The 57,671-nt window shown below is 28.4% G+C and carries 54 protein-coding genes, 1 tRNA gene and 1 other annotated feature (1 of these 56 running past the window's edge); of the genes, 39 read left to right on the top strand and 16 right to left on the bottom strand.

Annotated features, from left to right (window positions below; translation table 11 throughout):
* Positions 1 to 691, bottom strand: partial view of an ATP-binding cassette domain-containing protein gene (locus Q0W06_RS03825; RefSeq protein WP_297631647.1) — the 5' portion only. 41 nt of this gene lie to the left of the window's left edge; only the first 691 of its 732 coding nucleotides appear in the window; the start codon lies at positions 689 to 691; its stop codon lies beyond the left edge, outside the window.
* A 457-nt stretch (positions 692 to 1,148) separates the two neighbouring features.
* Between Q0W06_RS03825 and Q0W06_RS03820 the strand changes: the two genes are divergently transcribed.
* From Q0W06_RS03820 to Q0W06_RS03810, 3 genes are all read left to right on the top strand, one after another.
* Complete coding sequence (locus Q0W06_RS03820; protein ID WP_297631644.1) at positions 1,149 to 2,198, top strand: carbamoyl phosphate synthase small subunit; 1,050 nt, start codon at positions 1,149 to 1,151, stop codon at positions 2,196 to 2,198.
* 22 nt (positions 2,199 to 2,220) lie between these two features.
* A complete protein-coding gene (carB, locus tag Q0W06_RS03815; protein WP_297631641.1) occupies positions 2,221 to 5,436 on the top strand; it encodes a carbamoyl-phosphate synthase large subunit in 3,216 nt (1,071 codons plus the stop codon).
* Between the two features lie 177 nt (positions 5,437 to 5,613).
* A complete protein-coding gene (locus Q0W06_RS03810; protein ID WP_297631638.1) occupies positions 5,614 to 5,868 on the top strand; it encodes a hypothetical protein in 255 nt (84 codons plus the stop codon).
* A 106-nt stretch (positions 5,869 to 5,974) separates the two neighbouring features.
* On the opposite strand, the gene Q0W06_RS03805 is transcribed toward Q0W06_RS03810, so the two are convergent.
* Positions 5,975 to 7,876, bottom strand: a complete 1,902-nt coding sequence (locus Q0W06_RS03805; RefSeq protein WP_297631636.1) for a glutamine synthetase — start codon at positions 7,874 to 7,876, stop codon at positions 5,975 to 5,977.
* Positions 7,877 to 8,206: 330 nt separating this feature from the next.
* On the opposite strand from Q0W06_RS03805, the gene murI reads away from it, so the two are divergent.
* The 13 genes from murI (at position 8,207) to Q0W06_RS03740 (ending at position 20,377) form a co-directional block, all read left to right on the top strand.
* On the top strand, positions 8,207 to 8,977 hold the full coding sequence (gene murI / locus Q0W06_RS03800; protein WP_297631633.1) for a glutamate racemase: 771 nt from the start codon (positions 8,207 to 8,209) through the stop codon (positions 8,975 to 8,977).
* Positions 8,978 to 9,288: 311 nt separating this feature from the next.
* Entirely contained in the window at positions 9,289 to 9,558 is a 270-nt protein-coding gene (locus Q0W06_RS03795) for a DUF4325 domain-containing protein (protein ID WP_297631631.1), read from the top strand.
* 292 nt (positions 9,559 to 9,850) lie between these two features.
* Positions 9,851 to 10,369 carry a peptidylprolyl isomerase gene (locus tag Q0W06_RS03790; RefSeq protein ID WP_297631629.1) on the top strand — a complete coding sequence of 173 codons (519 nt, stop codon included), beginning with the start codon at positions 9,851 to 9,853 and terminating at the stop codon, positions 10,367 to 10,369.
* A gap of 43 nt (positions 10,370 to 10,412) precedes the next feature.
* Positions 10,413 to 10,778, top strand: coding sequence for a DUF3783 domain-containing protein (locus Q0W06_RS03785; protein ID WP_297631627.1), 366 nt, complete (start codon positions 10,413 to 10,415; stop codon positions 10,776 to 10,778).
* Between the two features lie 3 nt (positions 10,779 to 10,781).
* Entirely contained in the window at positions 10,782 to 11,459 is a 678-nt protein-coding gene (locus Q0W06_RS03780; protein ID WP_297631625.1) for a helix-turn-helix domain-containing protein, read from the top strand.
* Positions 11,460 to 11,618: 159 nt separating this feature from the next.
* Positions 11,619 to 12,053, top strand: a complete 435-nt coding sequence (locus Q0W06_RS03775) for a MarR family transcriptional regulator (protein ID WP_297631623.1) — start codon at positions 11,619 to 11,621, stop codon at positions 12,051 to 12,053.
* 16 nt (positions 12,054 to 12,069) lie between these two features.
* The gene (locus Q0W06_RS03770) at positions 12,070 to 13,509 is read left to right on the top strand and encodes an MFS transporter (RefSeq protein ID WP_297631621.1); all 1,440 of its coding nucleotides are present in this window, start codon (positions 12,070 to 12,072) and stop codon (positions 13,507 to 13,509) included.
* A gap of 210 nt (positions 13,510 to 13,719) precedes the next feature.
* The gene (locus tag Q0W06_RS03765; protein ID WP_297631618.1) at positions 13,720 to 14,394 is read left to right on the top strand and encodes an ABC transporter ATP-binding protein; all 675 of its coding nucleotides are present in this window, start codon (positions 13,720 to 13,722) and stop codon (positions 14,392 to 14,394) included.
* A 3-nt stretch (positions 14,395 to 14,397) separates the two neighbouring features.
* Entirely contained in the window at positions 14,398 to 16,941 is a 2,544-nt protein-coding gene (locus tag Q0W06_RS03760) for an FtsX-like permease family protein (protein ID WP_297631615.1), read from the top strand.
* Between the two features lie 102 nt (positions 16,942 to 17,043).
* Complete coding sequence (locus Q0W06_RS03755) at positions 17,044 to 17,724, top strand: response regulator transcription factor (protein WP_297631612.1); 681 nt, start codon at positions 17,044 to 17,046, stop codon at positions 17,722 to 17,724.
* Positions 17,724 to 18,956 carry a HAMP domain-containing sensor histidine kinase gene (locus Q0W06_RS03750; RefSeq protein WP_297631609.1) on the top strand — a complete coding sequence of 411 codons (1,233 nt, stop codon included), beginning with the start codon at positions 17,724 to 17,726 and terminating at the stop codon, positions 18,954 to 18,956. Before Q0W06_RS03755 ends, Q0W06_RS03750 begins: the two co-directional genes overlap by 1 nt.
* Before the next feature lie 143 nt (positions 18,957 to 19,099).
* On the top strand, positions 19,100 to 19,438 hold the full coding sequence (locus Q0W06_RS03745; RefSeq protein WP_297631607.1) for a zinc ribbon domain-containing protein YjdM: 339 nt from the start codon (positions 19,100 to 19,102) through the stop codon (positions 19,436 to 19,438).
* 174 nt (positions 19,439 to 19,612) lie between these two features.
* Complete coding sequence (locus tag Q0W06_RS03740; protein WP_297631604.1) at positions 19,613 to 20,377, top strand: GNAT family N-acetyltransferase; 765 nt, start codon at positions 19,613 to 19,615, stop codon at positions 20,375 to 20,377.
* 71 nt (positions 20,378 to 20,448) lie between these two features.
* Here the strand turns inward: Q0W06_RS03740 and Q0W06_RS03735 are convergent, their stop codons facing one another.
* Both Q0W06_RS03735 and Q0W06_RS03730 read right to left on the bottom strand, forming a co-directional pair.
* Complete coding sequence (locus tag Q0W06_RS03735) at positions 20,449 to 20,772, bottom strand: hypothetical protein (RefSeq protein ID WP_297631601.1); 324 nt, start codon at positions 20,770 to 20,772, stop codon at positions 20,449 to 20,451.
* On the bottom strand, positions 20,772 to 21,047 hold the full coding sequence (locus tag Q0W06_RS03730) for a hypothetical protein (RefSeq protein WP_297631598.1): 276 nt from the start codon (positions 21,045 to 21,047) through the stop codon (positions 20,772 to 20,774). The genes Q0W06_RS03735 and Q0W06_RS03730 overlap by 1 nt, the downstream gene beginning before the upstream one ends.
* A gap of 130 nt (positions 21,048 to 21,177) precedes the next feature.
* Between Q0W06_RS03730 and Q0W06_RS03725 the strand changes: the two genes are divergently transcribed.
* Entirely contained in the window at positions 21,178 to 22,221 is a 1,044-nt protein-coding gene (locus tag Q0W06_RS03725; protein WP_297631595.1) for a DNA methylase, read from the top strand.
* Positions 22,222 to 22,301: 80 nt separating this feature from the next.
* Here Q0W06_RS03725 and Q0W06_RS03720 read toward each other — a convergent pair.
* A tRNA-Met gene (locus Q0W06_RS03720) sits at positions 22,302 to 22,377 on the bottom strand.
* A gap of 258 nt (positions 22,378 to 22,635) precedes the next feature.
* On the opposite strand from Q0W06_RS03720, the gene Q0W06_RS03715 reads away from it, so the two are divergent.
* On the top strand, positions 22,636 to 26,121 hold the full coding sequence (locus Q0W06_RS03715) for a S8 family serine peptidase (protein ID WP_297631593.1): 3,486 nt from the start codon (positions 22,636 to 22,638) through the stop codon (positions 26,119 to 26,121).
* Between the two features lie 61 nt (positions 26,122 to 26,182).
* Positions 26,183 to 27,427, top strand: a complete 1,245-nt coding sequence (locus Q0W06_RS03710) for a peptidoglycan-binding protein (RefSeq protein WP_297631591.1) — start codon at positions 26,183 to 26,185, stop codon at positions 27,425 to 27,427.
* 32 nt (positions 27,428 to 27,459) lie between these two features.
* Here the strand turns inward: Q0W06_RS03710 and Q0W06_RS03705 are convergent, their stop codons facing one another.
* Positions 27,460 to 28,512, bottom strand: coding sequence for a transporter (locus Q0W06_RS03705; RefSeq protein ID WP_297631735.1), 1,053 nt, complete (start codon positions 28,510 to 28,512; stop codon positions 27,460 to 27,462).
* Between the two features lie 129 nt (positions 28,513 to 28,641).
* On the opposite strand from Q0W06_RS03705, the gene Q0W06_RS03700 reads away from it, so the two are divergent.
* From Q0W06_RS03700 to Q0W06_RS03690, 3 genes are all read left to right on the top strand, one after another.
* Positions 28,642 to 29,712, top strand: coding sequence for a hypothetical protein (locus tag Q0W06_RS03700; RefSeq protein WP_297631588.1), 1,071 nt, complete (start codon positions 28,642 to 28,644; stop codon positions 29,710 to 29,712).
* 71 nt (positions 29,713 to 29,783) lie between these two features.
* On the top strand, positions 29,784 to 30,713 hold the full coding sequence (locus Q0W06_RS03695) for a TIGR01212 family radical SAM protein (protein ID WP_297631586.1): 930 nt from the start codon (positions 29,784 to 29,786) through the stop codon (positions 30,711 to 30,713).
* 67 nt (positions 30,714 to 30,780) lie between these two features.
* Positions 30,781 to 31,497: a 2-phosphosulfolactate phosphatase family protein gene (locus Q0W06_RS03690; RefSeq protein ID WP_297631583.1), complete on the top strand. Its 717-nt coding sequence runs from the start codon at positions 30,781 to 30,783 to the stop codon at positions 31,495 to 31,497.
* Between the two features lie 436 nt (positions 31,498 to 31,933).
* Here Q0W06_RS03690 and rbr (Q0W06_RS03685) read toward each other — a convergent pair whose 3' ends face one another.
* Positions 31,934 to 32,524, bottom strand: coding sequence for a rubrerythrin (gene rbr, locus Q0W06_RS03685; RefSeq protein WP_297631580.1), 591 nt, complete (start codon positions 32,522 to 32,524; stop codon positions 31,934 to 31,936).
* Positions 32,525 to 32,709: 185 nt separating this feature from the next.
* On the opposite strand from rbr (Q0W06_RS03685), the gene Q0W06_RS03680 reads away from it, so the two are divergent.
* Entirely contained in the window at positions 32,710 to 34,215 is a 1,506-nt protein-coding gene (locus tag Q0W06_RS03680; protein WP_297631578.1) for a catalase, read from the top strand.
* Positions 34,216 to 34,273: 58 nt separating this feature from the next.
* Here the strand turns inward: Q0W06_RS03680 and rbr (Q0W06_RS03675) are convergent, their stop codons facing one another.
* The gene (gene rbr, locus Q0W06_RS03675; RefSeq protein WP_297631576.1) at positions 34,274 to 34,864 is read right to left on the bottom strand and encodes a rubrerythrin; all 591 of its coding nucleotides are present in this window, start codon (positions 34,862 to 34,864) and stop codon (positions 34,274 to 34,276) included.
* A gap of 235 nt (positions 34,865 to 35,099) precedes the next feature.
* On the bottom strand, positions 35,100 to 36,278 hold the full coding sequence (locus Q0W06_RS03670) for a class I SAM-dependent rRNA methyltransferase (protein ID WP_297631573.1): 1,179 nt from the start codon (positions 36,276 to 36,278) through the stop codon (positions 35,100 to 35,102).
* A gap of 242 nt (positions 36,279 to 36,520) precedes the next feature.
* Between Q0W06_RS03670 and rbsK the strand changes: the two genes are divergently transcribed.
* The 4 genes from rbsK (at position 36,521) to Q0W06_RS03650 (ending at position 40,560) form a co-directional block, all read left to right on the top strand.
* A complete protein-coding gene (gene rbsK, locus Q0W06_RS03665) occupies positions 36,521 to 37,450 on the top strand; it encodes a ribokinase (RefSeq protein WP_297631571.1) in 930 nt (309 codons plus the stop codon).
* A 6-nt stretch (positions 37,451 to 37,456) separates the two neighbouring features.
* Positions 37,457 to 37,852, top strand: coding sequence for a D-ribose pyranase (rbsD, locus tag Q0W06_RS03660; protein ID WP_297631568.1), 396 nt, complete (start codon positions 37,457 to 37,459; stop codon positions 37,850 to 37,852).
* A 31-nt stretch (positions 37,853 to 37,883) separates the two neighbouring features.
* Positions 37,884 to 39,065, top strand: coding sequence for an MFS transporter (locus Q0W06_RS03655; RefSeq protein WP_297631547.1), 1,182 nt, complete (start codon positions 37,884 to 37,886; stop codon positions 39,063 to 39,065).
* A gap of 262 nt (positions 39,066 to 39,327) precedes the next feature.
* A complete protein-coding gene (locus Q0W06_RS03650) occupies positions 39,328 to 40,560 on the top strand; it encodes an NAD(P)-dependent oxidoreductase (protein ID WP_297631544.1) in 1,233 nt (410 codons plus the stop codon).
* Between the two features lie 62 nt (positions 40,561 to 40,622).
* Here Q0W06_RS03650 and Q0W06_RS03645 read toward each other — a convergent pair whose 3' ends face one another.
* The 3 genes from Q0W06_RS03645 to Q0W06_RS03635 form a co-directional block, all read right to left on the bottom strand.
* On the bottom strand, positions 40,623 to 40,958 hold the full coding sequence (locus Q0W06_RS03645; RefSeq protein ID WP_297631542.1) for a rubredoxin-like domain-containing protein: 336 nt from the start codon (positions 40,956 to 40,958) through the stop codon (positions 40,623 to 40,625).
* 232 nt (positions 40,959 to 41,190) lie between these two features.
* Positions 41,191 to 41,466, bottom strand: a complete 276-nt coding sequence (locus Q0W06_RS03640; protein WP_297631539.1) for a hypothetical protein — start codon at positions 41,464 to 41,466, stop codon at positions 41,191 to 41,193.
* 85 nt (positions 41,467 to 41,551) lie between these two features.
* Positions 41,552 to 41,794 (bottom strand): hypothetical protein, encoded by a 243-nt coding sequence (locus Q0W06_RS03635; protein ID WP_297631536.1) that lies wholly within the window; start codon positions 41,792 to 41,794, stop codon positions 41,552 to 41,554.
* Positions 41,795 to 41,964: 170 nt separating this feature from the next.
* On the opposite strand from Q0W06_RS03635, the gene Q0W06_RS03630 reads away from it, so the two are divergent.
* Complete coding sequence (locus tag Q0W06_RS03630) at positions 41,965 to 42,369, top strand: hypothetical protein (protein WP_297631533.1); 405 nt, start codon at positions 41,965 to 41,967, stop codon at positions 42,367 to 42,369.
* Between the two features lie 132 nt (positions 42,370 to 42,501).
* Here Q0W06_RS03630 and Q0W06_RS03625 read toward each other — a convergent pair whose 3' ends face one another.
* Positions 42,502 to 42,732, bottom strand: coding sequence for a (2Fe-2S)-binding protein (locus Q0W06_RS03625; protein WP_297631530.1), 231 nt, complete (start codon positions 42,730 to 42,732; stop codon positions 42,502 to 42,504).
* A 222-nt stretch (positions 42,733 to 42,954) separates the two neighbouring features.
* Positions 42,955 to 43,220, top strand: a binding site (T-box leader).
* A gap of 94 nt (positions 43,221 to 43,314) precedes the next feature.
* Between Q0W06_RS03625 and ileS the strand changes: the two genes are divergently transcribed.
* The 4 genes from ileS (at position 43,315) to Q0W06_RS03605 (ending at position 50,252) form a co-directional block, all read left to right on the top strand.
* Positions 43,315 to 46,434, top strand: a complete 3,120-nt coding sequence (ileS, locus tag Q0W06_RS03620) for an isoleucine--tRNA ligase (protein ID WP_297631527.1) — start codon at positions 43,315 to 43,317, stop codon at positions 46,432 to 46,434.
* 245 nt (positions 46,435 to 46,679) lie between these two features.
* Positions 46,680 to 47,678: a LacI family DNA-binding transcriptional regulator gene (locus tag Q0W06_RS03615; protein ID WP_297631523.1), complete on the top strand. Its 999-nt coding sequence runs from the start codon at positions 46,680 to 46,682 to the stop codon at positions 47,676 to 47,678.
* A 179-nt stretch (positions 47,679 to 47,857) separates the two neighbouring features.
* A complete protein-coding gene (locus Q0W06_RS03610) occupies positions 47,858 to 49,234 on the top strand; it encodes an MATE family efflux transporter (protein ID WP_297631520.1) in 1,377 nt (458 codons plus the stop codon).
* A gap of 307 nt (positions 49,235 to 49,541) precedes the next feature.
* The gene (locus tag Q0W06_RS03605; RefSeq protein WP_297631517.1) at positions 49,542 to 50,252 is read left to right on the top strand and encodes an alpha/beta hydrolase; all 711 of its coding nucleotides are present in this window, start codon (positions 49,542 to 49,544) and stop codon (positions 50,250 to 50,252) included.
* A gap of 44 nt (positions 50,253 to 50,296) precedes the next feature.
* Here Q0W06_RS03605 and Q0W06_RS03600 read toward each other — a convergent pair whose 3' ends face one another.
* Complete coding sequence (locus Q0W06_RS03600; protein WP_297631514.1) at positions 50,297 to 51,058, bottom strand: acyl-ACP thioesterase domain-containing protein; 762 nt, start codon at positions 51,056 to 51,058, stop codon at positions 50,297 to 50,299.
* A 137-nt stretch (positions 51,059 to 51,195) separates the two neighbouring features.
* Between Q0W06_RS03600 and Q0W06_RS03595 the strand changes: the two genes are divergently transcribed.
* Positions 51,196 to 51,498 carry a hypothetical protein gene (locus Q0W06_RS03595; RefSeq protein ID WP_297631511.1) on the top strand — a complete coding sequence of 101 codons (303 nt, stop codon included), beginning with the start codon at positions 51,196 to 51,198 and terminating at the stop codon, positions 51,496 to 51,498.
* Positions 51,499 to 51,548: 50 nt separating this feature from the next.
* On the opposite strand, the gene Q0W06_RS03590 is transcribed toward Q0W06_RS03595, so the two are convergent.
* A complete protein-coding gene (locus tag Q0W06_RS03590; protein ID WP_297631508.1) occupies positions 51,549 to 52,358 on the bottom strand; it encodes a MerR family transcriptional regulator in 810 nt (269 codons plus the stop codon).
* A gap of 103 nt (positions 52,359 to 52,461) precedes the next feature.
* Between Q0W06_RS03590 and Q0W06_RS03585 the strand changes: the two genes are divergently transcribed.
* The 6 genes from Q0W06_RS03585 to Q0W06_RS03560 all read left to right on the top strand — a co-directional run bounded on the left by Q0W06_RS03585 (position 52,462) and on the right by Q0W06_RS03560 (position 57,507).
* The gene (locus Q0W06_RS03585) at positions 52,462 to 53,787 is read left to right on the top strand and encodes an MATE family efflux transporter (protein WP_297631504.1); all 1,326 of its coding nucleotides are present in this window, start codon (positions 52,462 to 52,464) and stop codon (positions 53,785 to 53,787) included.
* A 104-nt stretch (positions 53,788 to 53,891) separates the two neighbouring features.
* Positions 53,892 to 54,359, top strand: coding sequence for a GntR family transcriptional regulator (locus tag Q0W06_RS03580; protein ID WP_297631501.1), 468 nt, complete (start codon positions 53,892 to 53,894; stop codon positions 54,357 to 54,359).
* Between the two features lie 2 nt (positions 54,360 to 54,361).
* Complete coding sequence (locus Q0W06_RS03575; protein ID WP_297631500.1) at positions 54,362 to 55,060, top strand: ABC transporter ATP-binding protein; 699 nt, start codon at positions 54,362 to 54,364, stop codon at positions 55,058 to 55,060.
* Between the two features lie 6 nt (positions 55,061 to 55,066).
* The gene (locus Q0W06_RS03570) at positions 55,067 to 55,759 is read left to right on the top strand and encodes a hypothetical protein (protein WP_297631499.1); all 693 of its coding nucleotides are present in this window, start codon (positions 55,067 to 55,069) and stop codon (positions 55,757 to 55,759) included.
* A gap of 14 nt (positions 55,760 to 55,773) precedes the next feature.
* Positions 55,774 to 56,700 carry a hypothetical protein gene (locus tag Q0W06_RS03565; protein WP_297631497.1) on the top strand — a complete coding sequence of 309 codons (927 nt, stop codon included), beginning with the start codon at positions 55,774 to 55,776 and terminating at the stop codon, positions 56,698 to 56,700.
* 120 nt (positions 56,701 to 56,820) lie between these two features.
* A complete protein-coding gene (locus tag Q0W06_RS03560) occupies positions 56,821 to 57,507 on the top strand; it encodes an NAD(P)/FAD-dependent oxidoreductase (protein WP_297631494.1) in 687 nt (228 codons plus the stop codon).
* On the opposite strand, the gene Q0W06_RS03555 is transcribed toward Q0W06_RS03560, so the two are convergent.
* Positions 57,485 to 57,671, bottom strand: a 187-nt coding sequence (locus Q0W06_RS03555) for a hypothetical protein (protein WP_297631491.1), incomplete at its 5' end; no start/stop codon positions are given. The genes Q0W06_RS03560 and Q0W06_RS03555 overlap by 23 nt on opposite strands.

Here is a 57,671-nt window from a genome sequence, read left to right as displayed (position 1 = left end):
CTTCTAAATCGTTGCTATTATGTTTAGATTTCAATTTAGCCACTGTAGAATCTTCTAAAAGAATTCCTTTGTTGATAATTACAACTCTATCACAAAGCTTTTCAACTTCTTGCATTGAGTGACTTGAAAATAAAACAGTTTTACCATCGTTTTTGCACTTACGAATAAAATCATGGACAACTCTAACAGCACTTACATCAAGACCAGTACATGGTTCATCTAAAAGAATAACATCAGGATTGTGGACAATTGCTCTAGCAATTGAAACCTTCTGTTTCATACCTCTAGAAAATTTTGAAACCTTTTTATCGATATAATCATCCATATCAAATTTACTAGATAAATGATCTATTCTAGTATCCGCATCTTTATCAGACATGCCATAAAGATTAGCAAAATATTTAATGTTTTCTCTAGCAGTAAGCCTATCATAAAGCCCAATATCACCGCCAAAGAGAATTCCTATATTTTTTCTAACTTCGATTGGACTAGATTTAGCTGAAATATTATTTACTAAAATATCTCCTGAGCTTATCTTTAGCATAGTTGAAATCATTCTAAGCGTAGTTGTTTTTCCAGCACCATTTTCTCCGAGTAACCCCACTATCTCGCCAGGATTAACAGTAAAGGAAAGATCATTAACAACTGTAGCTTTCTTAAAAGTTTTTGTTAAGTTAGTTAATTCAATCATAAATTTACCCCTTTATTTCAATTTACAAAAAATGTTAATAAAATTATTATATCATAAATTTTGGAAAATAAAACAGTTTTTAGATACTATTTTTTAGTAGGATAAATAACTTATTTTGGAATAAAATATAACTTATGGGGTTGCAATAAATTTCAAGATTTTGATTGACATGTAAATTAGAATAAACTACAATAATAAAAAGAATAAAATTAGAGTTAAGGTACACTTTAAATTGGTCCCGTGAGGCCAGAAAGGAAGTATGCACTATGTTATTTACAAAAGTAGGAAATTACATAGAATTGTCTTTGAAGGTTAATTTAAATATTGAACATATAAGGATAGTAAAGAGAGCAATTTAAAGGAAAAATGGTCTCTTTATTGTCCTTTTTTTAATGTTTTAATGAACTTTAGAGTGTATTTTTAGCTTCAAACATATATTTTAAAGGAGGGCTTACGCATGAAAGCAAAGCTTATATTAGAAAATGGTATGGTTTTTGAAGGTAAATCATTTGGATATCTTAAGGAAAGTGTTGGAGAAGTTGTTTTTACTACAGGAATGACAGGATACCAAGAGGTATTAACGGATCCATCTTATTATGGTCAAATAGTAACTATGACATATCCTTTAATAGGTAATTATGGAATAAACCTAGAAGATATGGAATCTAGTAGACCACAAGTAAGAGGTTTTATAGTTAGAGAAAAATGTACAATGCCAAATAACTTTAGATGTGAATTAACTTTAGAAGATTATTTAAAACAAAATAAAATAATCGGATTAGAGGGAATTGATACTAGAGCCTTAACAAAAGTTTTAAGAAATAGCGGAACCATGAAAGGAATAATAGTTTTAGATGAATCTACATTAGAAGATGTAAAAGATAGAATAGAATCTTTTACAAATAAAGAAGCAGTATCGAAAGTAACAGTAAAAGAAAAGTATGAAATAGCTGGAACTGGAAAACATGTAGCAATAGTAGATTACGGTATAAAACAAAACATAATAAGAAACTTTAAAAAGAGAAATTGCAGAATAACAGTTTTTAATGCAGATGCAACTGCAGAAGAAATTCTTAGCGTAAATCCAGACTTAGTATTTTTATCAAATGGACCTGGGGATCCACAAGACTTAGAATTTGCTATAGATACAATTAAAAAAATAATAGGTAAAAAACCAGTAGTAGGAATATGTTTAGGACATCAACTATTAGCTTTAAGCTTAGGTGGAAATACTACTAAATTAAAATTTGGACATAGAGGATGTAATCACCCAGTTAAAGATTTAGAGACTGGAAGAGTTCATATTACATCACAAAATCATGGATATGTTGTAGATGAGTTACCAGAAGGAACTGAAGCAACACATTTAAATATAAATGATGAAACTGTCGAAGGATTAAGACATAAAACATTACCTATATATTCAGTACAATTCCATCCTGAAGCATCAGCAGGACCACAGGATTGTGAATATATTTTTGATAAATTTTTAGAGTATGCACTATAGGATTAAGTAGGAGGAATTTATTATGCCATTAAATAAAGATATTAAAAAAGTTTTAGTTATAGGTTCAGGACCAATTATCATAGGGCAAGCAGCAGAGTTTGATTACTCAGGAACACAAGCTTGCCAAGCTTTAAAAGAAGAAGGTATGGAAGTTGTTTTAATAAACTCAAACCCTGCTACAATAATGACTGATAAAGAAGTAGCTGATAAGGTTTATTTAGAACCATTAACTATAGAGTTTGTAGAAAAAGTTATAGCTAAAGAAAGACCAGATAGTTTACTTGCAGGAATGGGTGGTCAAACAGGACTAAACCTAGCAGTAGACCTTTATGAAGCTGGAATTTTAGATAAATATAATGTAAAAGTAATAGGAACTTCAATAGAATCTATCAAAGAAGGTGAAGATAGAGAACTATTTAGAGATATGATGAACAGAATAAATGAGCCTGTTATTCAAAGTGAAATTATAACAGATTTAGAAGCAGGAGTTGCATTTGCCAATAAAATAGGATATCCAGTGATAGTAAGACCTGCATATACTTTAGGTGGAACTGGTGGGGGAATTGCTGATGATGAAGAGCAATTAAAAGAAATACTAGAATCAGGATTACAGTTAAGTACAATAGGGCAAGTTTTATTAGAAAAATCAGTTAAAGGATGGAAAGAGATAGAATACGAAGTAATGAGAGATTCTTATGGAAACTGTATAACCGTATGTAACATGGAAAATATAGATCCAGTAGGAATTCATACAGGAGATAGTATAGTTGTTGCTCCATCACAAACTCTTTCAGATAAAGAGTATCAAATGCTTAGAACTGCATCAATTAATATAATAAATGCAGTAGGAATTGAAGGGGGATGTAATGTCCAATTAGCATTAAATCCTCATAGTTTTGAATATGCAGTAATTGAAATAAATCCAAGAGTTTCAAGATCTTCAGCTCTTGCATCAAAAGCAACAGGATATCCAATAGCTAAACTTGCATCAAAGATAGCATTAGGATATGGACTTGATGAAATTAAAAATGCAGTAACAGGAAAAACTTATGCATGTTTTGAACCAAGTCTTGACTATGTAGTATGTAAAATTCCAAAATGGCCTTTTGATAAATTCTTTAGTGCAGATAGAGCATTAGGAACAAAAATGATGGCTACTGGAGAAATAATGGCAATAGGAGCTAACTTTGAGCAAGCATTCTTAAAAGGAATAAGAAGTTTAGAGATTGGTAGATACTCATTAGACTTTAAAAAGTTTAGAGATTTAAGTATGCAAGAATTAAAAGAAAGAGTTGTAACTCCAGATGATGAAAGAATCTTTGCATTAGCTGAGATGCTAAGAAGAGACTATAGAGTAGAAAAAGTTTCAGAAATTACAGGGATAGATAAATTCTTCGTAGAAAAAATTAAATGGATAGTTAATGAAGAACAAAGATTAAAATTAAGTCATATAGAAAATTTAGATAAAGAATGGTTATTAAACTTAAAGAAAAAAGGTTTTTCAGATAAAGCGATAGCAGATTTCTTACAAGTATGTCCTGAGGATGTAAATAGATTAAGAGATATCTGGAATATTAAGCCTTCATACAAGATGGTTGATACATGTGCAGGAGAATTTGAAGCGTTATCACCATACTATTACTCAACTTACGAACAGTATGATGAAGTTGTAGTTACAGAAGGTAAAAAGAAAGTTATCGTTATAGGTTCAGGACCAATAAGAATAGGGCAAGGAGTAGAGTTTGACTATGCTTCAGTTCATTGTGTTAAGTCATTAAGAAAGCTTGGAATTGAAACTATTATAGTAAATAATAACCCAGAAACAGTAAGTACAGATTTTGATATATCAGATAAATTATATTTTGAACCATTAACAGAAGAAGATGTTTTAAATATAGTAGAAAAAGAAAAACCAGATGGAGTAATTCTTCAGTTTGGTGGGCAAACTGCAATAAAACTTGCAAACTTTATGAAAGAAAAAAATATTCTAACACTTGGAACTACTGCAGATCAAATTGATATGGCAGAAGATAGAGAAAAGTTTGATGATTTACTTGAAAAGCTTGGAATAGCAAGACCAAAAGGAAAAGGTGTGTGGAATATAGAAGAAGGATTAGAAGAAGCAAGAATCTTAGGATTCCCAGTACTTGTTAGACCTTCATATGTAATTGGTGGGCAAGGTATGGAAATAACTCACGATGAGGAAGAGTTAACTTACTACCTAAACAATGCTTTTGCAAAAGATAAAAAAAGTCCAATTCTTATAGATAAATATTTAATGGGAAGAGAAATTGAAGTAGATGCAATTTCAGATGGAGAAAACATATTAATCCCAGGAATAATGGAACATTTAGAAAGAGCTGGAGTTCACTCAGGAGATAGTGTAACTATGTACCCAAGCCAAAATATTTGTGAAAAAATAAAAGCAGATGTTTTAGACTATACTAAAAAATTAGCTCTTGAAATAGGAATAAAAGGAATGATAAACATTCAGTTTATAGAGTTTGAAGGAAGTTTATATGTTATAGAAGTTAATCCAAGAGCTTCAAGAACAGTTCCATATATAAGTAAAGTTTCAGGTGTACCAATAGTTGATTTAGCTACAAGAGTAATGCTTGGAGAAAAGTTAGTAGACTTAGGATATGGAATAGATGTATATAAAGAACCAGAATTAATATCAGTTAAGGTTCCAGTATTCTCAACTCAAAAACTTCCGAATGTTGAAGTTTCTCTAGGACCAGAAATGAAATCTACAGGAGAAGTATTAGGAATAGGAAGAACATTAGAAGAAGCTTTATATAAAGGTTTTGTAGCTGGTAGTATGTATCCTAAAATGGAAAAAGGAAAAATATTAGCAACTGTCAAAAAACACGATAAAGAAGAATTCTTAAAAATGGCTAAAGAACTTGCAGAAGTAGGATATACATTCGTATCAACTACAGGAACTTGTAAGATGTTAAAAGAAAATGGAATAGAAGCAGAAGAAGTTAGAAGATTAAATGAAGATCATCCAAATATATTAGATATTGTAAAAAGTAAAGGGGTAGATTTAGTAATAAATACTCCAACTAAAGGAAATGATTCTAAGAGAGATGGATTCTTAATCAGAAGAGCCGCTGTAGAACGTAATATAGGTGTTATAACAGCTTTAGATACACTTCAGGCTATAATAAATGTCAAGAAGAAAAATCTTGAAAATAACAAGGATTTAGAGGTATTTAATATAGCTGAAATTTAAGAATAAAAAAGGAACTTACATTTAAAGTAAGTTCCTTTTAAATTTAAAATAAAAAGAGTAATAATCAGATTTCATAAGGAATATATTGTAACATAAGAAAATTTTAAGTTGACATACGAACGGCTGTTCGGTAAAATATAATCAAACGTTTGTTCGTATAAAAAGGAGTGTATTTTTATGAAATCAAGTTCAGTATTTGTAAAATTAAATTGTAAAAGCATAAGTGAATCAAGAAGTCTTATTATAGATAGAGAAGGTTCATATAACAATAGAGAGAATAAATACTTAATGTGTGCAGGAAAATATGATAAGAATGGATGGACAATAGTTTTTAAGGTTAGAGATTATAAAGAAGCAGAAGAAGTAGTAAATAATAATCCTTTTATGCATAATAAAGGATATTCAGTAGATATAACAAAGAGATTAAATTAAGAATAGATTGGACTAGATAAAAGCAATGATGGGGAGATAATTTCATTGTTTTTATTTTTATATAAAAATAAAAAAAGAATGCATAAATGCATCCTTTTTTAGGATATTAAATATCTAAAAGGTTTTTCTTATAGTTAGAATAAAGTGTTCTTAATATACTCATTTTATCTTCTAGTTCAAGATAAAGATTAGAAGCAAGTGCTAAGTCGTTTTTAGCAAAAGAATCTTTTAATCTTGTAAATAAAGATTTTTCATTTGAACTATCTTTCATAATATAGATTCTTAATTTAGCGATTTCAGACCAATTTAATACATCTATATCAGAAGCAATTCTTGGGTCATGAAGAATCTTACTGTTTCTAACTTGTTTCACAAATTTATTTATAACTCTGTGTTCAATTTCAGTAGACCATTTTGACATAACACCCATTTTAAAACTATCGATGATTTTATCTGTGATAACAGGATTTCTCTTTAGAACTTCAAGTTTATCTCTGTAATCATCAAGTTGTTTTAAATTTTCATAAATTGTAGCAGGTGCTTTTCCGAATAAAGATTCTCTTTCTTCTTCAGTATAATGTTCAAATACATCAAGCTCTGATCTATAAGATCTATCTGCGCTTAAATAATCAGCTTTTTCACCTGGTTTCTTTGAAAGCTCAGCTAAAAGCTCGTCTTGAGTTTTATCGCTCTTTAAAGCATAGATAACACCATCTAACATAGAAAGATAAGAAACTGCCATAGTTAGGTAAGTATTACTATGAGGATTTGGAGATCTAAGCTCAAATCTAGTTGCAAGAGGGCTTGCTAAATCTCTAATTAATCCAACTAATATAGTTCTATTTCTTGATGGTGATTCTGGTGATTCTCCAAGAGATGTAACAGTACAAATTGGAGCTTCAAATCCAGGCTTTAATCTTTTTAATGCGTTGTTTGTTGAAGAGATAAAAGGATTCATTATCTCATAGTTATTAAGGATACCCATTAATGATGCATATCCAATTTCAGTTAAGAAATGATCTTTTGGAGCATGGAAAAGATTAATTATTTTTCCGTTCTTTAATCTAGCACTTACTCCTAAATGAACGTGCATTCCTGAACCAGCTACATCATCAATTGGTTTTGCCATAAATGTTACGTCAAGACCATATCTTCTATAAGTTTCTTGAATAAGAGCTTTGATAAATAATTCATTATCTGCAGCTTGAAGTGCTGATGAATATTTCCAATCGATTTCTAATTGTTCCATTATATGATTGTAGTTTCCATCAGAACTAAGTTTAGCTTTAACTCCACCAACTTCTTTATGTCCCATTTCTGGTTCAAATCCATATAGATCCATTAAAATTAATGTTTGCTCTAATGCAGTTCTAACAACACCTTTTGTTTTAGTCCAGTAATGTTCTTGAAGTTCTTGAGACGCAGATAAAGCTTCGATATTAGCAACATCATCAGGTGTTTGAACCCAAAATTCTAGTTCTGTAGCTGATGTTATTAATAATTCGTCAAGGTCGTCAAATTTAATTCCTGAGCTGGCTAATATATTAGGGTGTTTTTCTAATAGAGTCATTAGAGAATTTTTGTAAGTATCTATAGAAGATTTTAAGATATAACGTGAGTCAACAGGTTTGCTGTTGTGATGTAAGAAACATGGAATCTTTAGTGTTCCGATAGGTAGGTTAGTTTCATCGTCTAGATTTTCAAAATTGTAGTCGACAAACCAATTGCAGTCTAAGTCGGCTATCATATCAACTTTTGCATCGTGTAATGTTGCAATTCCAGGTAGTACAACTGAGGAACCATCGGTTTGCACAGCGACACCATGTAAAAAGGAATCTATATCATCTAAAAATAATTTAACTGGAATTTTTTCATCTGTGTCATTACCAGATAAGTCGACACCGACTAATGATACAAATTTCAGATGTTTATTTTTAGATAAAATCGCTTTTAAATCTTCAGCGTTATGTTTATCTTTAGAAATGGTAAAAATTAAGTTTTCAATCATGTTTTAACATTTTATATATATCATAAAAGAATTGAAAAATGAACGATATATATAAAATTAATTCACATCCTTTCGTCATATAATCGAATAAAATATTAATTTGTTTAAAAAATGTTCGTAAAAGTTACAAATCTTAGGAAAATTTTACTATACAAAATAAGGTTAGTCAATACATATAAAATTAAATTTTAGTAAAGTAATTAGGTGGTTTATGGAAAGGGAAGAATATTTTTTAAATTAGCGTCTATATTTTAAAAATTGTTAGTAGATTTATTTAAAGTAAAGTTATAAAATAAATAGTAGATTAAAGAAGAGTGGAGGGATTAAGCTTTGGATAAGAGTAAATTGCCAATAGGATTTTTTGATTCAGGAGTTGGTGGATTAAGTGTTTTAAAAGATGCATTAAAGCTTATGCCTAATGAAAATTATATATTTTTTGGAGATTCTAAAAATGCACCTTATGGGGATAGAACAATGAAAGAAATAAGAGACTTAACTTTTGATGCAGTTGATTTCTTGTTTTCAAAAAATGTTAAAGCTTTAGCCATAGCATGTAATACTGCAACAAGTGCAGCAGTAGCAGAGCTTAGAAGAGTATATCCAGATGTTCCTATAGTGGGAATAGAGCCGGCAGTTAAGCCAGCAGTAGAATTACATAGAAAAGGGAAAATTGTAATAATGGCAACTGCATTTACATTAAAACAAGATAAGTTTGCTAAACTAGCTGATCAATATACTGATATAGAGTTATATCCGATGCCATGTCCAGGTCTTGTGGAATTTATTGAGTCAGGAGATTTAGATAGTAGAGAATTGAAAAACTTTATAAGTGAACATTTTTCAGTAATAGCAAATGATGATATTGCAGCAGTAGTATTAGGATGTACTCATTATCCTTTTATAAGGAAAGCTTTATCAGAGGTTATAGGAGTGGATATTCCTATAATAGATGGTGGAGAAGGTACTGTGAAGGAATTAAAAAGAAGACTGGAAGAATCAAATCTTCTAAATACAAGTGAAGTAAAGGGACAAATTCAGTTTTATAATTCTTGTGGTAAAAAGGAAGTTGAAGAACTAAGTAGGAAATTGTTAGGAATATAGCTATAATTTTAAATAATATAAATTAGTAAATAATTATTTTATTAAAGATTTATAGATAGACTCTCATATATATTAATATATGAGAGTTTTCATTTTAAAATAAATATAAAAATAAAATAATTTTAAAAAAATAATAGAACAATAAAAGGAAAGGAAACATATAATAAAATAAGTAAAATCAAAAAAATAAAAAATCAAAAAAACTTTGTTAAATAGTTGACAAAGTTTTTAGAAGTTGATATATTATAGATGTAGACAAAATTGTCAGAAAATTTAAACAATAAAAAGAAATTTATAATGAGGTGTTCAATATGATGATAAATGTTAGAGAGTTTTTAGGAGAAAATTTTGGGATTGAAGATGCTATATTCTTAAGAGAAGTAATAAAAGACAGTAATGATGTAGTAACTTTAGATTTTGAAGGATTTGATAGAGTACCTAGCACATTTTTTATAAGCCTATTCCAAGACTTAATTAATGAGCAAGGAAGAGAAGCAATTTTTAATAGTGTAAGTGTTAAGAACTTAACAAATACAAGCGATTTTTCAAGAGTTGTAATGGGAACTACATTCTTAAACTAGTTTAAAATAAGTGTGATAAAATGAGATGCAGTAAGTAGAAATAGAATTGAAATTTGGAGTATTAGAATGAGCGAAAATAGAATAAGATATAAGAAAACTACTATATGAAATGATATATGGTAGTTTTTTTATTTTATATAAAAATGATAAAGTTAGATTTTATGGATAAATAAGAGTAAATGAGATATAATTTCAATATAATAAAAAAATTATTTTTTAAGGAAAGTTTTGAATTTTAAAACTCTCTTTAGAGAATAATATAAAAAATAATGTTTGAAAGGAGATTATTGATATGAGTAATCCAATAGTAACTATAAAAATGCAAAACGGAGGAGTTATAAAAGCTGAATTATATCCAGAAATAGCTCCAAATACAGTAAATAATTTTATTGATTTAGTAGAAAAAGGATTCTACGATGGATTAATATTCCACAGAGTAATTCCTGGATTTATGATTCAAGGTGGATGCCCAGATGGAACAGGAATGGGAGGTCCAGGACATTCAATAAAAGGTGAATTCACAGGAAATGGATTTAAAAATGACTTAAGACATACAAAAGGAGTTTTATCAATGGCTAGAGCTATGAGCCCTAACTCAGCAGGAAGCCAATTTTTCGTAATGGTAGAAAATGCACCACATTTAGATGGACAATACGCTTCTTTTGGTAAAGTTATTGAAGGTATAGAAGTTGCTGATGAAATAGTAAAACAAACTAGAGACAGAATGGATAGACCATATGAAGATCAAGTTATGGAAACTGTAACTGTAGATTTAAACGGATATGTTGCACCAATTCCAGAAACTATCTAATTAAAAATAAAATTTAAAATATTAAATAAAAAGGAGGAGACAGATGAAAAAAAACAAATGTCTGTTAGCTTATGGATTAACAGAAGAAGAAAGAATGGCATTAAGAGCTTTTGGTAGAGTAATTGAGGTTACACCAGAAATGGCATCTTTAAGAATAGGATTAATACCAACACATGATGGGAAAGATTTAGAAGTTACTAAAGATATGCCTAATGAAAAAGTTGTTTTATTCCACGACTACGCAGATAGCGAAGTTAAAGGAGTTACAAGTAAGGTAAGAGAAATAGCAGATGGAGTTATATTAGCTGTTGTTACTCCTATGTCAAGAATGTGGACTCTACATTATTTAGTAAATCATTTAATGGAAGAGAGAGAATTATATAAGCAAATGCAACAAAAGGGGATGTAAGCTTTGAGTAGAGTCGGTGAAAAAATTAAAGATGCAAGACTTAAGGCAAATATGACACAAAAAGCTTTAGCAAAAAAGCTTGGTGTAGCAGAAAAGTATATTAATGAAGTTGAACTTGGAAGAAAAGTAGCACAAGAATCTTTTATAGATAAGGCTTCTAAAATATTAAAAGCTGATTTTAATGATATCAGTATGGTTGTTACAGATGAAGACTTAATGGAAGAAAGAAAAGCAGAAAAAAGCTATAGTAAGCCTCAAAAACAAAAAACTGAAAAAAATGATGTTTGGGAAAATGCATTTTCTTCAGTTCTTAAAAATGTACCAATATATGATTATAAATTAAAAAATGTATTAGGACATAAAGAGCTACCAATTCATTCAAATAAAGTAGAAGGCTTTCCACAAGATAAAGTCTTATATATAAAGGTTGAAGATGACCAAATGAGTGGATGTAGAATGCTTACTGGAGATATAGTTTTTGCAAATCTAACTAATGAATTAAACTCAAATGGATATTTCTTAGTAAACCATAATGGTGAGAATAAAATAAGAGAAATAAAAAGATTAGATAATTCAAAAGTTCTTCTTATGAGTAATAGAGGCTCTGTAATGACAGAAACTGTTGAAGTTAGAAATCTTCAAGTTATTGCAAAAATAAATAGAATTGAAATAAATTTATAAAAATGAGAGGGATATCTAATGATATTCCTCTATTTTTTTGTGTAAATATGAAATTAAAGTTAGTAATTAATTAAATTTCTTTATATAATGATTAGAATCATTGACTTGTCAATTAATTTAATAATATACTTGATATATCAAATAAGGTGAGGTGGTATTTTGAAAACTGATAGAAAACTTGGATGTATAGGGAAAAATATTTCATTATTATATAGAAAGAGACAGATGTATTTAAATAAAAAATTAGATGAATATGGAATATGCTCTTCTGAATATATGTTTATAATGTCAATGCCACTAGAAGGTAGTGTTACATTAACATACTTATCACAAGATGTGGCTGTAGATCCAGCATTAACAACTAAAGTTGTTAATAAATTAGTTCAAAAAGGTTTCTTTTTAAAAGTTAAAAGTGAGGAAGATAAAAGAGTTTTTAAAGTATCGTTAACTGAAGAAGGAAAAAGAATAAAACCAATTATAACTAAAATACTTCATGAATGGGTAGACTCAATAACAGAGGGAATGGAGGAGGAGCAAGTAGATTTTATAGCATCTATGCTAGAAATATTTGTTAAAAATATACCTAAAAAATAATAAAGGAGAAAATTAAATGAATACAGAGGAAAAAGTGAACTCTAAAAAAAGATGGATAATTTTATTTAGTGTTGTAATAGTAACATTTATGGCAACTCTGGATGCAAGTATAGTCAATGTTGCATTACCAGTTATATCACATGATTTAAGAGTTCCTATGGAAAGTGTCCAATGGGCAATAACTACATATTTAATAGTAATTTCAGGTCTTATATTAACATTTGGTAGACTTGGGGACATAATAGGAAAGACAAAAGTCTTTAGAATAGGAATTATAATTTTTACCATTGGATCATTATTATGTGGACTTTCACATACAATAACACTTTTAATTATTTCAAGAGGAATCCAAGGTCTTGGGGCTGCATGTACAATGGCAAATAGTCAAGGAATAATAACAGCAACGTTTGGCCCAGAAAATAGAGGTAAGGCACTTGGAATTTCAGGATTAGTTGTTGCACTAGGAACAATGACTGGACCAGCACTTGGAGGGATTATTTCAGAATTTAAATGGGAATATATTTTCTTGATAAATATTCCAATAGGAATATTTGCAACTATATTAGCATTTAAAGTATTACCTTCAAATAGAGTAGTATCTGAAAATAGACCTAAGCTAGATATAGTAGGAACAATTTTATTTTTAATTGCAATAGTAGCACTAGTATTGGCTATTACAGAAGGAAGTGTATATGGATATACTAATAAGAATATTTTACTTTCATTCTTAATAGCAGTAATAGCATTTATTATATTTATGATAACTCAAGTGAAGTTTAAATCACCAGTTTTAAATATAAAAATATTTAAAAATCATAGATTTACAAAAGGTGTGCTAGCATCATTTTTAATATTTACAGCAATAAGTAGTTATTCAATATTAATACCATTTTACTATGAAGAGGTTAGAAGAATTTCTCCGGGCATGAGTGGGCTGTTAATGATGGTATTTCCAATAGCATTATCAATATCATCTCCACTTGCAGGAAGTCTTTCCGATAAGATGAGAAGAGAAATTTTACCTTTTATAGGTCTTATAATATGTGGAATAGGATTTTTATTACTAAGTACATTAAAAGTAGATACAAGTATTTGGTTAGTAATATTATATTTATTTATAATGGGAGCAGGAAATGGATTCTTCCAAGCACCAATGAATGCAATTGTAATGTCATCAGTAGACAAAACACAATTGGGGATTGCAGGAAGTATGAATGGACTTGTAAGAAACTTAGGAATGGTTTGCGGAATAACATTTGGAACATCATTACTTTATGATTTAATGAGTAATAAGCTAGGGTATGTTGTAAAAGGATTCATTCCAGGACAAGGAAAAATTTTTGTAGGTTCAATGGATATGGTTATTTTAATTGGATCGATAATATGCTTTATTGGAGTACTAATAGTTTTAAGTATAATTCTTAAAATTAACAAGGAAAGAAAAGCAGCAAAATAATATGGACTAAGCCTCGTATAATTTGTTTTTAATAGCAAATTATACGAGGTTTTTTTTATTGCTAAAAATTAAATGTAAATTGTATTAAAATTACAAAATTGTAATTTTATATTTATAAAAGTGTAATTTTGAAGCTTTAATATAGAGGTATAGATAAGGAGATAGTTCATGAAGGAATATAGAAATATTGAATAAAGAGGGGTAAAAGAGATGATAAAAATAGAGAATTTAGGGAAAGTTTATGGAATAGGTGAAACTCGAGTTGAGGCACTTAAAAATATTAATTTAGAAATTGAAAAAGGTGAAATTGTTGCTATTATTGGGGAATCGGGTTCAGGGAAGTCAACATTACTTCATATGATTGGAGGAGTTGATACACCAACAGGAGGAAAGGTTCTTTTAAATGATGTAGATTATTCAAAACTTAAGGATAAGCAGCTTGGAATAATTAGAAGAAGAAACATTGGATTTGTATTTCAGGATTTTAATCTTTTATCTTCATTAACAGTAGAAGAAAATATTGAGATGCCAGTGCTTTTAGATAAAAGTAAGATGGATAAGGAATATAAGAAAGAGCTTATAAAGATGTTACATCTTGAAGGAAAAGAAAATAGCTTACCATCACAGCTTTCAGGAGGACAACAACAGAGAGTTGCTATAGGACGAGCTTTAGCAAATAAGCCTGATGTAATTTTAGCAGATGAACCAACAGGAAACTTAGATAGTAAAACATCAAAGGAAATAATATCACTTTTAAAGTACTCATGTAAAAAATATAATCAAACTTTAATTATGATAACACATGATATTTCAATAACAGATGAAGTTGATAGAGTTATAAAGATTGAAGATGGTGAGATTATTTTAGATAAAAAAAGGGTTTAAATTATGAGAAAGTATGATGGAATTGTATTTAGAGAAATTATAAAAAGAAAGAAGAGAACACTATTCACTTTATTATCAATAATTTTTGCCGTAGCTATATTAGTTTTGGTTGGAGAAGTAAATAGCTTAACCCAAATAACGAGTGTAACTAATGAAAAATTTATGTGGGGAGATATCCATGGGAAAATAGTTAATGTTAGTGGAGCAGAAGCTTTAAAGCTTAAGCAAAACAGTCTAGTTAAAGATATAGGATATAGTAGTAAAGAAGCATATTCTATAACTAAAGAATTTGAAGGTGGCATGGAGCAAAGAACTTGGGAAATTTTTTATGCTGATGAGGAGTATTGTAATAATATTATAAATAAAGATTTTTACGAACTAGAAGGAAGATTTCCTAAAAATGAAAATGAAGTTGTTCTTGTGAATTCTAGTGATAAAAATTTGAAAATAGGAGAAAAAACAAAAGTTAAAGAAACTGATAGAACTATAGTAGGTTTCATGAAAACAAATGAAGAAGTTCCTGGGATGGATTATTATAAAATTTTAGGAATAGAAAATGTAGAAAAACTACCTAAAGTAACTGCTAATATTAAGCTTGCTAAAGAAAAAAATATGGCAGAATCTATAAAAGAGATAGGAAGAAATATTGGAGTTGAAAAGGTATTTGATAGAAATGTAGGTGGAGAAAGACCGCAAGAGGAGCCTTTTATTGATATTTCAGTAAGCTTGATAAAACAGCTTGGTGAAAAAATCGAATTTGAAACAGCAACTATCTATCCAAATAGAAGTAGTGAAATACTTCAAGGAATATTAATTGGGGCATTGATAATTTTAGTTTATATATCTATAAATATTTCTGTAAAGGACAAGAGAAAAACTTATTCTATGTTAAAGTGCATAGGAGCAAGCAATGGACAAATAAGACTCTTAATTTTAAAAGAAGGATTTATTGTGGGGATTTTATCTATAATACCTGGTGTCATTTTAGGTGAAATGATTTTTTTAACTATAAAAGAAAAGTTACTATTAATAGTTAATGAAGCAAAGGTATTTATAGAATATAGCTTAGATTTTAAGATAATATGCATAGCAATAATAATTTTATTTATAGTAATAATTGTTGCTAGTTTAATACCTATGATATGGGTTAGTAAATTATCTCCAATAGAAGGTATAAGAAAGAATGGAGTAAAAGGAAATAAAAGAAGAATAAGATCGAAATTAATAAGAAAAATTTTAGGGTGTGAAGGTGAAATTGCCTATAAAAATTTAAGAGCGGATAAAAGTAGTTTAATAAGCTTAACATTAATGATGACGATAGCACTTATGATTTTTAATGTATTTACAAGTTATTATAAATTCACATTAAATGAAACTGAAAAAAAGCTAGGTGTGATTGATAGAGATCTAAAAATATGGAAATATAGAAATTTGGATGATTCAAAGAATATAGATAAGATATTAGAAAAGTATAAGGAATATGGAGAAGTCTCTAAGATTAATTATTATGATTCATTATTAAGAATTCAAGGATTAGAGGATATTGTATTAAAAGATAGTCAAGCTTATAAGTATTATGATGAAGAGGAAAATATTATAACATCTATAAATTATGGAGTAAGCATTATTTCTTTAAATGATAAAGCTTTTAAGGATTTAATGCCATATGTAGATGGAAAGAATATAAATTTAGAAGCATTTAAAAATGGTGAGGTTTTATTCTTTACCAATAAAGATGAGGGAGTTATTCATTCACCTAAAAATAGAGATGAAATAAAAGTATATATTAATGACAGTGATAATGTATATGAATTTGAAAATGCATGGGAAGGTGCTAATGAAGTTGGAAAATTTATAGTTCCAGAAAATGAAAAAACTATTATAAAAGATTTAAATCTAATGGGAACTGTTTATTTAGAAACAATACTAGGAAGTGATGTAGATCTTGGTGGAAGATTTAATGGAATAATAATATCAGAAAAATTAGCAGAAGAATTAGATTTAATGCGTAAGCAAGAAGATAATTATATATTTGAATTTAAATCGGTAGAATTACGAGAAAAATATATGGCAGAAATAAAAGAAGATGTAGATAAGAGCGAAGAGATGCACTATTATGATAGTTTTCAAGATAGGAAAGAAAAATTAGATTATCTTAATTCTTTAGCACAGCTTATATATACGATATTAGGGTGTATAGTAATACTCATGATTTTAAGTATAGTAAATATTAAAGATATAGTTTTAAATAATAGAAAAAAAGAGTTTGGAACAATGTTTGCACTAGGAATGGATAAAAAAATGCTTAAAAAGAGTCTTATTTATGAAGGCTTAATTCAAGGGATTTTAGCATTAATTATAGGAAATACAATATCAATAAGTATTCTTATCTTTATGCAAGAAGCTATAAAGAAATTTACTTTTTCATATGGAATATTATTAATAGGAAGTTTAGGAATAATGGTAATTTGTATGTTAAATATATTAAATAGTGTCAGAAGATTAAGTCCTAAAAATGCTATAGATTTAATGAGAAACATTGAGTAAAATATGAAAAATTATTACCCTTAAAAGCTAGAATGATAAAAGTTATCTTCAATAGCTTTTGAGGGTAATATTATGTTAAAATTTACTATAAGAGGTGATTTTATGAGAATTCTTTTAGTTGAGGATGATAGACCAGTCGCTATTGGTATTGAATACAGTTTAAAAAAAGAGGGATTTAATGTTGTTTTAGCAGTGTCGGTAGAGGATGGGAAAAAAATAATAGATAGTGAAAGGGTAGATATAGCTCTTTTGGATATAAGCTTACCTGATGGTGATGGATACGAGCTTTGTACATATATAAAGGGAAAGAATGACCATACAGGAGTAATCTTTGTAACTGCTTGTGATGAGGAGTGTAATGTGGTTTTAGGACTTGATTTAGGTGGAGATGATTATGTAACTAAGCCTATAAGGGTGAGGGAATTAGTTTCTAGAATAAATGCAGTGGCTAGAAGAAAAGGACATAGTTTAAATAATAAAACTTTAAATATAGGAAGCTTAGAAATAAATAGATTATCTCATATTATTTTTAAGGATGGGGAAGAGATTATTTTAACTAAGGCAGAATATAAGCTTATGACTATACTTTTAGATAATAAAGGACAAGTACTTGAAAGAGGAACACTTTTAGAAAAACTTTGGGACATTGAAGGAAATTTTGTTGATGGAAATACTTTAAATGTTTATATAAAAAGGCTTAGAGAAAAGCTTGAAGAGGATGCAAAAAATCCTAAATATATAATTACAGTTAGAGGTATAGGGTATAAATGGGGTGAATATTAATGGATATAAGTGAAAGAAGTAAACATTTAATCCTAGCTTCAATATTATTTTTAATATTTGGAGCTTTTTTAATGTTAGTTTCTAATATTACTTTAGAGAAAATAAATAATATGTATATAAGGCAAAATACAGCCTTAATAGGGACTTTATCAAAGGAACAAGGCTTTAATGAAAATAAGGTTATTGGAATAGTAACTAAAGGTGATAATAGTGGGTATGAAGCGGGAAAGGAAATTTTAAATAAGTATTCTTATAAAGAAGGATTAGATATTAATTTAAGTCCTATCATGAAGGATTCTAAGACTCTTTTATATAAAAATATAGGTTTAGCTTGGTTTGGAATTTTTATTGTGTTTTTAATTTCTATTTATTTAAAGGATAGAAAGAATTTAAAAATATCTAAGGATTTAATAAAGAGAGCTAATAAGATAGTAGAGGGTGATTTTTCAAGTAAGGAAAATTATAGATTGAAAGATGGTGCTTTTGAAACTTTATATGAAAGCTTTTCTTTAATGGAAGATAGAATAAAAAAAGATATAGAAGATTTAAAGAAAGAGAGATTAAATTTAAAGAATATAATAAATGATATTAGTCATCAATTAAAAACGCCATTAACAGCACTTATGACATATAATCATATTTTAAAAGATTATGAAACTATGCCAAAAGAGGATATTGATAATTTTATGGAATTAAGTACAGGGCAATTAGAGAGAATGGATTGGCTTACAGTAACTCTTTTAAAATATGCAAGGTTAGAAGGAGATGTAGTCCAGTATAGAAAAGAAGAAATTTCTCTTTTAGATACTGTTTTTGAGGCAGTAGCACCATTAAAAATAAAGGCTGAAGAAAAAAATCAAATCATAAATATAGAATATGGGGATGGAGATTTTATTTTCTATCATGATAGAAAATGGCTTAGTGAAGCGCTAAGTAATATAATTAAAAATGGAATTGAGCATACTAATGAAGAGGGGAAAATAGAAATCTCTATAAAGGATAGTCCTATTTATTTAGAAGTTAGGATAAGGGATAATGGAGAAGGAATTCCAGAGGATAAAATTAAAAAAATTTTTGAGAGATTTTATAAAACCAGTTCTAGTAAAAAACCTTCAAGTATAGGAATTGGTTTAGCGTTGTCAAAGTCAATTATTGAAAAGCATAATGGAGATATTACTGTAAAAAGTAAGGTTTTAGAAGGAACTTGTTTTACTATAAGATTTATAAAGTAAAAAAATACCTTTTATGTTTAAATTGACAATTAATGTAATGGATTTGTCAATGACAAAAGACTATGATATTATATAAATCTATAAGAAAATACTTATATGTATTTTACATAAGAAAATCTAAAGACAATTGGAGGAAAAGATATATGTCAACTTTACCAAATTGCCCAAAATGTAATTCAGAATATACATATGAAGATGGATTAATGTTTGTTTGTCCTGAGTGTGCTCACGAATGGAATGCTGATAGTAATGCACAAGGAGAAGAAGGATTAGTAGTTAAAGATTCTAATGGAAATACTCTTCAAGATGGAGATTCAGTAACTATAATAAAAGATCTTAAAGTTAAAGGAGCTTCTTCAGCTCTTAAAAAAGGAACTAAGGTTAAGAATATAAGACTTGTTGAGGGTGACCACAACATAGATTGTAAAATAGATGGATTTGGAGCAATGAGCTTAAAATCAGAGTTTGTTAAGAAAATATAGTTAATTGTATAAAAATTCGTAGCCATTTGGCTACGGATTTTTTTATTCTTAATCATACTATTATATCATCTAGAATAGTCACTATCGATAAGATGATTATGGAAATGGTTTTAATTGGAATCATTGTGTGCTAGAGTAGTACTAATAGATTTTAAGAGATAGGAGAAGTTTAAAATGAATATAAGATTTTTAAGAAAAGAAAGAGAAGAAGTTTTAGATTATTTAAAGAATTATTATAATGAAAATAATATTTTTATAGATGTATTCTGGGAAGAGCGAGTTATGAAATCTAACTTTTATGAAGTTAGCATTGATAATAATTTTGCTGGAGTTTGTGGGATTTTTGAAAGTAATATGATTATGGTTTTAGCTATTGAATTAGAATATAGACATTTACAATATAAAATATTTGAGGAAGTCAAAAGACTTGAATATGTTCAATATGCAGCTGTAACTACTAGTGATGAAATATTTATGGGATTAGCTTTAGAAAATTTTAAATCGGTAGAAAAAGATTCATATTATTCTATAGATTCTAAAAGAGAGATTAGAGATTTAAAAAGATTAAAATTAAGATTAATTAATATAGATGAATTAGAGTTAGCAAGAGAAATAACTGAAGGTTATTATGAAAGATTAGAAGAAGATATTAGAAAGGGTGAGTTTTACTTTGCTCTTGATGGAGATAAAATTATTGGAACAGGACATTTAGTTCCAGGCATATTATTTGAAAAGCAATTAAATATTGGAATGTATGTTAATTCAAAATGTAGAGCCTTAGGATATGGAACTGAAATACTTATTAGATTAAAAGAGCTTTCTTATAGTATGGATAAAGATCCTATATCAGGATGTTGGGCATATAATCATAACTCGTTAAAAGCTCAAATAAAAGCTGGAATGAGTATGAAAGCAAGATTTTTAAAGTTTAAAATTTAGAGTTTTAACATATAAATAAAGGGAGTTTTTCAAGTTTGAAAAACTCCCTTTTATTAAGTGCTTCGCTAAATTTAACTTATATCATTTAATGAAGATAATAAATCTACAAAATCTTTTTTTATAGTAGTATCAGAAATAAAAAATACTAAAATATTATTTTCAGTTAATGTATAAGCTGCTCTAAAATTAGTAAATTTATTTATTTTTATTTTGTACTCATAAATAAGATTACCTTTATATTTTAAGCCATAAGCAGTTTTTATTTTATATGGTTTTTCTGTAATAAGAATAGGGAGTACTGTATTAATATTTTTTAGTGTTTCTTTTTCGTATATAGAAAATTTCTTGAAAAACTTTTTTATTGAATGATTATCATCAATTGAAATATTAAACATTATAAATCACCTTCTATTATAGATAAATGAAGTCTATTACTTCTTGGAAACTCTTTTTTTACCATAGATTTTAATAATTTTCTTACCTCTTTATCATCCAAGTTAGTAAAGGTTTCTTTAAAGAAGCCATCTTCAATTACATCATAGCAATTTTCTCTTTTCATAACGGAAACTTTTCTATCTTTTTTGAAAGTTAAAATAGAAACTCCTTGGTTTACATCTAATCTTTTTAGCTTAATAAATGTGAAATCTATAAAGTTGCTTAAATCTACCATTAAAATCACAACCTTTCTAATTTTATTATATCATGGTGATGAAAAGAAAAAGAAATACATATTCTTTATGAAATATATAGAATTTTATTATTAAGTATTGTAAAATTAAGCTTATTAAAATGAGAAAGGTTTGATTAACAGGATGAATAGATATGTAATTTTAGCAAATCCAGGACACAATCGTATTTACTTCGATACAGCTTTAACTATTGCTTTTTCAGAATTAAAAGCAATAATAGAGTCGAGAGGAATAGAGATAGATGAAATATTTGAAGGGGATTTAGGATTACCAGCTTGTATTTGTTTTAATACAGAAACAGCTTTAACAGAAGAAGATTTTAAAGCTATAAGTACATCTTCGATTTACTATGCATTATTCCAAATCGTTCAAGATGGACTTTTAAAACCAGTAGTAATAGAAGATTTTAGAACTTTCCCAGAAAGTATGGTTCAAATTTTAAAATATACAGGGAAAACTAATGAGCAATTTACAAGACTTATGGTAAATTTAGCATTAAGTGCTTGCAAGACAGGAAGTAAAAAAATAAGATTAATAGATCCAATGTGTGGAAAAGGAACTACTTTATATGAAGGGCTTATAAGAGGCTTTGATGTAACAGGAATAGAAATAAATGCACAATGGACTCAAGAGATTCAAAATTATATTGTTAGATATTTAAAGCTTGGGAAATATAAACATAAAGCTCAAAAAGAAAAAAGAACAGGCGTTAAAGGTAAAAAAATAGCAGATTGCTTTATAGTTGATATGGCAAGTACTAAAGAAGACTTCACTTGTGGAAATACTCAAAACTTTAATCTTTTCTTATCAGATACTAGAAATGCAAATCTTTTAATAAAAAGAAATTCTTGTGATATATTAATTTCAGATTTACCTTATGGGGTTCATCATGGCAGCAAGACTGAAGGTGAAGCATCTATGGATAGAAGTCCATTAGAGCTATTAAAAGGATGTATGCCTTCATGGCACCATGTTTTAAAGGTTAAAGGAGCACTTTGTATATCTTTTAATGAATTTACTTTAAAATATACAGAGGTTAAAGAAGTTTTAGAGGAAAATGGATTTAAGGTTTTAGATGAAGAACCATTTAACAACTATATCCACAGAGTAGATCAATCTATAAATAGAAATTTAATAGTAGCTGTTAAAGCTTAAATAGGAATAGTTATTTCATTAATTTGAAATAGCTATTTTTTTATATAAAAAAACATTCTTCATTAAAATGAAGAATGTTGTGGTTGCGGGAGCAGGACTTGAACCTACGACCTTTGGGTTATGAGCCCAACGAGCTACCAACTGCTCCATCCCGCGATATTAAGTTGTTTGGTTTTTGCTTACCAACTGTTGTTAGTATAATCCTTAATTATAGATAAGTCAATGCTTATTTAGAAAATAAAAAATATAAAGATGACTTATATAAAAAAAACATAGATAACTTTTGCTGTATGACTGCCCTAAGAGTGGTTTTAAAAAATAAAAAAATTTTTTATATTAATTCAATTAAATAGTTAAGATGAGAAGATATAGATTAGCAATTCAAAAATTAAAACATATTATAGCATGAGGATTATGAAGGGGGAATGGCTTATTAACTATAATAAATTAGATGGGAAATTAAATTTTATTAATGAGATTAAGAATAGAAATTTAGCTGGTAAAATCAATTTTTTTAAACAAGTTAATACGAAAGATGCACAACAAATAATCGAAGTTGTGGGTATTAGTGGGGATAATGTGGATAAAATATCACAATCTATGGATAAAATAGGCGGAAAGTATGAAAATTTAGGATATGGATATGGAATAATCCAAATTTCTGTGGATAAAATAGATGAACTTAAAACTCTTGAAACTTTTCAATACTTAGAACTTCCTAAAACTTTATATACAAGTGATTTTTATAGTAATAGAAGTATTTGTGTTAATGAAATACAAGAAACATATGATCTTTATGGAGAAGGAGTATTAGCAGGATTTGTAGATACAGGAATTGATTATAAACATCCAGGATTTAAAAATGAAGATGGAACTACAAGAATAGAGTATATTTGGGATTTAGAATTAAATAAAATTTATAATAAAGAACAAATAAATTTAGCTTTAAAATCTGATGACCCAGATAGTATAGTGAAGTCTTATGATTTGATACAACATGGAACACATGTAGCGGGAATAGTTTGTGCAGGTGGGAAAATTCCTAAAGATAAGTACGGTATTGCGTCAAAATCATCAATTATGATGGTTAAGGCAACAAGGGGAAAGTTTAGTATAAGTACTGAAATTATGAGAGGATTAAAATTTTTAGTTGATAAATCTAAAGAATTAAAAATGCCATTAGTAGTTAATTTAAGTTTAAGTACTAATGATGGAGCACATAATGGGAGATCTCTTTTAGAAAAATATATACAAACAGTTTGCGAATTAGAGCGGATTACAATTGTTGTAGCAGCGGGAAATGAAGGTAGTGCATCGCACCATGTAGGTGGAGATTTAAGAATAGAGCAGAGTATAGACTTTAATATAGCTGAAGGTGAGGAATCTATAACGTTATCTATGTATTTCGATATATTAACAGAGATAGCTATAGAGGTAATAAATCCTACAGGAAAGACAACTGGCTTCTTGATATTAAAAGAGGGATACAATGAATTTGTTATAGATGGAGATAAAATTTTATTTTATGTTTCTGGTGCAAAACCATTTGATTTAACAGGAGAAATTTTGTTGAGTATTGTAGGAGCTAAAGGGAATGTTCTTAATGGAAAATGGACGTTTAAAATAAAAAATTTAAATAATTCTAAAGGTAAATATAATATATGGTTACCAATACAGGAAGGGCTGAATCCAGAAACTAAGTTTTTAGAGCCAAATCCTTTTTTTACAATAGGAATTCCAGCAACAGTAAGAAATGTAATATCAGTTGGTAGTTACAATAATATAATGAATAATATTTCTTCATTTAGTGGAAGAGGAGAATTATTCCTATCTTCAGATGTGAAGCCAGAACTTATAGCACCAGGGGAAAATGTATTATCTTTAATTCCAGATGGATTTGATACAAAGACAGGAACATCTATGGCATCACCACATGTTGCAGGAGTAACAATTCTTTTTACAGAATGGGGAATAGTTAAAAATAATGATAGATTTTTATTTGGAGAAAGAATAAAAAATTATCTTATTAAAGGTGCTAAGCGTGATAGACCAGATGAAGTGTATCCTAATTCTATTTGGGGGTATGGAGTAGTTTGTGCAAGTAAAGCTTTTGAGATTTTGCTTGGAGAATCTAATATGAGGGGTGAAAAAAGAATGTATAGAGCAAGAAAAATAGTTGAATATTATGGGGAAATAGAAAAGGTATTAGCAAAATATAAAGAAACAACTTTATTGATTTTAGATGAAAGAACAGCAGTAATAGAAGCACCTTATGATGATATGGAAGACATTTTGAAAAATGTTAAAGAAATTGTTTATGTAGAAAGCTCACCAGTATATACATTAAATAGAATATCACCAGTTGAAGCGTCAGGGGCATATTTATTTAATAATAATCCATATCTATCCCTTACAGGAAGGGATGTTATTGTTGGAATTATAGATACAGGAATTGATTATTTAAATGGGGAATTTATAAATGAAGATAATACAACGAGAATAGTATCTATGTGGGATCAAACAGTTAAAGGAGAAAAGATTGGATGGAGAGATTATGGAAAAGTTTATAGTGAGGAAGTAATTAATAATGCATTAATGACAAAAACACAAGGAAAAGATCCATATACAATTGTTGAGAGCAAAGATGAAAATGGACACGGAACTATGGTAGCAGGAATAATTGGTGCAAGAGGGAAGGATCCAAATTTGATAGGAGCAGCACCGGAATGTTTATTTACAATTGTAAAACTTAAAGAAGCATCAAAAAATTATTTGGATGAGGCAGGGGTTTTGGGAGAGTCAACAGGAAGATATGAAAATGCAGATATACTTCTGGGAATAAGACATATTTTAGATGTTGCTAGAGAAAAATTAAAACCAGCAGTTTTATATATTCCATTAGGAACTAATATAGGCTCACATGATGGAAAAACCATAATAGAAAGATATATAGATGATTTATCTAAAAGAAGAGGCGTTGTAGTAGTGGCATCTACAGGAAATGAGGGGAATGAGGATACACATACGGAAGGAATTTTAAAAGAAAGTGGAGATACAAAGACCATTGAACTTATGGTAGATAAAAATCAAAGTAAATTGAATTTTGAGATTTGGTTTAGAAAACCTGACAAAGTATCTTTAGGAATTGTTTCTCCATCTGGAGAAGTAATAGAAAAAATGCCAGCTAAATTAAAGCAAGTAGAAGAAATAAAGTTTGTTTTTGAGAGAACTAAAATGTTTATTCAATATTTGATTCCAGAAGAAATTACAGGTGATGAGGTTATAAGAATACAAGCGACTGATTTAAAAGAAGGAATATGGCAATTTAAGCTTGTAGGCGATTATATAGTTGATGGAAGATATGACTCTTGGTTACCTCAAAGAAGTTTAATAGCAGCGGGAACGAAATTTTTAAATTCAAGTCAATATTGTACATTAGAAATGCCTTCTACAAGTGGAAATGCTATAGTAGCAGGTTATTATAATCAAAATAATACCGCAACAGTTAGTAAATCAGGAAGAGGATATACAAGAGATGGAAGAGTAAAACCAGATATTGTAGCTGGAGGGATTGATGCAGTAACAATAACTCCGGGAGGAGGCACGCAAGTATCTAGTGGGGCATCTATTGGAGGAGCAGTACTAGCAGGATGTGCAGCATTATTAATGCAATGGGGGATAGTTGATGGAAATGATCCAACTATGTATTCAGTTAAAATGAAAACTTATCTTATACGAGGAGCAAAAATGAGAGTTGGAGATACGTATCCTAATAAGGAATGGGGATATGGAATGATTGATATGAAAGGAGTTTTTGATAGTATAAGAGCTGAAAAATATAGAGATATGTTTACCATGTATGATGTGGATGGATTATATGTGAGAAAGCCTAAAAATTAAATCACAAATTTAGATAGGAAGAATAGATTAGCTATAAGAGAAATTATAAGGAGAATTTATTATGCCTGATAAAGGAATGCTAAAAATACAGTGCTTTAAAGGAGATGATTATATACCGCTAGAGGGGTGTAAAGCAATAGTAACACCTACTGGAAGATCATCAAAAAAAAGATCCAGAAATATTATATTACAAACTGATTCATTAGGTTTAACAGGAACAATAGAACTAGATGCACCACCAAGAAAAAATTCACAGACACCGGATGGAAAGACACCCTATAGCACATATGATATAAAAATTCAAAGGGAAGGGTTCAATGATTTTATAATTAATGGATGTCAAATTTATCCTGATGAAATAGCCTATCAAAAAGTTAATATGACTGAAAATAAAAAAAATATAACTACTCCAGAAACTATAATAGTTTTAGATAATAGGCTTTATGGAAACTTTCCACCTAAAATTCCAGAAGATGAGCTGAAAAAATTACCGCCGCCTTCAAGTGGGGTAGTATTACCTAAACCTGTTGTTCCAGAATATATAGTAGTACATGAAGGAGTACCTTCATCAGGAGGAAAAAACCATAAAGTTCTTTACAAAGATTATATAAAAAATGTAGCATCATCAGAAATTTATTCTACATGGCCTAAAAATACTATAGAAGCAAATGTATTTTGTATAATATCATTTACTTTAAATAGGATATATACCGAATGGTATCGTTCTAAAGGGTATTCATTTGATATAACTAACTCAACTGCATATGATCATGCATTTAGTTATGGAAGAACGATTTATGAAAGTATAAGTGTAGTAGTTGATGAAATTTTTTCAACATACATTAAAAGAATAGGAAGAAAACAACCGCTTTTAACACAGTATTGTAGTGGAACTACAGTTAAATGTCCACAATGGCTAAGCCAATGGGGAAGTAAGGACTTAGGAGATCAAGGAAAAACAGCTTTTGAAATATTAAGATATTATTATGGAAATAATATTCAACTTTCAACAGCTGAAAAAGTTAATGGAATACCAGAATCATACCCAGGATATTCTATAAATATAGGAGCGAGTGGAGCGCCGGTGAGGACGATACAACAATTTTTAAATAGAATATCTATTAATTACCCATTGATACCCAAAGTGGCTGTAGATGGAGTTTATGGATCCAAGGTTGCAGAACAAGTAAAAGTTTTTCAAGGGATTTTTGGACTACCGAAAACAGGTGTTGTGGATTATGCAACATGGTATAAAATATCAGAAATTTATGTAGGAGTAACTAAAATAGCTGAATTAAATGGATAAAGAAAATGGGGCTGTCATTAAGACAGTCCCTATTATTTTAAGTGTTTGATGTAATATTTAATACAACAAAATACAAAAATAAGACTTAAGCATCCAAATATAGGGTATAGAGTCTTAATCAGATTACCAAATCCAATAAGAGATATTGGAAAAGCAATGGCTAAAACTAAAAGAACGCCTTTTTTAAATGGAATTTTAAAAGTTTGCTCTAATGTTTTACTTATAGAATAAACGTCAGAAACTTCTGTAGAGAACATTTCCATAAGAATTACTATAAGAAGTAAGGCTTGAATAACGGTCCCAAAACGTTTAGCTACAAATAGAAGAGGTACTTCATATTTAAAGATATAAGGTACATTAATAATAAGTAAAAAGTTTATCATCAATGATAAAAGTGTAAGTCCTACAGCACCAAGTATAATACCTTTTTTCATTATTTTATGATCTTTTATATTTGTACATAAAGGAACAAGTACACCGCAACAACAAAGAATATTATAGCCTGCATAAAGAATAGTTGAGATAGTTAAGCTATCATTCTTTTTAGGAAAACTTTCTAAAAGAATAGAAAAGTTTATATTATCTAGGCATAAAAATAAATAAAGACCAGTAATTAATGTTACGGTAAATAATAATGTGGGAACTATAAAAGAATTTATTTCGATTAGACCCTCTGTACCTCGATATAAAAAGAATATAGCAACAACTATCATTAGAAAAGTTCCAAATAACTTAGGGATACCTGAAAATTGAGAAATTAAGGCACCACTTCCAGCAAGGATTATAGAAGCACTAGATATAAGATAAAATGTTGTTATTACCCCTGTTAATTTACCAAAAAAATTAGGGCTTATAAGGTGAATAAAATCACTATATGAATTTAAGGTCCTAGTGCTACTTATCTTGCTAATAATTGAACCAATTATTATATAAAATATTCCACAGAATATTATAAAGATAAAGCTAGCTGGTCCAAAGGAAGTGAAAAAGTGTGTTATTTCTTGACCTGATGCAAGTCCGGCACCAACTATGGTTCCAATAAAAACGGCTGCAATTTGAAAAATTTTAGAGAAATTCTTCATTATATAAAACTCCTTAAAAATTAGTATTCTCAATAATATATAAGTAAAATGGAAAGAATATTCTAAATAAGAATGAATAAGGTAAATATTATAAGGAAAACTAATTTTAGTGCATTTTAAGGAGTGGATTTAATGAAGAAATGGTTAGTTATGATTTTAGCTATAGTAATGTTTATTTTAGTTGGTTGTAATAAAATATATATAGAGAGCGAGAGTGTAGGAGATAGAGAAATAGCTATTAATAAAGTAGAGCAATATTTATTTAGAATACAAAAAGGTGATTTATATGGAGCTGATGAAGTTTTAAGTAAATCAATAATTGATAAGGCAAATATAAATAAAGATTTAAAAATTCTAGATTTTAATATAGAAAATGATATAAGTTCTAATGATGGGATTTGGGTTGAAGCAAGTGTTATAAGAGGAGACTTAGATGGTTTTTGTAGTTTAGATAAGTGGTTTTTTAAGGTTAAAGAGGATAAAAATGAAGATTACAGAATAACAGAAATTAAAGGAACTATGAAGAAAGAAATATCTGTAGCAGGAAATACATTAGAAATTTTAACTGCAGAAGAAGCTCAGAGTGAAGTTGTTGTAACATTAGATGATTTACCTAGAAAAATATATGTGAAAAAAGATAAAGTTCAAGTTGAAGATTTAAAGATTCCATTAAATAAATTTGATAAAATTGGAACTAGTTTTAATGGGAACTTTATAGCTTTTAGTACTACTAATGATAAAGATTGTTTTATTGGTGTTGCTTTTATGGAAAATGCAAAAGCTGCATTTTCAAATAATATAATAAGTACAGCAAGTGGGGGAAGTAAAGAAATATCAGAATCAGACTTGAAAAAAGATTTTGGAAAACCTGTAGCAAAAAAAGTGGCTTACTTTGACTTATTGAAGGATTCTAAAATTGAAAAACTTACTTTTTCTGAGGAAGCTAATTCACTTATTGTACAATATATAGGAAAAGATAATTCATCACAAGTGAATATCTATGAATTACCAGATGGCGACCTACTTCCTTTAAATTTAAATGAAACTTTTCCTCCAGATAGATATACAGTTGAATATGTAACTTCAATAAAATCAGATATTTTACTTTTTGTAAATAAAAAATCAGAAGTTAATGGAATACATCAAGAGCTTTTAGGTGAATATATTGTTGATTTGAAAGAAAAGACTATAGATAAAATATAGGACTTAAGGTGGTTACTATTTATGCAATATGATATATTATAATAAAAATGAATTATAGTATGGAGGAAATTATGACTAAAGAATGGAATGGTAAAAGATATAATAATCTAAACCATTTTTTAAGAGAAAAGTTTGGTGAAAAAGTTTTTAAAATATCTTTAGATGGAGGATTTACTTGTCCTAACAGAGATGGTAAAGTTGCAAAAGGTGGTTGCACATTTTGTAGTGAAAGAGGATCAGGAGATTTTGCAGGAAATAGATTAATATCAATATCAAAGCAATTTGAAGATGTTAAAGAAATGATGAATAAGAAGTGGAAAGAAGGCAAATATATTGCATATTTTCAAGCATATACAAATACATATGCACCAATAGATGAATTAAAAGAAAAATATGAAGAAGCAATAAAACAAAAAGGTGTAGTAGCACTTGCGATAGCAACTAGACCTGATTGTTTAGATGAAGAAGTATTAGATTTAATCGAAGAAATGAATAAGAAGCTATATGTATGGGTAGAAATTGGGCTTCAAACTGTATCAGATAAGACTGGTAGAAAAATAAATAGAGGTTATGATACTGAAGTTTATAGTGATGCTATTGAAAGGCTTAAAAGAAGAAATATAGATTTTGTAACACATTGTATATTTGGATTACCAGGAGAAACTCAAGAAGATATGTTAAAAACAGTAGAATTTGTAGCACATACAGAGTCTACTGGCGTAAAGTTTCATTTGCTTCACTTGATGGAGGGTACTCCACTTGTTAGTCTTTATGAAAAAGGTGGATTAAAACTTATGGAACAAGATGAGTATATAGATACACTTTGTAAAGCAATTACTATGATACCAGAAGAAATGGTAGTTCATAGATTAACAGGAGATGCACCAAGAGACTTACTTATAGGACCTATGTGGAGTCTTAAAAAATGGGAAGTTTTAAATGCAATTGATAAAGCATTTATAGATAACGATATATATCAAGGGAAAAATTTCAAAAAATAAATGTTAGGGGTTATTGAAAAATAACCCCTATTTAAGATGGAATAATTATGGGGAAGGATGAAATAAAATGAAAATTGACGTTATAATTGCACCGGAATATATAAATGAGGATTATATAAAAGGAAAAAATGTTGTGGTAATAGACATGCTTAGAGCAACATCTGTAATGACAACAGCATTAAAAAATGGATGTAAAGAAATAATCCCTTTTTTAACAGTTGAAGAATTAATGGAAAAAGCTACAGAGCTTGGAAGAGAAAATTGCATATTAGGTGGAGAACGAAATGCAGAAAAAATAAAAGGGTTTGACTTAAGTAATTCACCGTTAGAGTACACAAGTGAAATAGTTAGAGAAAAAACGGTATTAATGACAACTACTAACGGAACAAAAGCATTAACAAAAGCAAAGAATGCAAAAGAGATTTATATCGCATCTGTATTAAATGGGAAAGCAATAGCAAAAGCATTAGCAGAGAAGAATGAGGATGTGATAATAATAAATGCAGGTACTGATGGAGAATTTACTATGGATGATTTTATATGTACAGGCTATATTATTTTTGAAATAGAAAAGATTACAAATAAAATTGTACTTACAGATATAAGTAAGACTGCTAAATATATTTATGAAAATAATAAAGGAATAGAAAGTTTTATTTCTAAAGCAAAACATTATGGAAGAATGAAAGAATTAAACTTATTTGAAGATATTAAATATTGCATGGAAAAAGATATTATAGATTTAGTTCCTAGATATAAAGATGGAGTAATAAAAGCAAAATAAAAAATGCCTCAGATTTGAGGCATTTTTCATTTTGAGCGATATAATTTTTATGGAGTTTAATTAAATCGTACTCTAAGTTATTTTTTGTGAGAATTTAATTTATGAATGTAGTAATTTAATTCTAGAAATATATATGAAATAAAACAAAGGGGACGAGCAATATGCTTAGTAAACTTTTAAGATAGTAGCATTAATATTTTAAAAGTTTATGCAACTTAAATTTCATATATATTAGGGATATTCTAGGATTAAATCAATATTGAGTTTTAATCATGCACGTCTAAATGCATTTTTTCCTTATATAAACGGATAAACATTATATAGTGAAGAGATGTTATTTAATAATAGTTATCCGTTTGTATGTATATATAATAACTAAATTTAGCATAGAAATCAATGAATAAAATGTTAATTATTATATAATAATGATTATTGATTAGTAAGGTTCAGTGAAAATTTCAAAATGTTCCCTTGGGTGAAGGCATGAAGGACATTTTAATGGAGCTTCAGGACCTTCGAAGATAAATCCACATACACCACATTTCCAAAGAGTATCCTTAGCATCTTTTTTAAATACAGTTTCAGTTTTTATATTTTCAGCTAATTTTAAGAATCGAGTTTCATGAGCAACTTCAGCTTTAGCAATCATTCGAAAACAAGCAGCAACTTCAGGAAAACCTTCTTCCTCAGCAACTTTGGCAAAACCAGGATATAAATTAGTATTTTCGTCATGCTCACCTTGAGCACCATATAAAAGATTAGTTCTAGTATCCTCAGGAAGTTCTACAGGATATTCTGCCTCTATATGAATTTGTTCACCTTGTAAGTCATCTTTTAAGAATTTATAAAATCGTTTAGCATGAGCTCTTTCATTTTCAGCTGTTTCAAGAAAAATATTAGCTATTTGATGATATTTTTCTTGTCTAGCTACACTAGCAAAAAAAGTATATCTATTTCTAGCTTGAGATTCACCCGCAAAAGCTTTCATAAGATTTTCTGCTGTTTTAGTTCCTTTTAAACTTTTCATATAATCCACTCCTTAAATAAAAAAATTTTAACATTATTAGTATTTCTTAAAAAAAATAAGTTATAAGAAGAAAATTAAAGAAAAAGTAGTTATATAAGGCAAGTGGAATTTAAAAAATAGAATTGAGAATATTATAAATTGAGAATTGGAATAAATAATAGTAGAGAGAAATGAGGAGGAATATTATGAAGAAAAATATATATACAACAGCTACAGGAAATCCTGTTACAGATGATAATAATTCTATTGGTACAAATGAAGGATATGGACTTATTCAAGATGTACATCTAGTAGAAAAGTTAGCTCATTTTAATAGAGAAAGAATACCAGAAAGGGTAGTACATGCAAAGGGGGCAGGAGCTTATGGAGAGTTTGAAGTAACTCATGATGTTACAAAATATACAAGAGCAGCATTTTTATCAAAAATAGGTAAGAAAACAAAAATGTTTGCAAGGTTCTCAACAGTAGGTGGAGAACTTGGATCAGCAGATACTGCAAGAGATCCAAGAGGATTTGCTTTAAAGTTTTATACTGAAGAAGGAAATTATGATATGGTAGGGAATAATACTCCTATATTTTTTATAAGAGATTCAATAAAATTTCCAGATTTTATACATACACAGAAAAGAAATCCAAAAACTCATTTAAAAGATCATAATGCATTTTGGGATTTTGCATCATTAAATCCAGAGACAATACATCAATTTATGTTTATATTTACCAATTATGGAACACCAGATGGATTTAGACATATGAATGGATTCTCTAGTCATACATATATGTGGTATAACGAAAAGAAAGAATATGTATGGGTAAAATATCATTTTATATCAGATCAAAAAAGAAAAGATTTATCAGCAGAGGAAGCTGATAGATTAGCAGGAGTAAATCCGGATTATGCAACAGAAGATTTATTTAATGCCATAGAAAGAGGAGAATATCCAAGTTGGACTATGTATATTCAGATGATGACACCAGAAGAAGCAGAAGAATATAAATTTGATCCATTTGATATAACTAAAGTTTGGTATCATAAAGATTATCCATTAATGCCAGTTGGTAGATTTACACTAAATGAAAATCCTAAGAGCTTTTTTATAGATGTGGAACAAGCAGCCTTTGCACCAAGTCATTTGGTTCCAGGAATTGCTCCTTCACCAGATAAATTATTACAAGGCAGATTATTATCTTATAGTGATGCACATAGGTATAGATTAGGAGCGAATGTGAATAATATACCGGTAAATCAAACAAAAAATTGTCAAATAAATACTAAGCAGAGGGATGGAGCAAATTATACAAATTATGAGGAAAAAGATATTAATTATTATCCAAATGGAGAGATGGATATTATTACAGATGAGGAATTTGCGCCACCAGAAGTACCTATAACAGGAACGGTTGCACGACATATAAGAGAAATAAAGGATGTAGACTTTATACAACCAAGAGCTTTTTATGAAAGGGTATTAAATGATGAAGGAAAAGAGACATTAATAAAAAATATAGTAAATCATATGTGTAATATAAAAGAAAATGTTCAATATAGGCAAATAGCTTTATTTTATAAAGTTAATTCGGAATTAGGAAGTAAAATTGCAGAAAAATTAAATTTAGAAATTGATAAAGTAAAAAGACTTTCTATGTTAGAACAAAAGGAATTAGTAAAAGAAACAAAAAGTAGTATATAATAAAAAATCACAAGAGAAAATCCATCTCTTGTGATTTTTTTGTTTATATAAACTTTAACTAATAAGTTTGTTTCCAAATTGAGAAATATGCTTGAGGATGTAAACAAGCAGGACATTTTTCAGGAGCAACTGGTCCTTCGAAAATGAAACCACAGTTTTCACATTTCCATAATGTATCTTTTGCTTCTCTGCTAAATACTTGATTATCTTCAATGTTTTTAGCTAAAATTTTGAATCTAGTTTCATGAGCAATTTCAGCTTTAGCAATCATTCTAAAGCAAGCAGCTACTTCTGGGAAACCTTCTTCATCTGCAATTTTAGCAAATTCAGGGTATAATACTGCTTCTTCTTCATGTTCACCAGCAGCAGCAAATAAAAGATTAGTTTTAGTATCTTCTGGATACTCAACAGGATAAGATGCAGTTATTTCAACAGCTTGTCCATTTAAATCGTTTTTTAAGAAACTATAGAATCTTTTAGCATGTTCTTTTTCATTTTCAGCAGTTTCCATAAAGATATTAGAAATTTGAACGTATCCTTCTTTTTTAGCAGTGCTTGAGAAGTAAGTATATCTAGTTCTTGCTTGACATTCACCAGCAAAAGCTTTCATTAAATTTTCAGCAGTTTTAGTACCTTTTAAATTATTCATTGTATATTCCTCCTTAAATCTGAATTATTAATTAATAATAATTATTCGTAATCTATGAATTAATAATACAATATAATTAAAAGGTAATCAATGAATAAAATGTAAACATTTATTATTTAATAATAATTATTTAATAATACCAAAATACTCTGAAATCTATCAAACCATTGAAATGAAAGAAAAGGATACCACTTAGGCTATAAGTGGTATCCTTAAAAATATTTTTTTAATTTTTTTATACAACTTGGAATACAAAGAATTTTAAATAATAAGATTCATCAGAATTCCATAAAATTGGGTGATCACAAGATTGAGTTCTAAACTCTATTTGTCTAAGACTTCTATGAGCATCATGAGCAGCATCTGCAATAGTTTTTCTTAAAAGATCTTCAGCCATATAGTGAGAGCAAGAACAAGTTACGAAGAAACCACCTTCTTTAACCATTTTTATTCCTCTAAGATTAATTTCTTTATATCCCCTTGTAGCACCTTTTACAGTTCCTCTAGATTTAGTAAATGCAGGAGGATCTAAAATAACTACATCAAATTTTCTTCCTTCTCTTGACCAGTCAGCAAGAACATCAAAAGCGTTATGACATTCAAATTTAACTGTATCTTGAAGGTTATTAAGTTCAGAGTTTTTAGTTGCACAATCAATAGCATGTTGTGATACGTCTATTCCTAAAACAGATTTAGCACCTGCAATACCAGCATTTAAAGCAAAAGAACCAGTATGAGTAAAGCAGTCTAAAACTTCTTTATCTTTACAAATTCTATGAATAGCAGCTCTGTTTTCTTTTTGATCTAAGAAAAATCCTGTCTTTTGACCATTTTCTAAATCTACTATATATTTAACACCGTTTTCTACAATTTGGACATTAGTATCAAATTCGTCAGTTAAGAAACCTTTTCTTTGTTCTAAACCTTCAATTTCACGAGTTCTAAGATCACTTCTTTCATATACACCTTTAGCATTGAAATCTTCAACTAATACTTGAACTACAATGTCTCTAAATTGGTCCATACCTAAAGTTGAAATTTGAATTACGTAATAATCTTCAAATTTATCTATTGTAAGACCTGGTAAAAAATCAGCTTCACCAAATATAAATCTACAAGAAGAAGTATCTATAACAGTTTCTCTGTACTCCCATGCAGCTTTAAATCTTTTTCTAAAAAATTCTTTATCTATTTCTTCATTAATATCTCTTGTCATGATTCTAATAGCAATTTTACTAGCATCATTTATGTATCCTTTACCTATGAAGTAATGTTTATGATTATAAACCTCAACAATATCTCCATTTTTGTATTCACCATCATATTCTTTAATTTCATCTGTATAAATCCAAGGTCTTCCTTGTTCTGCTTTAGCTCTTTTACTTAGTTTTTCAAGATAGAATTTACTAGCCATTTAACGTAGCTCCCTTCAAAAATAATTCTTTTAAGATTATAACATAAATCTACTATCAAATAAGATATTATTGTAGATTCAAATAATATGATAAAAAATAATTCAACAACATGGTTAACAAAAAATTCATAATAAATACATTGATAAACGTTTACAAAGAATGTATTATAAATTTATAGAATTAGTAAATCGGTTTACTAAAACGGTTTAATTAAATTTGTAAGAAATAGGGGTGTAAATATATGAATAAAGTATGTGTACTAGGTAGTATAAATATGGATTTGGTTATAAAAGTAAAAGATATGCCAAAAGCAGGCGAAACAATACTTTCTAAGTCTTTTGAAAAGATAGCTGGAGGAAAAGGTGCAAATCAAGCGGTTGCAGCAAAAAGATGCGGAAATAAAGTTTCGATGATTGGGAAAATTGGACAAGATGATAATGGAGAAATTTTAAAAGGTTTATTGGATAAAGAAGAAATAGATACTGAATTAATATTTAAAGATGCAGAGCATCCAACAGGAATGGCAATGATTACGGTAAATGAAAAAAGTGAAAATTCAATAGTAGTTATTTCAGGTTCTAATATGAATTTAAAGAATAAAGAAGTAGATTGTGCAAGAGAAACAATAAAGGAAAGTGATATTTTAATAGCTCAGTTTGAAACACCAGAAGAAATGACTATTAAAGCATTTAGTATTGCTAAAGAATATGGAAAAATAACTATTTTAAATCCAGCACCAGCAAGAGAGATAGAAAGCGAATTATTGAAAGTTACAGATATTATAATTCCAAATGAAACTGAAGCTGAAATTTTAACAGGTGTGAGAGTTAATGATTTAGAAACTGCTAAGATAGCAGGACATAAATTATTGAAAAATGGAATAAAGATAGCAATTATTACTTTAGGAGAAAAAGGTGCAGCAATAATAACAAAAGAAAAAGCAGAATTAGTAAAAGCTTTTAAAGTTAATGCTGTAGATACAACGGCTGCTGGAGATAGTTTTATAGGTGGATTAAGTTATAAATTAAATATAGAAAATTTTGATTTTGAAAACTTAAAAGAAGCTGTTACTTTTGGAAATAAAGTTTCATCAATAGCAGTTCAAAGAGAGGGTGCACAACCTTCAATACCAACTTTAAAAGAAATAATAGACATATATGGAGAGGAGTAATTTATTATGAGAAAAACACAATTATTAAACAATGAAATTGGAACAGTAATATCACAAATGGGGCATACAGACTCTTTAGCAATAGGGGATTGCGGACTACCTATACCTATGGGAGTTCAAAGAATTGATTTAGCATTAATTAAAAATTTACCAAGATTTATGGATACTTTAAAAGCAGTTCTTTTAGAACTTCAAATTGAAGAAGTTTTAATAGCAACTGAAACAAAAGAAGTTAGTCCAAGCCTTTTTAAAGAAATAAAAAAAGAGATTGGAGAAGTAAAAATAACATTTATATCACATGAAGAATTAAAAAGAGATTTAAAAGATTGTAGAGCTGTTATAAGAACAGGAGAACAAACACCTTATGCAAATATAATTTTAAAATCAGGAGTTGTTTTTTAAAAGATTAATTTAATAAAAGGAGAAGAGATCCATGAAAAAGAAAGGGATATTAACACCATTTTTAATAGCGTTACCTAGTATTGGATTAGGTATAGCTTGGAATATGAATAGTACCGTAGTACCGCTTTTAGTTAAAACTGTAACACCATCAGCATTTAAATTAGGACTTTTAGTAACAATGGCACCTGTAACAGGTATGATTTTTCCTCTATTAGGTGGAGCAATAAGTGATAGGACTAATGGACGTTTTGGAAAAAGAAAGCCTTGGGTATTGCTAGGAGGAATAATTGGGGCGATTTCATTATTCTTGTTAGGATTTTCTACAGAATATATTTTGATGTTTATTTTTGCTTTTATGATTTATGCATCTTTAAACTTTGCACAAGGAGCTTATTATTCTTGGATGCCAGAAGCTGTTACACCAGATAAGATTGGAATGGTAAATGGGTTTGGGAAATTATTCTTTGGAGTAGGTGGAGTTTTAGTATTTTTCTTAGGAGTTAAACTTTTTGAAATATCTAAATCATTACCATTTTTAGCTGTAATAGTAGCAGTTATGCTTCCTATTTTAATAGTAACTTTCTTTATAAAAGAAGATACAACAGGACATGTGAAACCAACAAAGTTAAGTCTTGAATTTTTAAAGAATAAAAGTGCTATGAAATTGTTTATGTGTGCATTTTTCTTCTATATAGGATATGGATTTATAATGCCATTTTGGATTCCTTACTATACAAAAGTAAACGGTTTTTCTAGTGCGGATATAAGTTATGCTTTAGTAGGGTTTACAGCAATGGGAGTAATTTTTTCAATATTTATTGGAATGTGGTGTGATAGATTTAATAAACAAATAATCACACTTATTGCTTGTATAGTGTTTGGAGCATCATTCTTTATTGGATGGAATGTAAAAAGTTTAACTGGATTATGGGTATTCACAATAGTTTACGGACTTGGATATGCAATGTTACAAGTTGTATTCTATGCACTAATACCAGTAGTTGCACCAAGAGAAAAACTAGGTGAATATATGGGAATAAACAATATATTTTTATGTATACCTCAAATAATAAGTAATTTAATTGGTGGATATTTAATAACAAATAATCATGGATCATTGATTTTCCCAATTTCAATTGCAGCATTAGTGATTGCGTGCTTAATTATAGGAATTGGAAAGCTACAATCAGCTAATCCAGATATGAGAGTTTAGGAGTTGAAAGGAGATTGCATTAAGCAATCTCCTTTTATTTTAGAATAATTTAAATAAATAAAATTTATATTTACGAATAGTAATATTACATTATAAGAATAAGAAGTTAGTACATAGAGATGAGAACATGGTATAAATTAAAATATAGTTGAAATTAATTCAAGGATAGACAAAAGATACGGAAAGTGATAAAAAATAATTATAAAAAGAATTTAAGTAGGAGGAGATAAGATATTAAACTTATCTTAATAAGGAGAATCGTATGAAGAGTTTATTTTTAAATGAAGAAGCAGAGAGATGTTTATTATGCAAAAAACCAAGATGTAAGGAAGCGTGTCCGATAAATACACCAATTCCAGAAATAATTAGCTTATATAGAGAAGGAAAAGTAGAAGAAGCAGGAGAAATGCTTTTTGAAAATAATCCTTTATCAGCAGTTTGTGCTATTGTCTGTCCACATGAAGAGCAGTGTGCAGGAAGTTGTATAAGAGGAATTAAGGGAGAACCTATTCATTTCTATGAAATTGAGGAAGAAATTTCAGGAGAATACCTTAAAAAAGTAAAATTCGAAAAAGGACTTAGAACAAAAGATAGAGTAGCGATTGTAGGTGGAGGTCCAGCAGGAATAACTATTGCATTTATTCTTGCGAGAAAAGGTTATAAAGTAACAATATTTGAAGCACATGATAAAATTGGTGGAGTTTTAAGATATGGAATTCCAGAATATAGATTACCAAACTCAATGGTAGATTCAATTTCAGATAAATTAGTGCAATTAGGAGTTCAAATTAGACCAAACATAATGATAGGACCAGTAATAAACCTAGAGGGATTATTAGAAGACGGATATAAGGCAATATTTATTGGAACTGGAGTATGGAATGCTAAAAGATTAAATATTAAAGGTGAAACATTAGGAAACGTACATTATGCAATAGATTATTTAAAATCACCAGAAGTATATAATTTAGGAAAAAGGGTTTGTGTAATTGGAGCAGGAAATGTTGCAATGGATGCAGCAAGAGTGGCAAAGAGAAATGGAGCTGATCATGTTTATGTAGTTTACAGAAAAGGCTTTGAACAAATGACAGCTACAAATAAGGAGATAGAAGAGGCAAAAGAAGATGGAGTTGAATTTGATTTATTTAAAGCTCCAATAGAAATTTCAGAAGATGGGTTAAAAGTTGTAAAAACTGAAAATATTGAAGTAGATGGAAGAATACAAACTAAAATGTTAGAAGAAGAAAGCTTTATTCCATGCGATACTACAATAATAGCAATAAGCCAAGAACCAAGAAATACAATAGCATCAAGAGATAAAGAGCTTCAAACTAATAAGTGGGGACTTGTGATTACAGATGATCAAGGAAGAACTACAAAAGAAGCTGTATTTGCATCAGGAGATGTTGTTACAGGAGCTAAGACTGTAGTGCATGCAGTAAATCATGCTAAAGAAGTTGCAGAAGCTATTATAGAGTATTGTGAAAATAATTAAATAATAGAAGCCCTCAGCAGTAATTTTACTACTGAGGGCTTTTTATTATTAATGTTTAGGATTTACCATTTACCTTTTTTCATGTGAGATTCTATCTCTGCTTTAGAGATTTGTTTTGTAATCCAAGCTTGATTTTTAGCTCTTTCAAAGGCTGAAACACAAGCAGGATCTAAGTTATCCTCTATGCCTGCTAAACTAAGTGCTACGATTTTATCAGAAAGTTCAATTATTTTAGCATGAATAGAGTTTGTTTTATCCGAACGATAAATTTTATTTGAATCTTCTTCACTTAATTCAACAAATTTATCAGAAGTAACTCCACATTTAGGGCAGTTCTTAGGGGGTTCAGTTCCTTCGTGAACATATCCGCAAACTGAACATTTAAATAATTTTTTCATAGTATAAAAACCTCCTTCAAAATCAAAATATATTTAATATATCTTTAGTATAGTACAAAAAAATAAAAAATCAACTTACTATTTTTAATATTCTAAATTTTCAGAAAAATATAAATAAAAATATCTACTAAATTAATAAAAAGCGTTAAATTAATTTAGTAGATATAGATTAAATCTTTAAAAATCTCTAAAAAAAATTTTAGATTTATAAAATTTAAATTAAATTATTTTATTATGAATTGAAAAGAGTACATAGGTCATTTATTAAAGTTTGTAATTCAACAGCATTTCTTGGAATAAGAAGGTGTGATTTTTTTGTATCTTTATAAATACTATCATTTCCTTTTTTCATTTCATCTTCATTAATTTTATCAAAATATTTTTCTAAAAGAGTTTTTTTGTGTGCTTCAAGTTTTTCTGTATTTTCATTATTTATTTGGACTTCGTGATGTGTTGCATTTTCATCATTTTTATTTTTTATTTCTACGAACTCATTAATTTTTTTCATTTGAATCACCTCATATAGTCTATTCTTTACATAAAAAGTTATAATTATTTTATCATACTTAAAGGATTTAAATTTGAATTGGTGGTTAAATTTTGAAATTGTTTGCTTTGAATATACTAAGTGCATTTAAAAGACTTAACATACCTAAACTTAATGCAAAGATAATCTTAAAACCTTGTTCAGAAAATCCAGTATTAAAAATAATTCTAAAAGAGTCTTTAATAAAAAGAATTCCTATAAGTATTGAAAGAATAAAGTGAAGTCTGCTAAAAGGATTTTTAACAGAAGGACTAAAAAATTTATCGATAATAGATTTTTTATTGTTCATAAGACCTCCTTAAAAAGCACTATAAACAAATTATACAAAAAATACCAAATTTAAGATATATAAAGTTATACATTAGAACATAAAAACTGTATATGAGTAATTAATATAGAAAAAGGATTTTTACTGGAATATACTAGAAATATTAAAGAGTATATAGAGGTGAAATGAAAATGAAATGTATTTGGTGTGGAAAAAAATTAGATAAAGATGAAGTCCAGAAGAATCTTTATTATACTGAAAGTAATTGGAGTGAAAGCTTTAGATTTTGTTCAGAACCTTGTGAAGAGAAATTTAAAATATTTATGAAAGATGTAGAAAAGAATAAAAATAAATTTTTAATAGCGTTATTCGGGAGTTTAGCTGTATACGTAATAGGAATAATTGTTTTATCAAATGTAGAAGTTTATCAAAACTTTTTTGCTATAGGATATTTTATTTTGCTTGGATTAATACTTATAAGATACCCATATGGAACACCAGAAACTAATAAGTTTATAGGTATAAAGAAAACTATAAATTTAATACGTGGAATGGGAGTACTATGTATACTTGGAAGTTTGATTTTTTTATTATGATTAAAAAGAAAGTGAATTTTAAAATATAAAATAAAAAACTAGCAAATGATACATCCTTTGTCTACTTGACAAGTGATGTATCAAAAGGCTAGTTTTTTATATTTAAATCAAGTATTTTTAATTAAAAGTTATTTAATTAAAAGTACCATTTTCTTTATATTCTTCTAAAAGTTCATATATTTTATAAACACATCTAGCACCACCGCATGATCCAGTTCCAGCTCCAGTTGCGGCTTTAACTTCATCTAAAGTTCTAGCACCATTTCTAATAGCTTCTTTTACTTTAGCTCTACTTACTACTTTACATACACAAGTTTTTGTAAGCTTATCTAAAACTTCTTTTTGAATATTATTATTTTCCATAGAGATTCTCCTTTATTTTAATAAATCTATATCATTTAGCACTTAAAAATCTATTTGATATATTTATTAAATCATTTAAATAATGAAAAATCAATACTAATTAATAAGAATTGTTAGTTATAAAAGTATATTTTAGAATAAAATGGATATAGTTACATAATAAATATTTTATTATAAGTCTTATAATTGACTTTTATAAATGGGTAATATATAATATTTTTTAAAAAGACAATGATTAGGAAAAGTAGTTGATTACTGTATTTTAAGAGAGTGCTTGTTTGGTGAAAAAGCATATTACGATTCAATAAAAATCACCTAGGAGTTGGTGGCTGAAAGGATTACGATTAAGCTTACACGTTTTCTCGCGTTAAGAGATAAGATATGATAGTATCTGAATTGAGATCAATATATTATTTTAGAGATAAAACTAAAGTTATTATATTGAATATTTACCATAGGTGGTATAGCGAGTATTCCTCGTCCTATTTTTAGGGCGAGTTTTTTTATTATAAAAACTTAGAGCAAAAAGCTAATTTGCAAATTGCTCTTTAAATAAATTTTTATTATGGAAGGAGTTTTGACATGTATAAAAAAGTAGAACTTACAAATGGATTTGTAGGTATGGAAAAAGAAGTTATGGATAATATCTGGACTGCTAGAAATGTTATTCAAAAAAGCTTTGACATGAATCAAGATGGAGAATATTTTACATTTTATGATGGACCTCCAACTGCAAACGGAAAACCTCACGTAGGACATATTCTTACAAGAGTTATGAAAGATATCATCCCAAGATATAAAGTAATGAAGGGATACAAAGTAATAAGAAAAGCAGGATGGGATACACATGGTCTACCTGTTGAACTTGAAATTGAAAAGAAATTAAAGATTTCAGGTAAAGAACAAATAGAAGAGTATGGAGTAGAAAAATTCGTAAAAGAATGTAAGGATAGTGTTTTCACATATGTTAGCATGTGGGAAAAAATGACTAACCAAATAGGTTACTGGGTTGACATGGAAAACCCTTATGTAACATATCACAATCCATACATAGAATCAGTATGGTGGGCTTTAAAGCAAATGTGGGATAAAGATTTACTATATAAAGGACATAAAGTAATGCCTTATTGTCCTAGATGTGGAACAGCTCTTTCATCACATGAAGTATCACAAGGATATAAAGATGTTAAAGATTTAACTGCTGTTGCTAAATTTAAAGTTGCAGGTGAAGAAAATAAATATTTCTTAGCTTGGACAACAACTCCTTGGACTTTACCTTCAAACGTAGCGTTATGTGTAAATCAAGCATACACTTACTGTGAAGCTAAAGTTGAAGATAGTGATGAAACTTATATTTTAGCTAAAGATTTAGTAGCTAAAGTTTTAGGTGAAGAAACTCAAATAATAAAAGAGTTTAAAGGTTCAGAAATTCTAGGAATGAAATATGAGCAATTATTACCATTCCATAAACCAGAAGGAAAAGCATTTGAAGTTATTCATGGAGATTATGTAACATTATCAGATGGTACAGGAATCGTTCATATAGCACCTGCATATGGAGAAGATGATAGTTTAGTTGCTAAGAAAAATGGTATGGGATTTATAAACTTAGTTGATGCAGAAGGTAAGTTTACTGAAGAAGTTACATTATGGGCTGGTAAAGATGTTAAGAAATGTGATCAACAAATTTGTGATTATTTAAAAGAAAATAATAAATTATTTAAAGCAGAGAAGCATACTCACTCATATCCACATTGTTGGAGATGTAATACACCACTTCTTTATTATCCAAAAGATAGTTGGTTTGTTGCTATGACTACTTTAAGAGATAAATTATTAGTTAACAACGATAAAATCAACTGGTTACCTGATAACATAAGAACAGGAAGATTCGGTAAATTCCTTGAAAATGTTATAGATTGGGGAATTTCAAGAGATAGATACTGGGGAACGCCACTTCCAATCTGGGAATGTGAATGCGGACATAGAGAATGTATAGGAAGCATTGAAGAGTTAAAACAAAAAGGTATAGATGTACCTGAGGATATAGAACTTCATAAACCATTTATTGACAAAGTTCATTTAAACTGTGAAAAATGTGGTAAGGAAATGAAGAGAACTCATGAAGTTATTGACTGTTGGTTTGATTCAGGATCAATGCCATTTGCACAACATCACTATCCATTTGAAAATAAAGAGTTATTTGATGAAAACTATCCAGCACAATTTATATCAGAGGCTGTTGACCAAACTAGAGGATGGTTCTACACATTACTTGCAATTTCAACTGCAATCTTTGATAGAAATCCATTTGAAAACTGTATTGTTTTAGGGCATGTTCTTGATAAAAAAGGATTGAAAATGAGTAAATCAAAAGGGAATGTTGTTGACCCATTTGAAGTTCTAGACACTCAAGGTGCAGATGCTACAAGATGGCATTTCTATACTGCAAGTGCTCCATGGCTTCCAACTAGATTCTCAATTGATGATGTTGCAGAAGCAGGAAGAAAGTTCTTAGGAACTTTATGGAATGTATATTCATTCTATGTTTTATATGCAGATTTAGATAACTTTAATCCAAATGAATATGCAGATTTTGTATCAGAAAACGTAATGGATAAATGGATATTATCAAAATTAAATACATTAATTAAAACTGTTGAAGAAGGTCTTGATAGTTACTCAATTACAGCTTCAGCTTTAGCTATAGAAGAGTTTACTGATGAATTATCAAACTGGTATGTAAGAAGAAACAGATCAAGATTCTGGTCTTCAGAATTAACTGAAGATAAGATAGGAGCATATGTAACATTAAATAAAGTACTTGTGACTTTATCTAAAATTGCAGCACCATTTGTTCCATTTATAACAGAAGAAATCTATCAAAACTTAGTAGTTAACTTAGATCCAACTGCTACAGAAAGTATTCACTTATGTCCATGGCCAACAGTTAATGCAAAAGCTATAGATAAAGAATTAGAAAAACAAATGGATTTAGCTTACACTATAGTTAAACTTGGAAGAAGTGCGAGAAATGGGGCTAATGTTAAGAATAGACAGCCACTTTCAAAGATATTAGTATCTACAACTTCAATTCCAGAATACTATGGAGACATCATAGCTAATGAATTAAATATCAAAGAAATAGAATTTGGAGCAGACCTTTCTAAATATGTTAACTTTGAAATTAAACCTAATTTACCTGTACTTGGAAGAGCTTACGGTAAATTAATACCTGGAATAAGAAAAGAAATTGCGGCTAGAAATCAAATGGAATTAGCTCAAAAAATCCAAAATGGAGAAATTGAGATTATAAATGTTGATGGAACAGAAATTGAATTAAATGCTCAAAGTTTACTAGTAACAATGCAAGGATTAGAAGGATTTGCGTTTGCTGGTGAAGGAGATACAGGAGTAGTTCTTGATACTCATATTACTGATGAGTTAAGAGAAGAAGGTCATGTAAGAGAAGTGATTTCAAAAATCCAAAACATGAGAAAAGAAAAAGGTTTTGAAGTTGCAGATAATATACAATTATTTGTTGCAGATAATGATATGTTATTAAATGTAATCAAGAAATTCCAAGATACAATAATGAAAGAAACTTTAACTAAAGAAATTATTTATGGAGAAGCATCTGATTATACAGAAGTGACTATAAATGGTGAAAAGTTAAATATGAATGTTAAAGTTGTAAAATAAAAGAAGTTTAGAGGTCTTAAAGTTTAAGACCTCTAAAATTTTTGAGAAAAAGCTATGATTTACAAAAATTTCAATATATAATATAGTAAAGATATTGTTTTCATTTATAGCAAGATTTTATTAAAATAGCTATAACTATATGACTGTAAAATAGATTAAATGTAAAATATGAAAATAAAAACTTGCATAAAATTTTAAAGGTAAGTATAATGAATAAATTGACTAAATACGTAGGAGGTAATAATATGGCTACATCTATTAAAGACGTTGCAAAAGAAGCAGGTGTTTCAATTGCTACTGTTTCAAGAGTTTTAAATGATATCGACGTTGTAAACGAAGATACTAAGAAAAAAGTATTAGATGCTATAAAGAAACTTGGTTACAGACCAAATATAGTAGCAAGAAGTTTAAAAACTCAAAGAACTAAAACGATAGGAATTCTTATTCCAGATATATCAAGTCAGTTCTATCCAGAGATAGTAAGAGGGGCTGAAGATGTTTCTAATATTTATGATTACAATATAATATTAGGAAACTCAGATTTTGATATAGAAAAAGAAAAGGAATATTTAAGAGTTTTAAAAGAAAAAATGGTTGATGGTGTTATTTACATGAGTAGTTCTCTTCAAGATGAAATTCTTGATTTAATAAATGAACTAGATATAACAACAATCCTAGTTGAAACAGAAGATAAGAATAGAAAATTACCAAGTGTAACTATAGATAATGTAATGGCAGGATATGATGCAACAAAATATCTTTTAGATAAAGGATTTAAAAGCATAGCTTTCGTTGGAGCAGAAAAAGATGAAAGAAATGCATGGAATGACAGATACATAGGATACGAAAAAGCATTAAAAGAAGCTTCAATAAAGGTTGAAGAAGATTTAATTTACTTAACAAACTTAAAATCAAAAAATGGTGTTATAGCAGCCGAAAGCTTTATAAAATCAGGTAAGAAATTTGATGCAGTAGTATGTGCAACAGACGAACTTGCTATGGGTGTTATTAACGGATTAAGAGATAATGGTATAGAAGTACCAACAGAAGTAAGTGTTATTGGATTCAATAACAACTATGTTGGAGAAATGTTCTATCCAAAATTAACAACAATGGCACAACCAAGCTATGATATGGGTTCAGTTGCTATGAGAATGTTAATTAAACTTTTAAATAAACAAGAATTAGATGAAGCAAATTTTGTTTTAGCACATAATATAATTGAAAGAAATAGTGTTAAATAATAAAAATCTAATAGAAAATAAGCCAAAGAGTAATTGACTCTTTGGCTTATTTTTTTATGTAAAGAGATAATTAAAATGAAATAAAATTCACAATTTTAAAAAAAAATTCATTTAATATCGTAAGATTGAGAAAATTTTTGATATAATGTAAATTATAAAAAAAATAGGGGGACAAAAAATTGGAGAATGAAAATAAACTTGGAAAAGAGAAAATAAGCAAGTTATTACTTGCGTTTTCAGTTCCAGCAATTATAGGAATGCTTGTAAATACCCTATATAATATTATCGATAGGATGTATATAGGAAATATACCGGAAGTAGGTAAGCTTGCTATAACGGGAGTAGGAATAACAATGCCTTTAATGACTATAATTTTAGCATTTGGTATGCTTGTTGGAGTAGGGACAGCGGCTAGAATTTCATTGTTTCTAGGAAAACATGAGGAAGAAGTAGCTGAAAAGCATTTAGGGAATGCTTTTGTTTTAATTATAATATTTAGTATTTTGATTACTATTATGGGACTTATTTTTATGGAACCATTATTAAAAGCTTTTGGAGCTAGTGCAGATACTGAAATATATGCAAGACAGTATATGCAAATAATATTTATGGGAACTATAGTTAGTATGTTAAGCTTTGGATTGAATCACTCCATAAGAAGTGATGGAAGTCCTAAAATAGCTATGTTTTCAATGCTCATAGGAGCAATAACAAATATTATTTTAGATCCAATTTTAATTTTTGGATTTAATTTAGGGGTTAGAGGCGCAGCAATAGCTACAGTAATTTCTCAAATAGTTACAACTGTTTGGATAATGTCGTATTTCTTAAAAGGAAAAAGTACTATAAAACTAAAAAAGAAAAATCTAAAATTAGAAAAATGGATTGTATTAAGTATATTCTCAATTGGGATAAGCCCATGTAGTATGCAATTAGCGGCTTGTGTTGTACAAGTTATAGCGAATAATTCATTAAAGTATCATGGGGGAGATTTAGCGATAGGTGCAATGACTATTGTACAAAGTATAGGAATGATATTCTTAACACCGATATTTGGATTAAATCAAGGTTCTCAACCTATAATTGGATATAATTATGGAGCAAAACAATATAAGAGAGTGAAACAAACTGTTTTATATGGTGTAGTTGCAGCAACTATTATTGTTACTATTGGATGGTTAATAGTGGAGATGGCACCAGAATTGTTAATAAAGATATTTAATAATGATCCAGAGCTATTAGAAATTGCAAAGACAGGATTAAAGATATATTTAGCAGCAATACCTGTAATAGGATTCCAAATTGTTAGCTCTAACTTCTTTCAATCTATTGGAAAAGCAAAAATATCAATGTTTTTAAGTTTATTAAGACAAGTAATATTATTAATTCCGTTGATGCTTATACTTCCAAATTTTATTGGATTAAATGGAATTTGGATTGCGGGAGCTTTAGCTGATGTACTATCAGCAATTATTACAGGAATTTTATTCTATTCAAATATAAAGAAAATGAATAATGAGAGTATAGTTGAAGAAAGAGAAGTTGCATTAGCATAAAAAAAGGGTGCTATAAAATTCAAGTCAAATTGAGTTTTATGGCACCTATTATTATAAAAAATATACATAAATAAATTCTCCAATATTAAATTTTAAAGTGTTTTCTCACCATTCATATAGTAAGCAAATAAGATAGTTAAAATTTCTTTTGTGTTTGATAATAAGTTTTTCATTTAAATTCCTCCTTAGATGTTGTTTTCTATGTCTTTATTTTATAATAGGTAGTGTAAAAGACATATTGAATAACCTTTCAGAAACCTTACAAAATTGCAATATTACGATTATAATATTAAAAGAGGTGTTTATTTTGGATGAATTAAGAAAATTTATTGATGTGTCAGACATAAAGGTTAGTTACTATGAAAAAGGTGTAGGGGAAACTGTAATTTTACTTCATGGTAATGGAATGGAAAGTAGATATTTAGCTAAAATGTTTGAAAAGTTAGCAGAAAAATTTAATGTCATAGCAATTGATATAAGAGCACAAGGATTTAGTACTGCAGGAGAAAAACCTTTTAGTGTAGAGCTTTTTGCAGATGATATTTTAGAGTTTTGTGAGCGGAAAAATATAAAGAAGGCTTCATTTGTAGGCTATAGTGATGGAGCGAATATTGCACTTTGGATTGCAAAAAAAAGAGAAGAGATAATTAATAAGCTAGTACTTATTTCAGGGAATTACAAAGAAGAAGGATTATATAGCTGGTTTATAATTTTCTTAGAAGTTTATAAAGCGATTTTAGGGATAGCAAGTAAGGGAATAAATAAATTAAAAAAGAGATATGAGTTAGTGGATGTTATGTTAGGGGATATAGGAATAACAGAAGAAGATTTAAATAATATGAAAATGAAAACTTTAATTCTTTGTGCTGGTATTGAAGTAGTTCATATTGATCATACAAGAAGGTTACACAAATATATAAAAAATTCAACATTACATGTAATTAAGCGATGTAGTCATGTTGATATATGTAAGAGAAGTAAGACGATAAAAGAAATCTATGATTTTTTAAATGAATAAAAATAAGGCTACCTAAAAGGGAGCCTTATTTAAGTTAAAGGAATTTAAAATAAAGTTTTATCTTCTGTTTTGTTCCACTTGATTTGTAGTTTTACAAGTAATTTTTCTTCCTCTATATTATGAAGTGTAGTAACTTCATCTTGAGAATTTTGAATAACTTGGCTAGAGATAGAAACTGTGTTACCAATAGTAGTTTCCTTTTTAAATAAGACTTTTATATTAGTTACATCATAATCATTTAAAATTTCTTTAGGTAAACTATTTAAGGCCATTTCCATGTATCTAACATTATTAACATGATTATTTGAATCAATATCACTATAGCTCATAATATGAGAACTAGAAAAATCAGTGTTTTCTAAAGTTATTAAATCATCTAACTTTGGAGGATTTTCTAACTCTTTTTCTAAACCATAAACTTCGCATTGATCTGGAGTTATTTTCATAGGTCTTCTTCTATTAAAATCTATCAAAATAGCTATAGAATCAGCTTCAGCTAAAAGATTTCCATCAGAATCTTTTATAGTGTAATGTCTATATCCATATACCTTTTTATATCCTATAACCTCTGTAGAAACAGTTACAGTATCTTTGAATTTAGGATATTTATAAATGTTTATATCATATTTTAGTAAAACCCATACACAATCATTATGTACGAAACCTTCTTTTGTTTCACCTAAAGCATCAGATTGTTCTATAACAACGTCCCATAAGTAATCGACTAATGTTGAAAATTTGCAGTAATGTCTACAATCAACATCGTAAATATTAATTTTATAATCTTTAAAAAATGGTTTTCCCATTAATAATTCCTCCTTTTGTGTAGTGTTACTTAATAATTATAACAAAAAATGTACTTAGTAGATTATTGCCTAATATTTATTTTTATAAAACAATGATGTATTATCAAATATATAAGATATATAAAGGAGATAGAAAAATGAAAATAGAAGAGATACAAAAACTAGAAAGTTTAAATAATGAATTTAGAGATATATTAGTAGGGTTAAGAGAATTCTTATTCTCAAGTGACGAGACAATGTATTCAGATGAGGCAAGAGGCTTTCAAAAAACAATGGATAATTGCGTGAGAGAAGGTAAAAAGATACTTAGAGAAAATAATATAAAAACTGAAGAGGAGCTTAAATCAGTTTGTAAAAAGTTTTTAATTCCAGATTTTTTAAATGGATTATTTGATAATAATGTATATATTCCAGAGGAAGAAATTGATTGTGGATTATAGAAAATAAGAAAGGAGTGCTGTTTAGCACTCCTTAACTTTTTAAAAGATACTTATTTTACTCTGACAAGTATCTTTGTTATATATTCATGATTATTTGGTGAAGTTAAACTATCGGAAATACAATATTCATAAGAATCGCTAAGAGCGGTAAATCCATATTCTCTTATTGTATTTAGTAATTTTTCATAAGAATTACCGATATCTTCATAAGTGCCTTGATGATAAATAACTGCATAAAGTCCTTTTTCTCTTTTATGTGTAGTTATCTTATGTTCTTTTTTAGAAAGTGGTAGAAAAACATACTTGGATGAAGTATACCTTTTTTGAGTTAAGGCATCTTGCGAAATAATAACACCCATTTGATAAGTGTAAAAAATATTTTTTTCATCAATTTCTTTAAAAAGATCTTTCATTGCAATATCTGTTTCAAGCAAGGTATTGGGCTTAGAAACTTCTTTAATAGCAAGATATTTTTCAGGCATTTGTACAAAAGTAACATCTGAAGTAATACCTTCAAGCATTTGTAAGGTAGATATTTTATTATCTAATTTTTTCATGAAAGTATTAATAGACTTAGATTGAGTTTCTAACTTTTCATATTGCTCTTGAAGCAAGTGAATAGTTTTTTTTATATCACGATTTTGAAGAAATCTTTTAATTTCTTTTATAGAAACACCAATTTCTCTTAATATTAAAATATTATCTAAAATTTCTAATTGGTCTGGTGTATAGTATCTATAACCATTATTATTGTCAACAATACCTGGCTTAAACAGACCAATATTGTCATAATAGATAAGAGTTTGTTTCTTTAAATTATTAATTTTAGCAAATTCCCCTACTGTAAAAGTTACGTTCATTTTTATCCCCCTAAATAAACCTATTGACAGTATAGTTACTATATCCTTTATAGTAAAAATTGTCAATAATATTATTTTTAAGAGATGAAAAGGGGTTTTAATAATGGAACAAATATTTAGTAGAGAAGAGGATTATTCAAATTTTATAAGATTTATCTTACCGTCAATAGTTACTATGATTTTCCTCTCGTTTTACACCACAATTGATGGTTTTTTTGTATCAAGGTTTGTAAATTCAAATGCACTTGCAGCAATAAATATTATTTTGCCTATAACAGGAGTTATTTTTGGAATAGCAGTTATGCTTGCAACAGGCTCTGGGGCTTTAGTTGGAATTAAAGTTGGAAGAAAAAAGACTAAAGAAGCAAATGAGCTATTTTCATTTATTACAGTAGTTTTAGTTATAGTAGCTATTTTACTAACTATAGTAGGAATAATATTTATTGAGCCTATATTAAGGTTTCTAGGAACTACAGAAGCGTTATATCCATATGCTAAAACTTATGGCACTGTAGTTATATTAATGGCATTACCGATGATGCTTAAACTGTATTTTGAATATTATGCAAGAATTGATGGAAGTCCTAATGTAGCATTAAAAATGTCTACAGTCGGATTAGTATTCAATGTGGTTTTTGATTTTTTATTTATAGTAATTTTTAAAATGGGGATATTAGGAGCGGCTTTAGGAACGCTTTTAGCAATGGTTACATCAACAATCATTGGAATAAGATATTTTCTAGGAAAAGAATCAAATTTAAAATTTATAAAATTTAAATCTAATTTTAAAATGCTAGGATGTTCTTGTTATAATGGTAGTTCGGAAATGTTAACGGAGTTATCAACAGGAATAACTACATTTCTATTCAATCAAGCTATTTTAAGCTTCTATGGAGAGACTGGAATAGCAGCGATGTCGATAGTTATCTATATTTATTACTTTTTTATAGCAGCTTATTTTGGAGTGGCAGTAGGTGTTTCACCAGTTATAAGTTATAGCTTCGGAGCAAAACAAAGTGAAAGAATAAAGCAATATTTAAAATATAGTTTTAATACTATTATTGTGAGTTCGATTTTAATCTTTATAATTTCATTTTTCGGAAGAGATTTTATAATAGGGATTTTTACTACAGATACAGAGGTAATGCAAATTGCATCAGAAGGAATGAGAATTTTCTCAGTAGGATTCTTAATTATAGGATTTAATATATTTATGTCAGGTTATTTTACATCAATAGGGAATGGAAAAATATCGGCTATAATATCAATTCTTAGATCATTAATTTTCGTAATCTTAGGAGTAGTAATACTTCCAAATCTTATTGGAGTTAGTGGAATTTGGCTAACTATAACAGTTGCAGAACTTGGAACAATTTTATTTTCAGGATATTTTTATAATAAATCTAAAAATTTAATAGAATTTAGATAAAAGAATGCCGTCAGCTTATGCCGATGGCATTTTTAATAGAGAAAAATAAAACTAAAAAACACAAATATGAATAAAGTGTAAACACAACGAGGAATAAAGAGCAAATGGAAGATATTTCAATAAGAAGGTTATTTCCTCTATTTGGAAAAAAGAGAATGCTAGTGTACTATGTAAGTAATACAGTAGTACTGAAAAGAGAGGTGAATTGGGTGATTGAATTTAATACTAATGAACCTATATATATTCAAATAAAAAGGTTTTTAGAGAAAAAAATTATTTCAGGAGAATATGTAGGAGAATTTAAAATGGCATCTGTAAGAGAGCTTGCAGGAGAGTTAAAAGTAAATCCAAATACTATACAGAGAGTATATACAGAGTTAGAGGGAGATGATCTTATTTATACTAAGCGTGGAATTGGAAAGTTTGTAACATCTGATAAAAAGATAATAAATAATTTAAGAATAGATATCTCAAAAGAACTTATAAAAAAATTTATTAAAGATACAAAAGAGTTAGGTTTTTCAAAAGAGGAGATATTAGAGGCATGCAATGACTTTTATGAGGAGGTATAAGGGTGAAAAAGATATTAGAGATTAATGGGATTAAAAAATCTTATGGGAAAAAGAATGTTTTAAAGGGAATAAATTTTAGTTTAGAGTCAGGTAAAACACTTGGAATACTAGGTCCTAATGGAAATGGAAAAACTACACTTTTAAATATAATAGGAGGATTATTACAACCTGACGAAGGTGAAATTTTAATTGATAATATAAGTATTTCATCTGAAAGCAAAAAAATAGTTTCGTACTTAAGAGAAAATAATCAACTTTATAGTTGGATGAAAATAGAGGATGCAATAAGTTTTTATAAAGATTTTTTTGAAGATTTTGATGAAGAAAGAACAAGAAAACTTTTAAAGTTTATGAATATTGAAGGTAATCAAAAATTAAAGGCATTATCTAAGGGAATGGTTGAAAAGGTATCATTAAGTCTCGTATTAGGAAGAAGGGCAAAACTTTATATTTTAGATGAACCTATATCTGGAGTAGATATTTTATCAAGAGATGAAATAATAAATGCAATAGTCCAAAACATGATAGAGGGTGCATCAATGATAATTACAACTCACTATGTAGGCGAGCTTGAAAGATTGTTAGATGAAGTCCTTTTTATAAAAGATGGGATTATAGTAGAAAAGGGTGAAGCAGATTCTATAAGAGAAAAATATGAAACATCTATAGAAGGGGCTTATAAAGAAATTTTTAAGAGGTAAAAGGGTATGAGAAATATATTAAATATAATGAAATATAACATTAGAAAAAACTTAATTAGAGATGTAGTTGGGATAGGAGTCTATATAGGGATAATTCTATTGATAACAAGCTTTTTAGGAAGTTTTATAGGAACAATGATAAATTTTGTAATTGTAATACTTGCAATAGTCTTTGGAGGAATAGTTTCATTTTTTCAATTTACTAGTAGGTTATCTAAAGAAAATGCATTAATGTTTTCAACACCTATTAAAAGCCACGAATATTTAATAGCAAAGGTTTTTGAGTATATAGTTAAAAGCATGCCATTTGTTTTAGTTTTAATTTTTCAAATGATGTATACAAATAATATTTATGGAGAAGTTTTTAGTTTTATAAATGAGCCACTTAATATTATATTAGGATTAGTTTATTTAGGGATAATGGCATCTTTAATAGAATTATTTTTTGTATTCATATGGACTAAAAGATACATTAAAAAATATTGGGCAAATATATTAGTAACATTTGTAGTAGCTGGAATTATTGGAGGAGTTATTTCTTTTATTTTAGAAATGTCGTATAAGTTTATTCCATATTATTATTTAAGCTTTTCAGGGTTAAAAATAGGTGTTTTAGAAATAGTAGTTATTGTAATTGAGATAATAGTTTATTTTATGTTAGCAAAAAAATCTTTAGATAGCGGAATTGATTTTAATTAAGGAGAAGAGAGTATATGGTTAAAAAGTTAGTATTAGCTGGAACGTTAGTTTTGGCTATAGGCTTAGGGTTTACAGGATGTGATGTAGAGTTTGGAAAGATGGACTATAAAGATTATGTTGAAGAAGTTGTAAGTGATGATTATGAAGAGAATAGCTGGAGCCAAATTAAAAATGAGGCAGGAATAATTCAGGTTAATGAAAGTATAGAGAATATAGATGATATAAATATAGATTTAGCTATTGGACTAGTAAATATTCAAGAGGGGAATGAAGATAAAGTTCAAGTTTTAGTAAATGGAGAAAAGGATAAAATAGTATCTAATTTAAAAAATAAAAAGTTAGATATAAAATCAAAGGGGAAAAGTGTTATATCAGTTAAGGGAAAAAATAATATTGCAGTTCCAGAAGTTCAAATTAGTATTCCTAAAAACTTTAATAAGAATATAAATGTTAAAGTGGGAGTTGGAGGAGTTGGATTAGATTGTAGTAATATTAAAAATTTAGATATAAATGTTGGAACAGGAGCTATTTTGAATAATAGAGCTATGAATATAGAAAAACTTAATACTAATATGGGGATTGGAATAGTAGATATTCTTATTAATGAGGCAAGTAATGTTAATATAGATCAAGAAATTGGAGGAATATTTTTAACTCTAAAAGAGATGAACGGAGATATTACTGTAGAAAATAAAATGGGATCAGTTGATATAGCATATTTAAATGGGAAACCATATGTGAAATCTGAAGTTAAAGTCGGAGAGAAAAATATGACAAGAGTAGAAGGTAATGGGAAGGGAAGTATTCACGGTAAAGTTAATGTAGGAGAGTTAAATATAAATAAAACTTCAATAGAAAAAATTCAAGCAAGAAATAGTATGGATTTTTTTGAAGAAATTATGGGTGAAGTTAAAGAAATGATTGCAGAAGATGGTAACTAACGTTACGAAGATAAAAGTTATTTAATGGTATAATTACTTTATAAAATGAAAAAATTATAGTTAATTATAGATAAGTATTTTAATAGATTAAATAAGATATTTAAAGAAAGGATAACTTTTATGGATAGTAATTTAGGAATACCACAAATGGTTAGTGGAACTCATCATGGAAATTTACAAAAAGTAAGAGATGGAAAGAGAACTTTTGGAATAACACCGCATATACCTGGAGGATTTGTAAAAATTGAAGAGTTAGAAAAGATAACAGCCGTTGCTAAGAAGTATGATGGAGTTATAAAAATAACTTCAGGACAAAGGATTTTAATAACAAATCTTAAAGGGGAAGATTTACCTAAAGTATGGGAAGAGCTTGGGATGGAGCCTGCAGTTAAAGGACAAAATACAGTTAAAAATGTAGAAATGTGTCCAGCAGGATTTTGTAAGAGATCAAAATATAATACTATAGGTATGGGAATGAAGCTTTCAAAAAAATATCAATGGATGCCAATGCCTTGTAGAACTAAAATTGGGGTTGCAGGATGCAGAAATGCTTGTGGAAGTGTTTATGCAAAGGATGTAGGAATAATAGCTGATAAAACTGGAATGATGGTAGTTGTAGGAGGTTCAGCAGGATTTAATCCTAGAGTTGCAGATATAATAATTCAAGATGTAAGTGAAGAAGAGGCTTTAAAGATAGTTGATAGTATTTTAGCTTACTATAGTGAAAATGCAGATGCTGGTGAGAAGTTAGGATTCTTTATAGATAGAATAGGTTTAGAAAAATTTAAAGAAAATGTGATACTTTAGAGGTATCACATTTTTTCTTTAATATAAAATTATTTCTTCTTAGCATATGAAGGTTTATTTTTACTAAATCCATTTGATTTAGGTCTGCTTTTAAAGTTTCTGTTGTCTTTTGAGAAAGAACTATTTCTAGAATCGTTACTTCTGTTATCTCTTGAAGAAGAACT

The sequence above is a fragment of the uncultured Clostridium sp. genome, assembly GCF_947072515.1.
In the GTDB taxonomy this organism is placed as follows: Bacteria; Bacillota; Clostridia; order Clostridiales; family Clostridiaceae; genus Clostridium.
The sequence above is the reverse complement of the archived record's forward strand: the minus strand, read 5'-3'. Positions and strand labels throughout refer to the sequence as shown.

What these genes read in the sequence shown, in the direction of transcription:
- Q0W06_RS03820 (WP_297631644.1), top strand. Translation starts at nt 1,149, where the DNA reads ATGAAAGCAAAGCTTATATTAGAAAATGGTATGGTTTTTGAAGGTAAA.
- carB (WP_297631641.1), top strand. Translation starts at nt 2,221, where the DNA reads ATGCCATTAAATAAAGATATTAAAAAAGTTTTAGTTATAGGTTCAGGA.
- Q0W06_RS03810 (WP_297631638.1), top strand. Translation starts at nt 5,614, where the DNA reads ATGAAATCAAGTTCAGTATTTGTAAAATTAAATTGTAAAAGCATAAGT.
- Q0W06_RS03805 (WP_297631636.1), bottom strand. Translation starts at nt 7,876, where the DNA reads ATGATTGAAAACTTAATTTTTACCATTTCTAAAGATAAACATAACGCT.
- Q0W06_RS03795 (WP_297631631.1), top strand. Translation starts at nt 9,289, where the DNA reads ATGATGATAAATGTTAGAGAGTTTTTAGGAGAAAATTTTGGGATTGAA.
- Q0W06_RS03790 (WP_297631629.1), top strand. Translation starts at nt 9,851, where the DNA reads ATGAGTAATCCAATAGTAACTATAAAAATGCAAAACGGAGGAGTTATA.
- Q0W06_RS03785 (WP_297631627.1), top strand. Translation starts at nt 10,413, where the DNA reads ATGAAAAAAAACAAATGTCTGTTAGCTTATGGATTAACAGAAGAAGAA.
- Q0W06_RS03770 (WP_297631621.1), top strand. Translation starts at nt 12,070, where the DNA reads ATGAATACAGAGGAAAAAGTGAACTCTAAAAAAAGATGGATAATTTTA.
- Q0W06_RS03765 (WP_297631618.1), top strand. Translation starts at nt 13,720, where the DNA reads ATGATAAAAATAGAGAATTTAGGGAAAGTTTATGGAATAGGTGAAACT.
- Q0W06_RS03760 (WP_297631615.1), top strand. Translation starts at nt 14,398, where the DNA reads ATGAGAAAGTATGATGGAATTGTATTTAGAGAAATTATAAAAAGAAAG.
- Q0W06_RS03755 (WP_297631612.1), top strand. Translation starts at nt 17,044, where the DNA reads ATGAGAATTCTTTTAGTTGAGGATGATAGACCAGTCGCTATTGGTATT.
- Q0W06_RS03750 (WP_297631609.1), top strand. Translation starts at nt 17,724, where the DNA reads ATGGATATAAGTGAAAGAAGTAAACATTTAATCCTAGCTTCAATATTA.
- Q0W06_RS03745 (WP_297631607.1), top strand. Translation starts at nt 19,100, where the DNA reads ATGTCAACTTTACCAAATTGCCCAAAATGTAATTCAGAATATACATAT.
- Q0W06_RS03740 (WP_297631604.1), top strand. Translation starts at nt 19,613, where the DNA reads ATGAATATAAGATTTTTAAGAAAAGAAAGAGAAGAAGTTTTAGATTAT.
- Q0W06_RS03735 (WP_297631601.1), bottom strand. Translation starts at nt 20,772, where the DNA reads ATGTTTAATATTTCAATTGATGATAATCATTCAATAAAAAAGTTTTTC.
- Q0W06_RS03730 (WP_297631598.1), bottom strand. Translation starts at nt 21,047, where the DNA reads ATGGTAGATTTAAGCAACTTTATAGATTTCACATTTATTAAGCTAAAA.
- Q0W06_RS03715 (WP_297631593.1), top strand. Translation starts at nt 22,636, where the DNA reads ATGAAGGGGGAATGGCTTATTAACTATAATAAATTAGATGGGAAATTA.
- Q0W06_RS03710 (WP_297631591.1), top strand. Translation starts at nt 26,183, where the DNA reads ATGCCTGATAAAGGAATGCTAAAAATACAGTGCTTTAAAGGAGATGAT.
- Q0W06_RS03700 (WP_297631588.1), top strand. Translation starts at nt 28,642, where the DNA reads ATGAAGAAATGGTTAGTTATGATTTTAGCTATAGTAATGTTTATTTTA.
- Q0W06_RS03695 (WP_297631586.1), top strand. Translation starts at nt 29,784, where the DNA reads ATGACTAAAGAATGGAATGGTAAAAGATATAATAATCTAAACCATTTT.
- Q0W06_RS03690 (WP_297631583.1), top strand. Translation starts at nt 30,781, where the DNA reads ATGAAAATTGACGTTATAATTGCACCGGAATATATAAATGAGGATTAT.
- rbr (WP_297631580.1), bottom strand. Translation starts at nt 32,524, where the DNA reads ATGAAAAGTTTAAAAGGAACTAAAACAGCAGAAAATCTTATGAAAGCT.
- Q0W06_RS03680 (WP_297631578.1), top strand. Translation starts at nt 32,710, where the DNA reads ATGAAGAAAAATATATATACAACAGCTACAGGAAATCCTGTTACAGAT.
- rbr (WP_297631576.1), bottom strand. Translation starts at nt 34,864, where the DNA reads ATGAATAATTTAAAAGGTACTAAAACTGCTGAAAATTTAATGAAAGCT.
- Q0W06_RS03670 (WP_297631573.1), bottom strand. Translation starts at nt 36,278, where the DNA reads ATGGCTAGTAAATTCTATCTTGAAAAACTAAGTAAAAGAGCTAAAGCA.
- rbsK (WP_297631571.1), top strand. Translation starts at nt 36,521, where the DNA reads ATGAATAAAGTATGTGTACTAGGTAGTATAAATATGGATTTGGTTATA.
- rbsD (WP_297631568.1), top strand. Translation starts at nt 37,457, where the DNA reads ATGAGAAAAACACAATTATTAAACAATGAAATTGGAACAGTAATATCA.
- Q0W06_RS03655 (WP_297631547.1), top strand. Translation starts at nt 37,884, where the DNA reads ATGAAAAAGAAAGGGATATTAACACCATTTTTAATAGCGTTACCTAGT.
- Q0W06_RS03650 (WP_297631544.1), top strand. Translation starts at nt 39,328, where the DNA reads ATGAAGAGTTTATTTTTAAATGAAGAAGCAGAGAGATGTTTATTATGC.
- Q0W06_RS03645 (WP_297631542.1), bottom strand. Translation starts at nt 40,958, where the DNA reads ATGAAAAAATTATTTAAATGTTCAGTTTGCGGATATGTTCACGAAGGA.
- Q0W06_RS03640 (WP_297631539.1), bottom strand. Translation starts at nt 41,466, where the DNA reads ATGAAAAAAATTAATGAGTTCGTAGAAATAAAAAATAAAAATGATGAA.
- Q0W06_RS03635 (WP_297631536.1), bottom strand. Translation starts at nt 41,794, where the DNA reads ATGAACAATAAAAAATCTATTATCGATAAATTTTTTAGTCCTTCTGTT.
- Q0W06_RS03630 (WP_297631533.1), top strand. Translation starts at nt 41,965, where the DNA reads ATGAAATGTATTTGGTGTGGAAAAAAATTAGATAAAGATGAAGTCCAG.
- Q0W06_RS03625 (WP_297631530.1), bottom strand. Translation starts at nt 42,732, where the DNA reads ATGGAAAATAATAATATTCAAAAAGAAGTTTTAGATAAGCTTACAAAA.
- ileS (WP_297631527.1), top strand. Translation starts at nt 43,315, where the DNA reads ATGTATAAAAAAGTAGAACTTACAAATGGATTTGTAGGTATGGAAAAA.
- Q0W06_RS03615 (WP_297631523.1), top strand. Translation starts at nt 46,680, where the DNA reads ATGGCTACATCTATTAAAGACGTTGCAAAAGAAGCAGGTGTTTCAATT.
- Q0W06_RS03600 (WP_297631514.1), bottom strand. Translation starts at nt 51,058, where the DNA reads ATGGGAAAACCATTTTTTAAAGATTATAAAATTAATATTTACGATGTT.
- Q0W06_RS03595 (WP_297631511.1), top strand. Translation starts at nt 51,196, where the DNA reads ATGAAAATAGAAGAGATACAAAAACTAGAAAGTTTAAATAATGAATTT.
- Q0W06_RS03590 (WP_297631508.1), bottom strand. Translation starts at nt 52,358, where the DNA reads ATGAACGTAACTTTTACAGTAGGGGAATTTGCTAAAATTAATAATTTA.
- Q0W06_RS03585 (WP_297631504.1), top strand. Translation starts at nt 52,462, where the DNA reads ATGGAACAAATATTTAGTAGAGAAGAGGATTATTCAAATTTTATAAGA.
- Q0W06_RS03580 (WP_297631501.1), top strand. Translation starts at nt 53,892, where the DNA reads ATGGAAGATATTTCAATAAGAAGGTTATTTCCTCTATTTGGAAAAAAG.
- Q0W06_RS03570 (WP_297631499.1), top strand. Translation starts at nt 55,067, where the DNA reads ATGAGAAATATATTAAATATAATGAAATATAACATTAGAAAAAACTTA.
- Q0W06_RS03565 (WP_297631497.1), top strand. Translation starts at nt 55,774, where the DNA reads ATGGTTAAAAAGTTAGTATTAGCTGGAACGTTAGTTTTGGCTATAGGC.
- Q0W06_RS03560 (WP_297631494.1), top strand. Translation starts at nt 56,821, where the DNA reads ATGGATAGTAATTTAGGAATACCACAAATGGTTAGTGGAACTCATCAT.